This is a genomic window from Stutzerimonas azotifigens DSM 17556 (genome assembly GCF_000425625.1).
GTDB lineage: Bacteria > Pseudomonadota > Gammaproteobacteria > Pseudomonadales > Pseudomonadaceae > Stutzerimonas > Stutzerimonas azotifigens.
Genome location: NZ_KE384412.1, coordinates 108,781 through 164,900, shown reverse-complemented (window position 1 = coordinate 164,900; position 56,120 = coordinate 108,781). Strand labels below are relative to the sequence as shown.

Here is a 56,120-nt window from a genome sequence, read left to right as displayed (position 1 = left end):
TTCCAGCTTGATCATGTGCGCGCCGGCGCGCATGAGGGTGGCGCAGTTGTTCAGCGTCTGCTCGGGCGTGGCGTTGGCCATGAACGGCAGGTCGGCGAGGATCAGGGCGCCACGGTTGCCGCGCTTGACGCAGGCGGTGTGGTAGGCCATCTCGTCGACGGTGACCGGCAGGGTGCTGTCGTGGCCCTGCAGCACCATGCCCAGCGAATCGCCGATCAGCAGGATTTCCACGCCGGCTTCGGACGCGGTCTTGGCGAAGGTGGCGTCGTAGCAGGTGAGCATGGTGATCTTCTCACCCTTGCGCTTGAGCCCTTGCAGAGTGGTCAGGGTGACATCAGGCATGGTGCCGTCCTCTCGAAACCTTGGCAGGCCGGCACGAGGCACGGGCTGCAAATACGGGTCGGTTCTCGCACGTTCGCCGTTCGACAGTGCAGGGAAGCTCGCAATTGCCCCAAATCGATGCGTCACGGGGCGCCATATAGTCCCGATGGTGCGCGGGTTAGTCAATCGCCGCTGTTACCGCTCGGTTACAGACGTTACCGCTGGCGGTTACACCGCGCCGAGGCGTTCCAGCCCGGCGAGCGGGCAGGCGGCCAGCAGCTCGGCCAGGGCACGGCCGTCCGGCAGGGTCAGGTCGGCGGGGGCGATCTCGGCGAGGGGGTAGAGGACGAAGGCGCGGGCGTGCATGTGGTAGTGCGGCACCCGCAGGCGTGGATCGTCGATCAGGCGATCGCCGTAAAGCAGGATGTCCAGGTCCAGGGTGCGTGGGCCCCAGCGGCGTTCGCGCACGCGGCCCTGGTCGTTCTCGATCGTCTGCAGGGCATCGAGCAGGGCCAGCGGTGGCAGCTCGGTGTCCAGCGCCGCCACCGCGTTGACATAACGCGGCTGGTCCGGCGGGCCCAGCGGATCGCTGGCATAGAAGGAAGACACCGCGGCGAGCGTGGTGGCGGGCAGCGCGGCCAGGGCGGCCAGGGCCTCTTCGAGCTGTTGCACGGGCTCGGCGAGATTGCTGCCGAGCCCCAGGTAGACGCATGGCATCAGTCGGCAGCGGCGTCGCTATCGCCGCCGCTGCGGCGTCGGCGTCCGCCGCGCCGGCGCTTGCGGGCCGCGGGATCGTCCTTGCTGCTGCTGAGACCGCGGATCATCGCGCGGCGGCCGGCCTCGTCGGCTTCCTGATAATCGGTCCACCAGTCGCCCAGCCCGCCGGTCTGCTCGCCGGCGCTCTCGCGCAGCAGCAGGAAGTCGTAGCCGGCGCGGAAGCGCGGGCTCTCGATCAACTGGTCGGCGCGGCGCCCATGACGACGCGGCAGGCGCTCCTGCATGTCCCATATCTCGCGCATGGGGATGGAGAAGCGCTTGGGAATCGCGGTGCGCTGGCACTGTTGCCAGATGATGTCGTGCGCCGCTTCCTGCATGGCCGGGATCGGCGGCATGCCGCGGTCCTGCAGCTCCAGCACCCGGGCCGGCAGGGCGGGCCAGAGCAGGGCGGCGAAGAGGAACGCCGGGGTGACCGGCTTGCCGGCGTAGATCCGGTCGTCGGTGTTGGCCAGGGCCTGGCGGATCAGCTGGCCGGCGTACTCCGGGTTGCGTTCCAGCGCCAGCGCGCTGGCCGGGAACAGCGGGGCGAACAGGTCGTATTCGAGCAGCAGTTCGAAGGTGCGCTCGGCCTGCCCGCCGAGGAACAGCTTGATGACCTCGTCGAACAGCCGCGCGGAGGGGATTTCCTTGAGCAGCGGCGCCAGTCGACGAATGGGCTCGGCGCTGTGCTTCTCGATCTCGAAGTCGAGCTTGGCGGCGAAGCGTACCGCGCGCAGCATGCGCACCGGGTCTTCCTGGTAGCGCTGCTCGGGGTCGCCGATCAGGCGGATCAGCCGGTTGCGGATGTCGTGCACGCCGTGGGTGTGATCGAGGATGCGCTCGCTCGCCGGGTCGTAGTACAGCGCATTGATGGTGAAGTCGCGGCGCTGGGCGTCGTCCTCCAGGGTACCGTAGACGTTGTCGCGCAGGATTCGCCCGCTCTCGTTGCGCGAGGCCAGCGGGTTGGCATCTTCCTCGTCGTCGTCTTCGGGGTGATTGGCGCGGAAGGTGGCGACTTCGATGATCTCGCGACCGAAGTGCACGTGGACCAGCTTGAAGCGACGGCCGATGACGCGGGCGTTACGGAACTCGGCACGGACCTGCTCGGGGGTGGCGCTGGTCGCCACGTCGAAATCCTTCGGATCGAGGTCCAGCAGCAGGTCGCGCACGCAGCCGCCTACCACGTAGGCCTGGTAGCCGGCCTGCTGCAGACGCTGGACCACGTTCACCGCGTTGCGGCTGATGTCGTCTCGATGCAGCGAATGTTGCCGGCTGGTCAGTATTTCAGGTGCGCGACGTTGCAGCGGAAGACGGCGCAGAGGAGAGCGAAAGGACTGGAACAGCTTCTTCAGCATGAGGTGCACTTGTGGCCAATGGAGGACCGGGCGGACCAGACGCTCTCTGGTCGACGCGCGCAGGATGCGCGGAGTCTAGCACCGCGGAGCACCGGATGTTGAAGCAAGCGGGGGAGGCTGTCAAAGCGAGGGGCGGGAAGCACTGGGGGAGCCGAAGCTCCCCCGAATGATGTGCGTGCTTTGTTGTTATTGGTTGTCAGGCCTGTTGTTTTTGTTATCGCCTGTCCCGGGGCCGTAGCCCCTGGGAAGGTGCTCCTACGATGGGAGCCAGTAGCAAACGGATTGCTTTGGTCGCTGATGTTGCCAGTGATCGTCGATCCAACCAGTTCAGGCGCTGCTTGGAAGCAGTTTTTTGTTGTTCTCGGCCTGGTCGTGGGGCGAACCCCGATGGCAATTCCTCTCCAAAAGAATCAGTTAGCTGCGCCTCTGCCTTCTTGTTTTTGTTCTGCTAGAGCCGATACGTCTTGTTCTTGTTATGGGGTCTGCTTGTTATTGTTGTTGTGCCATAGATAAAGCAGGTGCCGTGCCAGTTTCTGGAATTCATTTAAAAACAATGAGTTATGGATTTTGTGGATTTTCGTGAGGCGAAAAAAACCGGGTTCCCGTTACCGATGAACCCGGTTACCTGTTACGCCTCGACATGAGCGGTAACAGGTTGGAGACGGTATCAGCCGGCGGCCGTGCTCTTGCGGCGCGGAATGCCCAGGCGCTGGCGGCGCTCCCACAGGCACTTGCGGCTGATGCCGAGCTTGCGCGCCAGCTCGGTCTCGGTCATGTGGTCCTGGTGCTCGAGCACGAAATGCTGGAAATAGTCCTCCAGCGACAGGTCCTCGGTCGGCTCGTGATTGCTCGAGGCGGATAGCGGGCTGCCGGCGTCGTCCTCGAAGGGCTCGTCGTCGAGGTCGTCGAGCTCGATGTCGATGCCGAGGAACTCGGCGCCGATTTCCGGCCCCTCGCAGAGGATGGCGGCGCGCTCGATGGCGTTCTCCAGCTCGCGCACGTTGCCCGGCCAGGTGTAGTGACGGATCGCCTGCTCGGCCTCGCGCGAGAAGCTCAGCGCCGGACCGCCCATGCGGTCGGCCTGGCGCTTGAGAAAGGCCTGGGCGATTTCCAGCACGTCGTTGCCCCGCTCGCGCAGCGGCGGCAGCCTGAGGGCGATCACGTTGAGGCGGTAGTAGAGGTCTTCGCGGAACTGCCCGGTCTTGGCCAGCGTCTTCAGGTCGCGGTGGGTCGCGGCGATCAGGCGCACGTCGACCTTCTGTGACTGCACCGAGCCGACGCGGCGGATCTCGCCTTCCTGCAGCACGCGCAGCAGGCGGGCCTGGGCCTCGAGCGGCAGTTCGCCGATCTCGTCGAGGAACAGGGTGCCGCCGTCGGCGGCCTCGACCAGGCCGGTGCGGCCGGCGGTGGCGCCGGTGAAGGCGCCTTTCTCGTGGCCGAACAGCTCCGATTCGATCAGCGTTTCCGGGATGGCCGCGCAGTTCACCGAGATCATCGGTGCCTTGGCTCGGCGCGAGAGATTGTGCAGGGCCCGCGCCACCAGTTCCTTGCCGGTGCCGGACTCGCCCTGGATGAGCACGTTGGAGTCGGTGGGGGCGACCTTGCGGATCTTGCCGAACAGGTCCTGCATCGGGCTACAGCGCCCGATGATGCCGATCTCGCCGCGCGCCTCGGCGCCGCCAGGCGCCGGCTCGGCGTTCGCCCGCGGGGCCGGCGCGCTGGCCGCGGCCTGGTGCTCGCGCAGGATGCGCGCGACGGTCTGCAGCATTTCGTCGTGATCGAACGGCTTGGCGATGTAGTCCACCGCGCCCATCTTCATCGAGTCGACGGCCGAGCGCAGGCTGGCGTAGCTGGTCATGATCAGCACCGGCGTGCCCTCGGCGTGCCGGATCAGCTCGGTGCCGGGCGCGCCGGGCAGGCGCAGGTCGCTGATGATCAGGTCGAAGCCCGGCACGCTGAAGCGCTCCTGTGCCTCCTGCACCGAACCCGCCTCGCTCACCTCGTACTGGTTGCGCTCGAGCAGCCGGCGCAATGCCGAGCGGATGATGGTTTCGTCTTCGACGATCAGAATATGTGACATCGGAACTCTCTCGACGGTCTGAGGCCCGCTGTGGCGGCCTCGTCAACTCACGGCGTTGGTCGCCTCGACATACCGCGGCAGGGTGATCCTGATTCGTGTGCCACGTTGCGTTCCTGGGTCGGCCGGGCTGTCGACGATGATCTGGCCATAATGCTCCTCAACGATGGAATAGACCAGCGACAGGCCCAGCCCGGTCCCTTCGCCCGGGTCCTTGGTGGTGAAGAAGGGCTCGAACAGGCGGTCCTGGATGGCCTTCGGAATGCCGCTGCCCTCGTCCTCGACGATCAGGTAGACGGTCTGCTCCGACACCTCGCTCCAGATGCGGATCAGCCCGCCCGGCGGGGAGGCGTCGCGGGCGTTGGAGAGCAGGTTGATCAGCACCTGCGCCAGGCGCTGCGGGTCGCCTTCGACCAGGTGCGCCGGATCGCACAGGTTCAGGTACTGCACCTCGGTGCCGCGCCGGTTCAGCGAGAGCAGGGCAACGGCGTCCTGGGTGACCTCGGCGAGGTTGACCGGGTAGAGCTTCTGCTGGCGGCCGCCGGCGTGGGCGAAGCTCATCAGCGACTGCACGATGCGCGAGACGCGCTTGGTCTGCTCGATGATCTGCGCGCTGATCTCGCCGATCTCGCCGTCGCCCTCGCGCTCCTCGCGCAGGTTCTGCGCCAGGCAGGCAATGCCGGTGATGGGGTTGCCGATCTCGTGGGCGACGCCGGCGGCCAGCCGGCCGATGCTGGCCAGACGTTCGGAGTGCACCAGGCGGTCTTCCAGCACCTGGGTTTCGGTGAGGTCCTCGACCAGCAGCACCAGCCCGCTGTTGCCCGGCGCCAGCGGCTCGTCGATCGCCGCCTTGTGCAGGTTCAGCCAGCGGGTGTCGCCGTCGAGCGGCAGCTGGCGCTTGTGCAGGTGCTCGGCGGGCTGGTCGATGAAGTCCTGCAGCAGCGTGCGCCAGGGCTCGGCGATGGTGACCAGGCGCGAGCCGACCACCTGGCTCGCGGCGATGCCGGTCAGTTCCTCCATGGCCTTGTTCCACATCAGGATCTCGCGGTCCTTGGCCAGCGAGCAGACGCCCATCGGCAGCTCCTGCAGCGTCTGCCGGTGATAGCGGCGCAGGGCGTCGAGTTCGGCTGCGAGGCCGGTCAGCCGCGAGTGGTATTCCTCGAGGCGGTTCTCGATGAAGTGGATGTCCTCGGTGACGTAGCCTTCGTTGCCGTGCTTGTACGGCAGGAAGTTCTCGACGATGTCCTGCGCCACGCTCGGGCCCATCAGGCCGGAGAGGTTCGCCTCGATGCGGTCGCGCAGCCGGCGCAGGGCGTAGGGGCGGTGCTCGTCGAACGGCAGGCCGAGGTCGCGCAGGGCCTGCTCGACCTCGCGCTGGGCGGTCTTGGCGCCAAGCGGTTTGGCCAGTTGGGTGGCGAACTCCTGCGGCGAGGCGGCCACCAGTTCGCGCCGTTGCGGGCGGCGCACGTTCTCCACGGCGCAGGCCTCGGCGGCGCCTTTCTCCTCGGCGCTGGCGTCGGTGAACAGCGACACCAGCGAGAACACCAGAACGTTGGTCGCCAGCGAGGCGATGGCCGCCAGGTGCCAGCTGGTGTCGTCGAGCACGTAGACCAGGTTGAACAGCGGGATGTAGAAGCCGTCCAGGTTGCCCATCAGCGGCAGCAGCATGGTGGTCACCCAGACCCCGATGCCGGCCAGCAGCCCGGCGATGAAGCCGCGCCGGTTGGCCGTCGGCCAGTACAGCACCGAGAGCACCCCGGGCAGGAACTGCAGGGTGGCGACAAAGGCGACGATGCCCAGGTTGGACAGGTCCTGCTCGGCGCCGAGCAGCAGGTAGAAGCCGTAGCCGGCCATGATGACGGTGAAGATCAGGCCGCGGCGGGTCCATTTCAGCCAGCGGTAGATGTTGCCCTCGGCCGGCGGCTGGTACAGCGGCAGCACCAGGTGGTTGAGGGCCATGCCGGAGAGCGCCAGGGTGCAGACGATGATCAGCCCGCTGGAGGCCGACAGGCCACCGATGAAGGCCAGCAGCGCGAGGGTCTCGTTGCCGAGGGCGATGCCGACGCCGAGGGTGAAGTACTCCGGATTGGTCGCCACCCCGAGCTTGAGGCCGGCCCAGAGGATCAGCGGCACCGCCAGGCTCATCAGCAGCAGGTACAGCGGCAGGCCCCAGCTGGCGCTGACCATCGCCCGCGGATTGAGGTTCTCGGTGAAGGTCATGTGGTACATGTGCGGCATCACGATCGCCGAGGCGAAGAACACCAGCAGCAGCGTGCGCCAGGGGCCCTCCTGCAGGGGCGTGTGCAGCGCGGTCAGGGCGTTCTGGTTCTGCAGCAGCCAGATCTCCAGCTGGCCGGGGCCGCCGAACACCCCGTAGAGCGCGTACAGGCCGATCGCCCCGAGCGTCACCAGCTTGACCACCGACTCGAAGGCGATGGCGAACACCAGCCCCTCGTGCTTCTCCCGCGCGGCGATGTGGCGCGAGCCGAACAGCACGGTGAAGAGGATGATCAGCGCGCAGTAGCCCAGGGCGACGCGGCCCTGCAGCGGCTCGTGGGTGAGGATGCCGATGGCGTCGGCCACCGCCTGGATCTGCAGCGCCAGCAGCGGCAGCACGCCGACCAGCATCACCACGGTGGTCAGCGCGCCGGCCCAGGTGCTGCGGAAGCGGAAGGCGAACAGGTCGGCGAGCGAGGACAGCTGGTAGGTGCGGGTGATGCGCAGGATCGGGTAGAGCAGCACCGGCGCCAGCAGGAAGGCCCCGCACACCCCGAGGTAGGTGGCGAGGAAGCCGTAGCCGTACTGGTAGGCCAGGCCGACCGCGCCGTAGAACGCCCAGGCGCTGGCGTAGACGCCCAGCGACAGGGTGTAGGTCAGCGGGTGGCGGGTGATCCAGCGCGGGATCAGGCCGCGCTCGCCGACCCAGGCGACGCCGAACAGCACCAGCAGGTAGAGTGCGCTGATGATGACCAGGTAGGACAGGTCAAAGCTCGTCGGCATCGCGCTGGCTCTGCAGGATGAAGGTCACCACGATGAGGATCAGCCACAGCAGGTAGGGCCGATACCAGGCGCCGTTGGGGTCGACCCACCAGTCCATGATCGCGGGCGAGAACAGGTAGATCCCGACCACCAGGAGCAGCACCAGTCGGTAGATGTACATGCCGGATCTCGTGTGGGAAGTGCAGGCGATGGTAATGGAAGCCGGCGCGCGTCAAAAGCCGCGGTGCGATTGGTGGCGGGAAAGCGGTCGGCGGTCGGCTGGCTCGGGATTTCGTGCACGGCCCTCACCCCAGCCCTCTCCCGTAGGGAGAGGGAGCTATCCGGCGGCAGCCTGGCGCTGTCTGCAGCCCACGTCGCAGGCGTTATCGGAGGCGCTTTTGTAGGAGCGAGCTCTGCTCGCGAATGCCACCGTGCCTGCCAGGCCCCGGCGGGGATGGGCCTGGCGCCAGGGTCGCAGGCGTTGTCGGAGGCGCTTTTCTGTAGGAGCGAGCTCTGCTCGCGAATGCCGCCCTGCCTGCCATGCCCCGACGGGGGATGGGTCTGGCCCCGGGGTCGCAGGCAGAGCCTGCTCCTACAACAGGCATGTCGGAGGCGCTTTTGTAGGAGCGAGCTCTGCTCGCGAATGCCACCGTACCTGCCAGGCCCCGGCGGGGGATGGGTCTGGCCCCGGGGTCGCAGGCAGAGCCTGCTCCTACAGCAGGCATGTCGGAGGCTCTTTTGTAGGAGCGAGCTCTGCTCGCGAATGCCACCGTACCTGCGAGGCCCCGGCGGGGGTGGGCCTGGCATCAGGGTCGCAGGCGTTGTCGGAGGCGCTTTTCTGTAGGAGCGAGCTTTGCTCGCGAATGCCACCGTACCTGCCAGGCCCGGCGGGAATGGGCCTGGCGCCAGGGTCGCAAGCAGAGCCTGCTCCTGCAGGTACGGCGTCGGTCGAATCAGCGCAACTGCGCCTCGGCCAGGGTGAGGGTGCACGGGATGCGCTCGGCATTCCAATGACGTCCCGCCCATTCCAGGATCGCCGGGGGCCGTTCGCCGGCCAGCGCCGGGTCCGGCCGCTGGCCGAGGGCACGCAGGGCGCGTAGTAGCAGCGGGCCGGCCTCCTGCGGCTGCAGCGGCGGCGAACGGTAACGCTTGCCGAGCTTGTGGCCGTCCGGCTGGATCAGCAGCGGCAGGTGCAGGTAGCGCGGCTGCGGCAGCCCGAGCAGTTCCTGCAGGTAGAGCTGGCGCGGGGTCGAGTCGAGCAGGTCGGCGCCGCGCACCACGTCGGTGATGCCCTGCCAGGCGTCGTCCAGCACCACCGCCAGCTGGTAGGCGAACAGGCCGTCGCGGCGGCGGATGACGAAGTCGCCGACATCCATTCCCAGGTGTTGGACATAACGGCCCTGCACGCGGTCGACGAAGCCGTATTCGCGATCCGGCACGCGCAGGCGGATGGCCGCATCCTGCAGCGGATGCCCGGCGTCGCGGCAGAAGCCGGGATAGGCGCCCGGGTAGGTGGCCAGGTCCTTGCGCGAACAGGTGCAGGGGTAGGCCAGGCGGTTGTCCAGCAGCCATTCGACGGCCTGCCGGTAGACCGCATGGCGCTCGCTCTGGCGCGCGACCTCGCCGTCCCAGGTCAGGCCGTAGGCCTCCAGCGTCTGCAGGATCGCCGCCTGCGCGCCGGGCATCTCGCGTGGCGGGTCGAGGTCTTCCATGCGCACCAGCCAGCGGCCGCCGACGGCGCGGGCATCGAGGTAGGAGGCGAGGGCGGCGACCAGCGAGCCGAAGTGCAGGTAGCCGCTGGGGGTGGGAGCGAAGCGGCCGACGTAGGCGCCTGCGGATGCACGGGCTTCGGTGGGGACGGCGAACGGGGAAGTCATCGGACGTCGGAAACGAAGCGGGGCGCCGAAGCGCCCCGTCAGGATCAGGAACCGAGCTGTTTTTCCTTGATCTCGGCCAGGGTCTTGCAGTCGATGCACAGGCTGGCGGTGGGGCGGGCCTCCAGGCGGCGAATGCCGATCTCGACGCCGCACGACTCGCACCAGCCGTACTCGTTGTCCTCGATCATCTGCAGGGTTTCGTCGATCTTCTTGATCAGCTTGCGCTCGCGGTCACGGGCCCGCAGTTCGAGGCTGAATTCTTCTTCCTGGCTGGCACGGTCGGCCGGATCCGGGAAGTTCGCCGCTTCGTCCTGCATGTGGTGGACGGTGCGGTCGACCTCTTCCATCAGCTCCTGCTTCCACTTGTTGAGGATGGCGGTGAAGTGAGCGCGCATCCGCTCGCTCATGTATTCCTCGCCCTTGGTTTCCTCGTAGGGCTGGAAGCCACGGACCAGTTGGTTGCTCGTTTGTGTCGTCTTGGTGATGGGCATGGATGTCCGCCTCTCGCTATGTCCATTGCGCAGGTTCAAGGTCCCTTGCCGGCCCGGGCCGGCCCTGCGGCTGCAAGCGGGCGAAATTACCAGAACCGTCCGGGGTGCGCTACTCCCGGCGGTCAAGCCCCGCAGCCTTGTTCGGAACCGCTACTTCAGGCTTTTCGTCAGCCGTGGCACTAGGACCCTGGCGCAGCGAAATCATTCTGTCGGTGGGTACGAACGGGCCTGCCTGATAGAATTCGCGCTTTTGCCGGAAGCGCCCCATGACCCCCACCTACAGCGCGCGCAGCGGTGCGATCGAACCCTTCCACGTCATGGCCCTGCTGGCCCGCGCCAACGAGCTGCAGGCGCAGGGGCACGACGTCATCCACCTGGAGATCGGCGAGCCGGATTTCACCACGGCCGCGCCCATCGTCGCCGCCGGGCAGGCCGCCCTGGCTGCCGGCCATACCCGCTACACCGCCGCGCGCGGTCTGCCGCAGCTGCGCGAGGCCATCGCCGGTTTTTATGCCAGTCGCTACGGGCTGAGCGTCGACCCCGAACGCATCCTCGTCACTCCCGGCGGCTCCGGCGCGCTGCTGCTGGCCAGCAGCCTGCTGGTCGATCCCGGCCGCCACTGGCTGCTGGCCGACCCGGGCTATCCGTGCAACCGCCATTTCCTGCGCCTGGTCGAGGGCGAGGCGCAGCTGGTGCCGGTGGGGCCGGCCGAGCGCTATCAGCTGACGCCGGCGCTGGTCGAGCGGCACTGGAATGCGCAGAGCGTCGGCGCGCTGGTCGCCTCGCCGGCCAACCCCACCGGCACGCTGCTCGATCGCGACGAGCTGGCCGCGCTGTCGCAGGCGCTCGAGACGCGCGGCGGCCACCTGGTGGTCGACGAGATCTACCATGGGCTGACCTACGGCGTGGATGCCGCCAGCGTGCTCGAGGTGGACGACGCCGCCTTCGTGCTCAATTCCTTTTCCAAGTATTTCGGCATGACCGGCTGGCGCCTGGGCTGGCTGGTGGCGCCGGCCGGAGCGGTCGCCGATCTGGAGAAGCTGGCGCAGAACCTCTACATCAGCGCTTCCTCGATGGCCCAGCACGCCGCGCTGGCTTGCTTCGAGCCCGCTACCCTGGAAATCCTCGAGGAGCGCCGGGCGGCCTTCGCGCGGCGCCGCGACTTCCTGCTGCCGGCCCTGCGCGAGCTCGGCTTCCGCATCGCCGTGGAGCCGCAGGGCGCCTTCTATCTATATGCGGACATCAGCGCCTTCGGTGGCGACGCCTTCGCCTTCTGCCGGCACTTCCTGGAAACCGAGCACGTGGCCTTCACCCCCGGCCTGGATTTCGGCCGGCACCTGGCCGGCCACCACGTGCGCTTCGCCTATACGCAGGACCTGCCGCGCCTGGAGCAGGCGGTCGAGCGCATCGCCCGCGGGCTGGCGAGCTGGCGGCCCTGATGCGCTATCCGCAGGCACTGGAGGAGGGGCGGCTGGTCAGGCGCTACAAGCGCTTCTTCGCCGACGTGCTGACCGCCGAGGGCGAGGCATTGTGCATTCACTGCCCGAACACAGGCTCGATGCTGCACTGCATGGGCGAGGGCGCGCGGGTGTGGTTCAGCCGTACGAACGACCCGAAGCGCAAGCTGGCCGGCACCTGGGAACTGGTGGAAACCCCGCACGGGCGCCTGGCGTGCGTCAACACCGCGCGCGCCAACCCGCTGGTCGAGGAGGCGCTGCGCGACGGGACGATCGTCGAGCTGGCCGGCTTCACCGGACTCCGGCGGGAGGTGGCCTACGGCGAGGAGAACAGCCGCGCCGACTTCCGCCTGGAGTATCCACACGGTGCGGCCTACGTCGAGGTGAAGAGCGTGACGCTGGGGTTCCCCGAAGGAGGCGTGGCGGCCTTTCCCGACGCCGTCACCGCCCGCGGTGCGCGGCACCTGCGCGAACTGGCGGCGCTGGCGCGCGCCGGGGTGCGGGCGGTGCAGCTGTATTGCGTGAACCTGACCGGCGTCGAGGCGGTGCGCCCGGCGGTGGAGATCGACCCGGCCTACGGTCGCGCGCTGGACGACGCGCTGGGCGCGGGGGTCGAGGTGCTCGCCTACGGGGCGGCCATCAGCCCGCAGGAGATCCGCCTGGAGAGGCGCCTGCCGGTGATCGTCTGAAGGTCATGCCGGCCTGGGCCGGTAGTCAGGCGAGGGGCGGAATGGTTGGCGCGGGCAACCGGGCCCCGGCCTGCGCCGGGTGGAGACAGGTGTGGGAGCGGTCTCGACCGCGAGCCTTTGGCTTGTATTGCGCTCAGCATCGGTCGCAGGCAGAGCCTGCTCCTACAGGTGTGCCTCGAAGTTGCAGGCAACGCCGCCATGCCTTTCCCTTCTCCCCCGGGAGAAGGTGGCCCGCCGGGCCGGATGAGGGACGCCTGCGCCCCGGCCCTTACCCCCGGCCCTCTCCAGGCGCGATCGGCGCACATCCCATCCCGCATCGCCCTGTCACTGCGCCGGCGTTACCCGCCAGATCACATTGCCCACGTCGTCGGCCACCAACAGCGCGCCGGTGCCGTCCACGGCGACGCCCACCGGGCGGCCCATGGCTTCGTCGTTCTCGTTGATGAAACCGGTCAGCACATCTTCGGCCGGCCCGCTCGGCTCGCCGTCCTCGAAGGGCACGAAGACCACCTTGTAGCCGCTGTGCGGCTTGCGATTCCACGAACCGTGCTGGCCGACGAAAGCCCCGTTGCGATAATGCTCCGGCAGCCGCCCGCCTTCGTAGAAGGCCAGGCCGAGCGAGGCGGTGTGCGGGCCCAGGGCATAGTCCGGGACGAGGGCCCTGGCCACCAGGTCGGGCCGCGGTGGCTGCACGCGCTCGTCGACGTGCTGGCCGAAGTAGCTGTAGGGCCAGCCGTAGAAGCCGCCGTCCTGTACCGAGGTCATGTAGTCGGGCACCAGGTCGCTGCCAATCCCGTCGCGTTCGTTGACCGCTGTCCAGAGTTCACCGCTGTCCGGCTGCCAGGCCATGCCGTTGGGGTTGCGCAGTCCGGAGGCGAACAGCCGCAGCGTCCCGGTCTCGAGGTCCACCTCGAGGATCGCGGCGCGGTTTTCCTCGGCCGGCATGCCGTTCTCGGCGACATTGCTGTTCGAGCCGCTGCTGACGTAGAGCCTGGTGCCGTCCGGGCTGGCGAGCAGGTTCTTGGTCCAGTGGCGATTGATCGGTCCGGCCGGCAGGTCGACGATCTTCTCGCCTTCGGCCTCGATCCGCGTGGCGCCTTCCCGGTAGGGAAAGCGCAGCAGGGCATCGGTATTGGCCACGTAGAAGTCGTCGCCGACCAGCGCCATGCCGAACGGCGAATTCAGCCCTTCGAGGAACACCGTGCGCCGGTCGACCCGGCCGTCGCCGTCAGCGTCGCGCAGCAGCGCGATGCGGTTGGCGCTGGGTACCCCGGCCCCGGCGCGGGCCATGACCTTCTTCGTGAACCAGCCCGTGAGCCCCTTCTGGTCTTCGGGCTTGGGCGGCGCGTTGGTTTCGGCGACCAGCACGTCGCCGTTGGGCAGGGTGTAGAGCCAGCGCGGGTGGTCCAGGTCGCGGGCGAAGGCCTCCACCCGCAGCCCGGGCGCGGCTTGCGGTTGGCGTCCGTCCGGCCAGCCCACCGCGGGGGCGATGTTGACCGTGGGGATCAGGCTCCTGTCCGGCTTCGGCAACGCCGGATCCGGGCCGTAGCCGGCCTGGACCGGCAGCTTGGCGATGTCGCCGCAGCCGGCGAGAAGGCTGGCGAGACTGCAGACCATCGGCAACGCCCAATAGCGCATCGTGAGTCGTCCCCTTCAATCTCGGTTCCTGGACGGACCGATCAGTCCGCGTCCGGTGGTGCCCGTCCTCGTTCACGCTCTTCGTCGCTACGCCGTGCATAGGTGCGCTCGGCGTTCCGCTCGAGCGCCGGCATCAGCATCAGGACCATGAGCGCCAGCACGGTGGCCAGTACCGCGGTGGCTTCACGGCCCAGGCCGCAGGCGATGCCGATCGCCGCGGTCAACCAGATGCCCGCGGCGGTGGTGAGCCCGTGGACATCCCTGACGCTGTTGCCCTTGAGAATGGTGCCGGCGCCGAGAAAGCCGATGCCGGTGACGATCCCCTGGATCACGCGCGCCAGCTGATCCAGATCCAGCCCGGCCTGCAGCGGCACGACGACGAACAGCGAGGCGCCGACGCAGACCAGCATGTGCGTGCGCAAGCCGGCCGACTTGCCCTTCGTCTCGCGCTCGTAGCCCAGCACGCCGCCGAGCAGGGCGGCCAGCAGCAGCCGGATGCTGACTCTGACGGTGTCTTCCAGATCATTCAGGTCGCTGAACTCCGAAGCCACCGTGCTCGTGAGGGTCTGCCACCAGTCCATGACGCCTCCTTCGGCTTCGGGGCATATCGGTTTCGAACGAGCCTGGCGCGTATGGTTCGCTCAGGGAGGCGATGGACGGTCCGGCGCAACCCTGAAACTCAGCTGGCCGATCATCTGGCCGGCCTCGGTGACCACCCGCACGCGCCAGCGGCCAGCCGCGTCGCGCGGGAAGTTGCGCTTGTGGCTCCAGGCGCGGTAGCCGGCTTCGCGGCCGCCGTTGATGTCCAGCGCGATGCGGTCCACCCGCCGGCCATCGTGGAGCCAGTCGTGGTAGATGCGCTCCTTCAGGCCCCGCGGGGCATTGATCGCGGTATAGGCGTAGAGCCCGTTGGCGTGCAGCTGCGCATTGGTCAACTGGTCCAGGCTGTCGCCGGGCTGGCGCGTGGCGCCGTCGAAATCCGTGGTCACCGCGACGTCGGTCAGCCACAGGGTGGCCGGCGGTACCCAGGTGCGGCCGAACCAGCCGGCGAGCCCGACCACCAGCGCCAGCCCCAGCACCGACAGCGCGCGGCGCCAGCCACCGCCGGGGAAGAGCGCGCCCAGGCTGGGCAGCGCCAGCAGCACGGCGATGCCGAGCGCCAGCTGGTAACTCTGCGGGGTGGACAGGTGGAGGATGATCGGCAGCGCGGTCAGCAGCACGGCGAACAGCGTCAGTACGTGGAAGCCGAGATAGAGCCAGCGCCGGCGGGCCAGCCAGCGGTAGTACAGCGGGTCGATCAGCGAGACCAGCGCCGCCGCGCCGAGCAGGCCGGTGAACAGCGCCTGTCCGCTGTTCCAGGCGGTGGTGACGAAGAAGAACGGGATGATGAAGAACAACGTCTCCTGGTGCACCAACTGGGTCGCGTAGTGCAGCAGCGGCGCCGGCACCTTCCAGCCGAACCAGCGCTCGATGGCGCGGCGCAGACTGCTTTCCAGGATCAGCCACAGCCAGCTGACCAGCATGATCAGCGACAGCACCTTGGCCAGCCCGGCCTGGCGGTCCACCAGCACGAAGCTGGCCACGCCGGAGGCGAAGCCGAACAGCGCGATCACCCCGGGATAGCGGGCGACCAGGCGGGCGACGAGGGCGTACAGGCGAGAAACGGCGGCTTTCAAATCCATGGCGGTCGGGTTGCCGGAGGCGCGGGAGTGTAACCCCGCGGCGCGCTCAGGTCAGTGCCCGTTCGATCGACTCGCGTACCACCGCATAGGCCTGCGCCTGCTGCGGGGTGAGGCTGACGTGCGGCAGGCCGATGCGCTGGCACAGTTCGGCGAGAAAGTCGTCGCGGGCATCGCTGCCGCGATCGAGGGTGACCGCGCAGGCCGGACGGAGCCGGCCGCGTTCGATCAGCAGGAAGTCGAAGCGCCGGCCGCTGACCTGGTTGTTGGCGTGGTACCAGGCCGAGCGTCGCGGCAGCGCGGTGATGTCCAGCACGTCGAGCACGCGGACCTTGGCCAGCACGAGGAAGCGTTCGCCCACGGTCTGCTGCAGCATGTCCAGCAGTTGCCGCTCGTGCTCGTCGAACGGCTCGTTCTTCAATGCGTAGGGAAACTGCACGGCGGGGTGGCTGAACTGCCGCTGCTTGATCAGAAACACCAGGACGAAGCAGGCGAACGCCGCCAGCATGACGGCCAGCCAGCTCATGGCGCATACCCCGCGAGGGGCTGCGCATCGGGACGATGGGCGCGACGGGACATGGCGTTCACTCGTTCGGATGACCTGTTGGACAGGCAAAAGGCGTGGTGATTCATGCGTGTTCCCCTTTCCGGTCCCTATGTTATTCGGCGCGGCCTGTTGTCGGGCGCTGGGCATGGTGGTTGGCGTTGGCAACTGAGCCCCGGCCTGCGCCGGGGCGACGGATTGGTGTAGGGCCTGGGCGCGGGTGTGGCTGCGGCTTGTCGCCGAAGACTCGTCCCAACTCCGTTGCTCGTACATCGTGGTACGGGCGCGGTTCACCTGAACCACTCCGGCAGCGCCTGGCCCAGCGTGGCGCGCATGCGTCGGGTATGGGAGCCGAGCCAGTAGACCCGGCCGCAGCCGGGGCAGCGGCGGATCGGGTCGGAGAAGGCGCGCGAGGAGGGCGGAGCGAGTTCCAGCGCTTCGGCTTCGGTGGCGTCGCGCAGGGGCGTGTTGCACACCAGGCAGCGCTGGAACAGCGCCGGCGGCGGCTGCAATGCACAGCCCGCGACCACCTCGCGCAGCTGGCTCAGCGGGCGATCGGAGGCGATGGCAAGGTAACGCGGCGGGCGCAGGAAGGTGATCAGGTGCCGGTCACGGGTCAGCAGGATGCGTTCTTCGCGTGCGGCCAGGGCGACCAGCGCGTGGTCGTCCAGCTCGGGGCGGTAGACGGTGTCGAGGTCGAGCACGCGCAGCCAGCGCACGAGCCCGCCCAGCATCGCGTCGGCAAGCAAGCGCGGGGTGGCCATAACGCTCTGACCGCGCACGCCCCCAGGGTTCCGCGTCAGTTCGGCGCCGGTTCGCTCCATTTCGGCACAACCGTCGGTTGCCAGTCATTGAGCAGCTGCAGCAGCGTTTCGGCCGAGTCCGCGCGCTGTAGCATCGCCCGATGGCGCTCGCGGACGAAGCCCTCGTCGACCAGGTGATCGAGGAAATGCGCCAGCTTGCCGTAGAAGTCGTTGACGTCGAGCAGGCCGAGCGGCTTGCCATGGTAGCCGAGCTGGCCCCAGGTCCAGACCTCGAACAGCTCCTCCAGCGTGCCGAGGCCGCCGGGTAGCGCGATGAAGGCCTCGGACAGCTCGGCCATACGGGCCTTGCGCGCGTGCATGCCGTCGACCACCTCCAGGCGGGTCAGCCCGGCGTGGCCGATCTCGGCATCCTTGAGGCTGCGCGGAATGATTCCGACGACTTCGCCGCCGGCCTCCAGCGCCGCGTCGGCGACGATGCCCATCAGACCCACGGCGCCGCCGCCGTAGACCAGGCGCACGCCCTGCCGGGCGAGGGTCTGGCCGAGGGCCACAGCCGCCTCGCGGTAGACCGGATTGACGCCGGTGCTGGCGCCGCAGAATACGCAGATCGATCGAAGGGACATCGCCGGGCTCCTCGGGAAATGAAGCCGGCAGGGTACCGATCGGCGGAGCGCCTGTCAGCGCTGGATCAAGTCAGCTGCCGCTGGCACCTTCGGCATAGGCGGCGAGCAGGTTGCGGATCAGTTCGTTGAGCGACATGGCCACGGTTCCCATTGCGGTTGGTTGAGCAGCAGCCTACGCCGGCACCTGTCCATGGTCCGCTTGATTGTCCCCATCGTCCTGATAGCGGTCGGTCTATCGCCAGCCAGCCAGGCGTCTGGCTGTTATCCCCAGCAGCTGTGAACCATCCTGTGGATAAGCTTGGGAACAACCCAGGCAGCCAGGGCCGCCCGGGGTCTGGCGAAAGGCGCTCAAATAATGAGCATCATGGCTGTCGGCATCACGGAACGAGCCTGGGGCGCGGCGTCAAGCGATACGGGGGAGTTTTTTGAGCGACCGGAGTGGGTCCCGGGCGGCGTTGCGTTATCCACGGTTACTGTGGAAAGCGCTGTGGATAAGTTGGGGCCAGTCGGCGCAGGCGCCCGTCGGCCGGGGCGCACGACCGGCTTGCGCAAAAAACGTTCAGTCGGGCGGCCCCGCCCGGGCGCTTGCTCAGGGCTGCTCGGTTTCCGCCGGCTCGCGTTCGGTCCGGGCGTACTGCTGCCTGCGTGCGTTGAGCAGTTGCAAGGCGCGGTCGGGGTAGTCGGTGATCAGCCCCTGGGCGCCCATGTCCATCAGTTGGCGCATCTGCGGCTGCTCGTTGATCGTCCACAGCTGGGTGTGCAGCCCGCGCTCGCGTGCGCTGGCCAGCAGCCCTGGCGTGGCGACCGGCTGGCCGTCGTGCTGGGGCGGAATCTGCAGCAGCTGGTAGTTCGGCGAAAGCAGCCCGGCCAGCCCGAGGTGCTCGAGCAGCACCAGCAGCCGCACGGCATTGGCACCGGCGGAAGTGGCGACTCCGGGGCAGAGGCCGCGGAAGCGCTCGAGGCTGCGGTCGTGGAAGCTGCCGACGACGATGCGGTCGCGCTGGCCGCTGTCCCTGATCAGTTCGCAGAGCCGATCCTCCAGGCCGACGTCCGGCACCTTGATCTCCACCACCTTGGGCATCTGCGGCACGGCCTGCAGCACCTCCTCGAAGGTCGGGATGCCGATGCTCTGGCCGCGGTAGGGGTAGCTCTGGCCGCCGTCGGCGCTCCAGGCGTAGCCGGCATCCAGGCGGCGCAGCGCGGCGAGGTCGTGCTCGGCGACCGGGCCCTGGCCGTCGGTGGTGCGCTCGAGCGTCTCGTCGTGGATCACCACCACCTGCCCGTCGCGCGACAGGCGCACGTCCATTTCCAGCATGTCGACGCCGATTTCGCTGGCGCGCTGGAAGGCGAACAGGCTGTTCTCCGGCCACAGGCCCATGCCGCCGCGATGGGCGATCACCAGCGGCCGGTCGCCGTCGAAGGGCGCCAGCACGGCCGGTTCGGCGACCGGGCGGCTGGTCAGCCCGAGCAGACCGAGGACGGCGGCGATCACCAGGACGGGGGCGAGCAGGAAACGGAGACTGCGCAGCATTCGGTTATCCGATCGTGAGTGACGGACGAGTATGCGCATGCGTGCGGGAGGGCAACAAGGCGGCGGCGCCTGCAGTTCCGGCAAAGGTGCGGGGGTTCTCACTGGCGCCATGCGGGGGCGTGATGATCGCCCATTCATTCGCGGGCGTATCGTTGTGGGCGGCCGAAGGCTCGCCGACACTCGGCGCCGACGCCTTTCACAGCCTGCCGACAGGAGCAGAACAATGACTGAAGCCATTCGCTTCGAAGACAAGGTCGTGATCGTGACCGGTGCCGGCGGCGGCCTGGGCCGTGCCCATGCGCTGCTGTTCGCCAGGCATGGCGCGCGGGTGGTGGTGAACGACCTGGGCGGCAGCAAGGCCGGCGAGGGCGCCAGCAGCGCCGCGGCGGAGCAGGTCGTAGAGGAGATCCGCCGGGCCGGCGGCACCGCGGTGGCCAACGCCGATTCGGTCACCGACGGCGACAAGATCGTGCAGCACGCCCTGGACGCCTTCGGGCGGGTCGACGTGGTGGTCAACAACGCCGGCATCCTGCGCGACAAGACCTTCCACAAGATGGACGACGCCGACTGGGACCTGGTCTACCGGGTGCACGTCGAGGGCGCCTACAAGGTCACCCGGGCGGCCTGGACGCACATGCGCGAGCAGGCCTACGGGCGGGTCATCTTCACCGCCTCGACCTCGGGCATCTACGGCAACTTCGGGCAGTCGAACTACGGCATGGCCAAGCTCGGGCTGTACGGCCTGACCCGCACCCTGGCGCTCGAGGGGCGCAAGCAGAACATCCTGGTCAACGCCATCGCGCCGACCGGGGGCACGCGCATGACCGAGGGGCTGATTCCGCCGCAGGTGTTCGAGCAGCTCAAGCCCGAGCTGGTCAGCCCGTTGGTGGTGTACCTCGGCAGCGAGCGTTGCCAGGACACCGGCGGCCTCTACGAGGTCGGCGGCGGCTGGATGGGCAAGGTGCGCTGGGAGCGCAGCCTCGGCGTCGGCTTCGACCCGAGGGCCGGATTCGATGCCGAGGACGTTGCCGCGCAGTGGACGCGGATCTGCGACTTCGAGAATGCCGCGCACCCGGCGGACAACATCGAGGCGCTGAGGGAAATGATGGCCAACCTGCAGAAGCACGCCGGCTGAGCACCGGCACGGCCGCCGGCGCTCAGCCGGCCGGCCGGCCGAGTCCGGCATCGGCCGTGGCCTCCTGGTCCGCGGCCTGCAGCTGCGCCAGGGCCTTGGCCCGTGCGCGCGTCAGGTCGGGGGCGTGGCGGATGTCGCGCAACCCGGCGCGGCGCAGCTTCAGGCGCAGGCGTGCATTGGCGCCGGCGACGATCAGGCCGACGCCCTGCTGGCGGTAGTCGCGCAGCAGGCGCTCGAGGGTACTGATCGCGGTCATGTCCAGCAGCGGCACCGCGCTGATGTCCAGCAGCACGATCCGCACCCGCGGGTTGAAGCGCCGCAGCACGCCCAGCGCCCGGTCGGCAGCGCCGAAGAACAGCGGGCCGCGAATGCTGAAGGCGGCCACTTCCGGCGGCAGCTCGGGCGTGTCCGCCTCGCGCGGGTGCTCGACCGGCACGGCGTCGGTCAGCGCGCTCATGCGGCCGATGAACAGGCCGGCGGCCAGCAGCAGGCCGACGCCCACCGCCAGCACCATATCGAACAGCACCGTCAGCAGCAGGCATACCAGCAGCACGGCGACGTCGCCGCGCGGCGCCACCTTCAGCGTGTGCAGCACGTGCGGGGCCTCGCTCATGTTCCAGGCCACGATCAGCAGCAGGGCCGCCAGCGCCGCCATCGGCAGGTAGCTGAACAGCGGCGCGAGCCAGAGGATCGCCAGCAGGATGACCCCGGCATGGATGATCGAGGCCAGCGGCGAGAAGGCGCCGGCGCGGACGTTGGTCGCGGTGCGGGCGATGGCGGCGGTTGCCGGGATGCCGCCGAAGAGCGGCGCGGCCAGGTTGCCGATGCCCTGGCCGATCAGTTCCCCATTGGCGTCGTGGCGGGTGCCGCCCATGCCGTCGGAGACCACCGCGCACAGCAGCGACTCGATGGCGCCGAGCAGGGCGATGGCGAAGGCCGAGGGCAGCAGCTGGTGGATCAGTTCGAAGCTCGGGACCAGCGGACGGCCGTCCGGCCCCGGCAGTTGCCAGGGCCAGGCGAAGGTTGGCAGCAGCGGCGGAATGCCCGGGAGGGACTGGCCATCGAGGCTGTAGCTGAAGCGTTCCCCCAGGGTCGCCACCGGCAGCCCGTTGCGCTCCAGCAGCAGGCCGAGCAGCGCACCCACCGTCAGCGCCACCAGGTGTCCGGGCACCCGCGGCACCAGGCGCGGCCAGACGATCAGCACGGCCAGGCAAACGGTCGCGATCAGCGCGTCGCCGGCCTGAAGCGTCGGCAACGCGGACGCCAGCGCCTGCACCTGTTCGACATAATGCTGCGGTGTCGAGGCCAGCGTCAGGCCCAGGGCATCCTTGAGCTGCAGGGTGGCGATGACCACGGCGATGCCGGCGGTGAAGCCGAGGGTGACCGGGTAGGGGATGAAGGCGATCAGCCGCCCGGCGCCGAGCAGCCCCAGGGCGATCAGGATCAGCCCGGCCATCACCGTGCACAGCAGCAGCCCGCCGAGGCCGAACTGCTGGGTGATCGGCAGCAGGATGACGACGAAGGCCGCGGTGGGGCCGGAGACGTTGAAGCGCGAGCCGCCGCTGAGGGCGATCAGCGGAGCGGCCACCAGCACGGTGTACAGCCCGTGCTGCGGCGGCACCCCGACGGCGATCGCCAGCGCCATCGCCAGGGGGATGGCGACCACGCCCACCGTCAGGCCGGCGATCAGATCGCGGCGCAGCTGCGCCGCACCATAGCCGGCGCGCCAGGATTCGCGGCAGGCGGAGAACAATGATGGAAGCCTCATGCCGACACTCCCTGAACGGCAGAACCGATGATGCGGCCGCCCCGGCGAGCATGCTGCCGGGCCTGGGCGATTGCCGCCCGCAAACCGCTGCCGGCACAGTAATACCTTGGTAGCAAGCGCGTCTATCGCGTTGAGCGCGCCGCCGCCCGGGGGTAAACTGCCGCCCCCGTAATACCCCGTTACCTCCGGAGAGCAGCATGCGCAAAGACAAGAAGCAGGTGATCGGCGAGGAAATCGCTGACGAGTCGATCAAGCTGTTTCTGCAACCCGAGCCGGCCGACGACACGCCGCCGTCCTTGCACAAGCTGGTCAAGGCCTACCGGGGCCTGCGCGTCGATGACTTCGAGCGCTTTCTGAAATTCTTCGTCGAGGCGGGATACGACCTGGACGCACGCGACGCCCAGGGGCGCAGCTTCATCGACCTGATCGCCGATCAGCGCCAGGCCGCGCCGTACATCGAGCTCGTGCAGTCGGCACGGCAGTGAGGTCCGATCCCGCCCGAACGCTCGACGCATGAAACGTAAGCAGGTGCCGCATCGATGATGTCCATGCGGTACGTGAAGGAATATCTCGCAGGTACACCCGACCGTAGAGCCATGAGGCCCTGCCTGCTCCGGGCAGGTGGTATGTGCGAGAGGAAGGCCAAAAGCCTTCCAGTGCAGCTGAGCGGGGCAAGCGCCCCGCGCCGTGCCGAAGGACCGTCCCTCCAGTCCCTCGGCGCGGCCATGACGGTTTCGCGCGTGCCGCGTACTGCGGCCGTGAAGTTTTTTGCTGCGATTTGGAGATGCGTGGATGACGCAACACGAAAGCGAGACGGTCGACATGGTGCTGGTCGGGGCCGGCATCATGAGCGCGACCCTGGCGGTCCTGATCAAGGAGCTGGATCCTTCCATCAACCTTGAGATCGTCGAGCTGCAGGAATCCGGAGCCATCGAAAGCTCCAATCCCTGGAACAACGCCGGCACCGGCCACGCCGGACTTTGCGAATTGAACTACACCCCGGAGAACGCGGACGGGTCGATCGACACCAAGAAGGCGATCACCATCAACACCCAGTTCGAGGTCTCCAAGCAGTTCTGGGCCTACATGATCGGGCGCGAGGGCTTCGGCAGCGCCAGCAGCTTCATCAGCCCGGTTCCCCATCTCAGCTTCGTCCGCGGCGACAAGGGCATCAGCTACCTGCGCCGCCGGCACGATGCGCTGAGTCGCCATCACGCCTTCGCCGACATGGCCTATTCCGAGGACCATGTGACCCTCGCCGACTGGATGCCGCTGATGATGGATGGCCGCCCGGCCGAGGAGCCGGTCGCCGCGACCCGTTCGCTGCACGGCACGGACGTCAACTTCGGCGCCCTCACCAACCAGCTGCTGCAGTACCTGGCCACCCGTCCCGGGGTGAAGGTGACCTACAACCAGAAGGTCACCGGCCTCGAGCGCACCGCCAAGGGCTGGCGCGTGGAAGTCAGGAACACCCGCAGCGGCGGCACCCGCCAGGTCGACGCGGGCTTCGTCTTCCTCGGCGCCGGCGGCGGCGCGCTGCCGCTGCTGCAGATGTCCGGCATTCCGGAAGGCAAGGGCTTCGGCGGCTTCCCGGTCAGTGGCCAGTGGCTGCGCTGCGACAACCCTTCGGTGGTCCAGCGGCACCAGGCCAAGGTCTACAGCCAGGCCGAGGTAGGGGCGCCGCCGATGTCGGTGCCGCACCTCGACACCCGCGTCGTCGACGGCCAGAAGTCGCTGCTGTTCGGGCCCTACGCCGGTTTCTCCACCAAGTTCCTGCGCCACGGCTCGCTGCTCGACCTGCCGATGTCGATCCGCCCCGGCAACCTCGGCCCGATGCTGGCGGTGGCGCGCGACAACATGGACCTGACCCGCTACCTCATCAAGGAGGTGATGCAGTCCATGGAGCAGCGCCTGGCCGCCCTGCGCAGGTTCTACCCCGAAGTGCGCGCCGAGGACTGGCGCCTGGAAGTGGCCGGCCAGCGCGTGCAGATCATCAAGAAGGATCCGAACAAGGGTGGCATCCTGCAGTTCGGCACCGAGCTGGTGGCCGCCAACGACGGCACCATCGCCGCCCTGCTGGGCGCCTCGCCGGGTGCCTCGGTCACCGTTTCGATCATGCTCAGCCTGATCGAGCGCTGCTTCCCCGAGCGCGCCGCCTCGGCGGAGTGGGCCGGCAAGCTGGCGGAGATCTTCCCGGCGAGGGAGAAACAGCTGGAACAGGACGCCGAGGCTTACCGGGAGATTCGCGCCAAGTCCGACGCGGCCCTGGACCTGGCGCACTAAGCCCCGCCGTTGCCCGAAGGTCGCCTGCACACCGTCGTGCAGGCGGCCTTTTGCGTTCTGCGGCCGGCACCGCGTGGCTGGAACGGGAGGGTCGGCGCGCCAGTCTCACTTGCATCGAGCGCCTGCACGCGCGCGTGATGGCAGTCTGTTGGCGACATCCGGCTGTGGCTATACTGCCGGCCGTTCATCGCCCTTTAACCTGGAGTAAAGCCGCATGCTGAAACGCCTGTCGTTCGGTCTCATCGCTCTGCTCGGGCTGGCTCTGGTCGGCTGTGCCCACAGCCCGCAGCAGCTCGACCCCAACCCCAAGCTCACCGGCACCATCAACGCCGTGGGGCAGGGCCAGCCCGTCGTCGTGCGCGTGGTCGATGGCCGGTCCTCGCCGGTGCTCGGCACCCGTGGCGGCCTGTACCCGGAGACCAGCGCGGTCTCGGTGCCCAGCGCCAACGTGATACCCAAGCTGCAGACCCAGGCCGAGGCCGCGGTGCGGCTGCTGGGCTTCACCCCCAGCCCGAACGCCTACAACGCGCCGCAACTGACCCTGACCCTGGCCGAACTGAAGTACCAGTCGCCGAAGGAAGGGCTGTACGTCACCGAGGCCACCATCGGCGCCACCTTCCGTGTCGAGGCGGTCAACGGCGGCCGCCGCTACAACGGGCGCTACGGCGCAACGCTGAACCAGCGGTTCGGCATGTCGCCCAACGAGCAGACCAATACCAAGCTGGTGAGCGACGTGCTCAGCGATGCGTTGTCGCGGGTGTTCCGCGACCAGAGCATTGGAGAATTGCTGGCGCAGTGATGTGCCGGCCACGGTGCAGGCGCACCCTGCGATGCCGATGGAGACGTAGGGTGGATGACGGCGCAGCCTCATCCACGCGCAGGGTTCGGCGGATGCCTGCATGTGCGAGAGCGGTCGTCACGCCGAAGACGGTGGAAAACACTGCGCGGTTCCACCCCACGGTTTGCTGACCGCGCAGCGGGTCAGCGCACGCCGGAATTACGCAGGGCCGCCGGTGTGTACTGGCCGGAACCGGCCGTGAAGTTGTAGGTGTAGGGGTTCTTCTCCTCGTTCTTCATCCCCATGACCACGTAGCGGCCCGAGATCAGGTCGTATAGCGTTTCCACGGCATACAGCGGCACCTGGACATCGTAGTACTGCTCGGCATGCGCCTCGCCGACGCGCCACAGGGTGCCGCGGCCATCGTAATGGTCGACGTGGGCGATCTGCCAGCTGTCCTCGTCGATGAAGAAGTGTCGCCTGGCGTAGATATGGCGCTCGCCTTCCTTCAGGGTCGCCACCACTTCCCAGACGCGGTGCAGCTCGTAGCGGGTCAGGTCCTGGTTGATGTGGCCCGGTCGGACGATGTCGCCGTACTTCAGCGTCGGCGAATCCAGGCGGTAGGCGTTGTAGGGGATGTACAGCTCCTTCTTGCCGATCAGCTCCCAGCCGTAGCGGTTCGGCGCACCGTTGAACAGGTCGAGGTTGTCGGAGGTGCGCAGGCCGTCGGCGGCGGCGATCGGGGCGTCGTAGGCGGCCTGCGGGGCGCGCCGGACGCGGCGCTGGCCGGCGCTGTAGAGCCAGGCCATGCGCGGCTGCTTCACCTGGTCGAGGGTCTCGTGCACCAGCAACACGTTGCCGGCCAGGCGCGAAGGCTCGGTCACCTGCTGCTTGAAGTAATAAAGGATGTTGCCGTGTTTCTCCGGGGCGTAGTCGGTCAGGTTGCTGGTGTAGACCACCTCGTCGACGAACTTCACCAGCTTGTAGGCGCCGTTGACCTGAGGCGTCGCCTGCGCCACGACGCGGCGCACCGAGCCGCCCCGGTAGCGGGTGATGTGATTCCAGATGGCTTCCAGGCCGTTTTTGGGGATGGGGAAGGCGATCGCCGTATCGAAGCCTTCCAGCCCGTTGCCGCCGCGCACCAGGCGGGCGGTGGTGGCGTTCCGGGCGGCGGCGGCGTAGATCGCCTGGGGCATCGCGGCGGTGCGCCGGGTTTCGTAGACGGGCAGGCGGTAGGTGTCGGGATAGCGCTTGAGCAGCGCGATCTGGCCGGGCGCCAAGTGGTCCTGGTACTGCCGGTAGTTCTGCGCGGTGATGACGAACCTGGGCGTGTCGTCCGGGAAGGGATCGTTGATGAAACCCTCGGCGGTGACGTTGCCGGTGTCGGTGGCCAGGCCGCCGGTCCAGGCCGGGATGCTGCCCGTGGCATTGCCGGCCTTCTCGGCACCGACCGGGGTCAGGGTGTCGCCCAGGGCCGCCGCCTCGGTAGCGGAGACCGCGGCCATGGCGCTGCTCGTCGTCAGCAGGGAGAGCGCCAGGGTCAACTTCAGTTTCATCTCGTGCCTGTGTCCTTCGGTGCTTGCGTGAACCCTCCGTCGCCGAGCCTGTCCAACGGCCCCGCCGGGCGGCGGCCCTACGGCCTTCAGATACGGAATGACCGCCTCGCCGCCTGCTCCGCCATGCCGCCGGGCGCTTCTCGGCTGGCTCGAGGGGCTCTGGAGCAGGGCCTCGGCTTCGGAAGAGGGCGCGACTATAGGGGAACCCTGCCACGAACGAAACGCTCGTGCGGCGGTTGACGTCGGCGCATACGCCCCTGCCGACGGGGTGCCACCCGTCGGAAAGACGCGGGGCGTAGCCAGGCGCGCGGATAGACTCGCTGCCGTGGCGCGCTTGCGGGTGGGCCTTTCTGCATTCCAGCCCAGGCGGAGGTCGAGATGTCGCTGCAGGCGCAATTCGGGTTGATGGACCCGTCCCAACTGCTCAATACCCTGGCCATGTTGCTGGCGATCGCCGGTAGCTGGCTGCTGCTCGCCACGCGCTGGCGCGAATGGCTGGCGGCCGCGCGGGTGCCGGCCGGGCAGCAGGCGCCGGGCGGTCCGGAAGCGGCGGCGACCGCACGGCTCAACCAGATGTTCTATTGCGTCGGATATGCCGGCCTGGCGCTGGCGCTGATGGTGTCCTGGGGCAGCCGGCTGATCTGAGCCGGCCGCCGCCGGGTCAGAGCGGGAGCCCGGCCTTCAGGCGGTACTGGTTGCGTACCGGCATGGCGTACTGCAGCACCAGATAGGGCTGCTGCACGCCGGGGCAGGCCGCCAGGCGGCGACTCCATTCGGCCTGCGCGCGGGCCACTTCCTCGGCGTCGAACAGCGCCTCGGCGGTCGGCACCTCGAGTTCGGTGTCGCGGCCTTCCCACATGGCGTAGGCCAGGTAGTGCACCGGGAACAGCCGGTAGTTGCCGATGATCTGCCGGTCCAGCTCCAGCGCCATCTGCTTGGCGTCCTCGGCCACCCGATCCATCGGCCGGCCGAAACTCAGGTGCACGCGGCCCTTGTAGCCGGTGATGCCGAGCGCGATGCTGGCGTCGTCCTCGCCCGGCGTCTTGCTGTAGCCACCGGTGGTGGCGCGGATGTACAGCTCGCGCGCCTTGGCCTGGTCGCAGGGGTCGTACTCGTAGCTGATCGACACCGGGATCGGGCGCAGCGCGGCCATGGCCTCGGCGAAGGGTTCGTCCTTGCGGCTCATGTGCAGCATCTTCAGGATCGCCGAATCGGTGCGGTCGTCGCCGTCCTTGGCGCGGCCCTCGGCCTGGGCGATCCAGACCGATTCACGGTCCTCGCGGATCGAGTGGTTGATGTAGGCCGACAGCAGCTGGTAGGCGGCCAGTTTCTCGCGGCGCCCGGTGATCGAGCGGTGCACGATGAAGCTCTTGTTCAGGCGCATCAGATCGCTGACGAAGGGGCGCTGCAGCAGGTTGTCGCCGATGGCGATGCGCGGCGTGCGGATGCCGGCCTGGTACACGGCGTAATTGACGAACGCCGGGTCCATCACGATGTCGCGGTGGTTGGCCAGGAACAGGTAGGCCTGTCCGTGCTGCAGGCCTTCCAGCCCGGAGTAGGTCACCCCGTCGGTGGCGCGCTCGATGGTGCGGTCGATGTACGGCTCGATCTTGTTCTGCAGGGCCTCCACGGTGTGGATGCCGGCGAATTCGCGGCGCAGGCGATGGGCGATCAGCGGCTTGAGCAGCCAGCCCATCGGCCCGGACAGGCGCGGGAAGCGGAACTGGGCAAGGATGGCCAGGAAGGTTTCGTCTGCGAACAGGCGCGCCATGACCGCCGGGACTTCGGCGTCGGCATAGGGTCGAATGGCTTCGAATGCGTCCATCATGCTCTCGGTAAGGGTTGAGGCGGCCGGCCTGACTGGCCGCCCGGAGTGAGACGGCGATTATAACGACAAGTCACAGAGGGACGGCCGATGCTCGAGACCCAGGAATACGACTGCCCCTACTGCGGCGAGCCGGCCGAGGCCGTACTCGACCTCAGCGGTGGTGATCAGCAGTACGTCGAAGATTGCCCGGTATGCTGCCGGCCGATCGTATTCGCGCTGTACACCGACGGTGTCGACTGGACCCTGGATGTTCATCGGGAGGACGACTGATGCGGCGTATCTACGAACCGAGGGACTTGCTGGAAGCGGAAATGCTGATCGGCATGCTGGCGGGCGAGGGCATCGACGCCTTCCTCACCGGCCGCCACCTGATCGGGGCGGTGGGTGAACTGCCGGTCAGCGGGCTGCTGGCGCTGATGGTCAGCGACGACCAGGCGGCGCGGGCGAGCGAGCTGATCGCCGGGTACAATGGCGCCCTGCCGCTGCCCGGCGACGAACCCGACAGCTATCCGGGCGAACTGCTCTGCTAGCGCGGGCCGCGCCGCGGCCCGTCGTCCCGCCCGAGAGTCCTCCTTATGAGTGGTCGCTACGCCCTGTTCCGCTGGAACGCCGACTTTGCCCGTCTGCCCGGCTTTCCCGCCGACCAGGAGCCGCACTGGAGCCTTGCGCCCGGCGCTCAGGTGCTGCTGCTGCGGCAAGGGGAAGAGGGCGTGCGCCTCGACCGGGTGCGCTGGGGCCTGACGCCGGCGTGGCTGACCGACCTGTCGAAGACCCCGGCGCATGCGCGCGCCGAGACGCTGGCCGACCAGCCGATGTTTCGCGAACCCTTCCTGCTGCGCCGTGGACTGCTGCCGGCAAACGGCTTCTACGAGTGGCGCGGCACTCAGCTCAAGCGCCCGTTCTGGATGACCGGCGAGGCCTCGCTGCTGCATTTCGCCGCGCTCTGGGAGGCCTACCCGGTGCAGGGCCACGTCTACCTGAGCGCCGCGCTGGTGACGGTGCCGGCGGCGGGGCTGCGCCGGCCGCTGATTCTCGACGAGGCCGCGCAGGCCGCCTGGCTGGCGGCCGACACGCCGCCTACGCAGCTGCGCGAACTGCTCGCCCGGCCGGCGCCGCCGCTGCGCGAGCGCCCGCTGGCGACCCTGGTGAACGACCCCCGGCTCGACGCGCCGGAGTGCCTGACGCCGGCCTGAGCCGGCGTCGGCTTCAGACCTTGAACTGGTTGATCAGCCGGCGCTGCTGTTCGGCCAGGCGAGTGAGCCCGGCGCTGGCCTGACTCGCCTCGTCCGCCCCGGCGGCGACCTCGTGCGCCACTTCGCCGATGCTCACCACGTTGCGGTTGATGTCCTCGGCGACCGCGCTCTGTTCCTCGGCGGCGCTGGCGATCTGGTTGTTCATGTCGTTGATCACCGACACCGCCTCGGTGATCGCCTGCAGGGCCTGGGCCGCCTGGTGCGCCTGCTCCACGCTCTGGTCGGTGCGCGCCTGGCTCTGCTCCATCACCTGCACCACGTCGCGGGTGCCGTCCTGCAATTGCTGGATCATGCTCTGGATCTCGCCGGTGGCCTGCTGGGTCTTCTGCGCCAGGTTGCGCACCTCGTCGGCCACCACCGCGAAGCCGCGGCCCTGCTCGCCGGCGCGCGCGGCCTCGATGGCGGCGTTGAGCGCCAGCAGGTTGGTTTGCTCGGCGATGCTGCGGATGGTCACCAGGATGGCGTCGATGTTCTCGCTGTTGCGCGCCAGGGTCTGCACCACGCCGACCGCGCGGCCGATCTCGCTGGCCAGGTTGACGATGGCGCCGGCGGTGCCCTCGACGATGTGCTTGCCGTCGTTCGCCGCCTGGTCGGCGTTCTGCGCCGCGGCGGCCGCCTGGGTGGCATTGCGCGCGACGTCCTGGGCGGTGGCGGTCATCTCCTGGATCGCGGTGGCGACCATGTCGATCTCGGCCAGCTGCTTCTGCACGCCCTTGTCGGTGCGGATGGCGATGTCGGCGGTGTTCTCCGAGGCGTCGCTGACCTGCTGCACCGAGCCGACCACCTCACCGATCATCTTCTGCAGCTTGGTCAGGAAGGCATTGAAGCCGGAGGCGATCTGCCCGAGTTCGTTGCGGCTGTCGACCTTCAGGCGCTGGGTCAGGTCGCCGTCGCCCTGGGCGATGTCGTCGAGCATCGTGACCATCTGGCGCAGCGGGCGGGTGATGCGGCTGCTGATGACCCAGAGCACGGCCAGGCCGACGGCGGCGAACAGCAGGCCGATGAGCAGCATGCCGGTCAGGCTGCCGGTCTGTTCCCGGTTGAGCTCGCCGACGAGCGCTTCCAGCTCGCCCATGACCACGTTCTGCGGCAGCTCCAGCCAGAGCGTCCAGCGCGCATCGGTGCCGGGGAAGGAGAACGGCATGAACAGCACGATGTTGCCTTTCTCGGCATCGATCCGGTAGTGCGGCTGGTCGATCGGCTGGGCGGCGAGGGCCTCGAGGTCCTTGGCGTCGAGGATCTCGCTGGCCGGCTTGCCGAGCAGCTTCGGATCGCGGCTGTAGGCGGCCAGGCGGCCGTTGGTGGAGATCAGCGAGATCTCTCCGGCGCCGTCGTAGAGCTGGCCGTTGACCTCCTCGAGCAGCTTCTGGATGAAGTCCACGCGCAGGTCCGTGCCGACCACGCCCTGGAACTTGCCGTCGAGGATGATCGGCGCGTTGAACGAGGAGAGCAGGGTCGACACGCCGGAGACGTCGTGGGCGGTCGGGTCCACCACGCACGGCTTGAGCGTTTCCTTCGGGCACAGGTAGTACTCGCCCGCGCGCACCCCGCTCGGCAGCACCTGGGTGTCCTCGGTATTCTCGAGGGTGTCGATCTGCAGCTTGCCCTGCTCGTCGCGGAACAGCCGACCGACGAAGCGGCCGTCGATCATCCCCGGCTCGCCGCGCTTGTACATGATGTCGTTGGCGTCGATAGCGTTCGGTTCCCAGGCGATGTACAGGCTGGAAAGGAACGGGTTGTCGTCCAGCGTCGCCCGCGCGAGGTTGATCAGCTCGCCGCGCGGCAGGTTGGCCATGGGCATGCCGTCGTCATCGGTCATGCCGGTGAGCTTGTTCACCCGGGCCAGTTCGGTGGCGATCACCAGGGGCGCCTGCAACTGGGACTGGATGCGGGTCACCTGGTAGCGGGCGAGGTTGGTCACCCGCTGCTCGACCATGTCGCCGATCAGCGCGCGGGTGCTCGACTCGACCAGCTCCTGGCTGCGGCTGCCGGCGATGTAGACGTACAGCAGGAGGGCGCCGATGACGGCAAGAATGCTCGCCCCGGCGAGCGCGGCGAAGGAGGTCTGGATGGACTTGAACATTATTGTTGGGCTCCAGTGGGTGACCGGTGTGTGTTGTTATCGGCCACATGCGTCGTAACTATAACGCCAAAGTTCCGCCGGTTGCTCCGCCAGGCACGCGGGCTCTAGCATAGGCGCCGATCGTTCCGGAGAGCCTCCATGTTCCAGTTCAAACCCTTGCCCATGCTGCTGGCGGCCGCGCTGCTGGCGGCCTGTCAGAGCGTGAACACCACCAGCGGCGGTGCCGTCGGGGTCGAGCGCAAGCAGTACATGTTCAGCGCCCTGTCCAGCGAGCAGGTCAACCAGATGTACGCCCAGTCCTACAGCGAGACGCTCGCCGAGGCTCAGAGCAAGGGCGTGCTGGAGAAGAACTCGCCGATCAGCCAGCGGGTCAATGCGATCGCCAACCGGCTGATCAAGCAGGTCGGGGTATTCCGGCCGGATGCGGCGCAGTGGAGCTGGGAAGTGAACGTGATCGACAGCCCGGAGCTGAACGCCAACTGCGGTCCCGGCGGCAAGATCATTTTCTACACCGGCCTGATCGAGAAGCTGGACCTCACCGACGACGAGATCGCCGCGGTAATGGGGCACGAGATCGCCCACGCCCTGCGCGAGCACGGCCGCGAGGCGATGTCCAAGGCCTACGGGGTGCAGATGGCCACCCAGGTGGGTTCGATCCTCGGGGTCGGCGACGGCAGCCTGCAGCTGGCCAACCTCGGCGTGCAGTACCTGATGACCCTGCCCAACAGCCGCAGCAACGAGAACGAGGCGGATCTGATCGGGCTGGAGCTCGCCGCGCGGGCCGGCTACAACCCCAACGCCGCGGTGAGTCTGTGGCAGAAGATGAACGCCGCGGGCGGCTCGGAGCAGCCGGAATTCCTCAGCACCCATCCCTCGTCCGGCTCGCGCATCGAGTCGCTCAAGGCGACCATTCCGAAGGTCACGCCGCTGTACGAGCAGGCCCTCTAGCGGTCAGTCCAGGACCACCGGCGCTCCCGGGGCGACCGTGAGCTGCCGGTGCACGCTGCCCAGGTCGAGCAGCGTGTTGAGTTCGAGAATGTCGCCGGTCGGCGTCAGGGTCCAGATCGACATGGCCGCCACGGCGAGCACGCGGTCGCTGGGCTGGAAGCCGAACAGCGGCTTTTCCAGCGTGCCGATCAGCGTGCTGGCGGTCACCACCTTGTCCCCTTCGCTCAGGCATTCGTCGATCAGCACTTCCAGCGTCGGCATGGCGTCGCGCACCTGGCGCACCACCCGGGCGAACCCGGCGCTGTCCATGGGCTGGCCGAAGAGCGAGCCCTTGTACGTGAAGTAGCGGCTCTGCAGGCGTTCGGCCAGTGCCAGGCGGCCCTTGTTCCAGCTCAGGTCCACGTGGTTCTGGACGCGGCGTTTTCGTTCTTCCGGTGACATGCGGCCCGTGTTCTCCCTGGCGCATTCGAATGGCGGATCGGGTGCGGCCGCGACGACGTCAGGCCAGCATCCCGCTGAGTTTCAGCGCTTGATAGATGGCATACAGGGCCAGCGCGGCGAAGGCCGCGGCCGCGATGCGGCGAATGAGCGCCAGTGGCAGGCGGTCGGCGGCGAAGTTGCCGGCGAGAACGACCGGCACGTTGGCCACCAGCATCCCCAACGTGGTACCCAGGATGACCATCAGGAAGTCAGGATACTGTGCCGCCAGCATCACGGTTGCGACCTGTGTCTTATCGCCCATTTCGGCCAGGAAAAAAGCCACCAGGGTAGCCATGAACGGGCCGAAGCGCCTGACGCGGCGGGTTTCGTCGTCTTCCAGTTTGTCCGGCACCAGCGTCCACAGCGCCATGGCACCGAACGCGGCGGCGAGAATCCAGCTCAGGGTTTCCTCCGACAGCTCGCGCGCGACCCAACTGCCCACCGCGCCGGCGGCCAGGTGGTTGGCGAGGGTGGCGACCACGATGCCCCAGATGATCGGCCAGGGGCGGCGATAGCGGGCGGCGAGCAGCAGGGCCAGCAGCTGGGTCTTGTCGCCGATTTCGGCAAGGGCAACCACCAGGGTCGGAATGAACAGCGATTCCAAACGGACATCCTTGAGGGGCGGGTTCGATCAATACCAATGACGAGCAGACCGTCCCGCCCCGGGCCGGCATGTTCGTCACAGGTCTTGTCAAACCGGCGCAGGCTGCTGGCAGCCTGAACGGGTCGCATGCGCCATGGTCTGCGGACCAAGTGTGTTGACGCATGCCGGGCGGGCAGGGTGCTCGCCGGAGACTACTCCCCCAGGACGGGCGCGAGTTTGCCCAAGCCGCCCGGGCAGCGCAAGTCGAAGTTCACCGGTCGTCCGGGGACACTCAGCGCCGGGCGGCGCGATAGACGCGGAAACCGGCGCCTTCTGCGAGCGTCTGGCAGGCGCCCAGGTGGGCCTCGATCAGCGGCGGATACCTGAGGAAGCTGTTGGCCACCAGGCGCAGCTCGCCGCCGGGCGCCAGGTGGCGGGCGGCCTGTTCGATGAGCCCCTCGCTGGCACGGTAGTCGGTGCGCACGCCCTGGTGGAACGGCGGGTTGCTGACGATCGCCGCCAGCCCGTCCGGGGCGTCCTCGATGCCGCTGCCGGCGATCAGCGTGCCCTGCAGTCCGTTGGCCTCGAAGGTCCGCCGGCTGCTTTCCAGGGCGAAGGCGTCGACATCGAGCAGCAGCACCTCGCTGTCCGGGTAGCGGCGCTTGAGTGTGGCGCCGAGCACGCCGGCGCCACAGCCGAAGTCCAGCAGCCGGCCGCCGCGCAGCCCGTCGAGTTGCTCGAGCAGCAGCGCGCTGCCGGCATCCAGCCGGCCGTGGCTGAACACCCCGGGCAGGCTGACGACCTCCAGGCGCTCGCCGGCGACTTCCAGCGCGAAGCGCCGCGCCTGGGCGTCCAGCGAGGGCGCCTCGGGGGCGCATTCGACCTGCACTTCCCACAGCTGGCAGTGGCGCGCGCTGTCCAGCTTGCGCGGCTGGCCCAGCGTCGCCAGCCTGCGCGCGGCGCCCTCGATGCCGCCGCGCTTCTCGCCGACCAGGTACAGCATGCGCCCGGCCAGGCGCGCGGCCAGCGTCTGCAGCAGGTGCTCGGCCAGTTCGCGCGCCTTCGGCAGGAACAGCACCGCGGCGTCGAATTCACCGTCGGGCATGTTCACGTCGAACGCGGCGCGCCCGGGAAAGCGTGCCTCCAGCGCCGCCCGCTCGCCGGCGTGCCAGCTCCAGCCACGGGCGCGCGGCAGGCGGCCGAGCAGGTCGTCGGCCGGCAGCCCGGCCAGCAGCAGCGCGCCGCCGAACCGCTCGGCCTGGCGCAACAGTACTTCGCTACGTGGGTCCACGATGCCTCCGGGCAAAAGCCGCGGAGCATACCAGCCCCGCGGCGGCCGCTGTACCGGTCGCTCAGCCGACCTGGCGCACGGGCTTGCCGGCGAAGTAGGCCTGGGCGTTCTCGGCCAGCTGGCCGACGATGCGCTGGCGCGCCTCGCGGCTGCCCCAGGCGCTGTGCGGGGTCACGATCAGCCGCGGGATGTCGGTCGCCAGCAGCGGGTTGCCGTCCACCGGCGGTTCCTGGGTGAGGACGTCGGTGGCTGCGCCGCCGAGATGCCCACGGCGCAGCGCATCGGCCAGCGCCTGTTCGTCGACCAGGCCGCCGCGCGCGCTGTTGAGCAGGAAGGCGGTGGGCTTCATCAGCTGCAGCTCGCGCGCGCCGATGAGGTTGCGGGTCTGTTCGGTCAGCGGGCAGTGCAGGGTCAGCGCATCGACCTGCGGCAGCAGATCGTCCAGCGCCAGCCGGTCGGGACGCGCCGGGCGCCCCGGCAGGTTGCCGACCAGCACGCGCATGCCCAGCGCTTCGGCCAGCCTGGCCACCGCGCCGCCGAGTTCGCCATGGCCGAGCAGGCCAAGGGTCTTGCCTGCCAGTTCGACGATGGGGAAGTCGAGGAAGCAGAAGTTCGGCGCCTCCTGCCAGCGCCCTGCGCGCACCGCGGCCTGGTAGTCCGGCAGCCGCGTGGCCAGCGCCAGCAGCAACGCCAGGGTGTGCTGGGCGACCGTGGCGGTGCCGTAGCCCTGGCAGTTGCAGACGGTGATGCCATGCTGGCGGGCAGCGGCCAGGTCGACGTTGTTGACGCCCGTGGCGGAGACCAGGACCAGCTTCAGCTCAGGGCAGGCGGCCAGCGTCCGGGCGTCGAGCACCACCTTGTTGACGATGGCGACCTGGGCGCCGCGCAGGCGCTCGACGAGCTGCTCCGGGCTGGAGGCCGGGTAGTGGTCCAGGCGGTCGAAGGCGCCTTCGAGCAGGGCCAGGTCGAGGTCGCCCTGATCGAGCGGCTGCAGGTCGAGGAAGACGGCGTTGCGATTGGGCATCAACTGTACCTTTCAAGGGGGTGCGAAGCGGGTTAGCGTAAGGCTTCGGAACGATTGGAGAGAAGACGTGTACTGGAGCGAATTCCTGACCGTGGCGCTGGTTCACCTGCTGGCCGTGGCCAGCCCGGGGCCCGATTTCGCCGTGGTGGTGCGCCAGAGCGTCAGCCGCGGGCGGGTGGCGGGCAGCTGGACGGCCTTCGGCGTGGGTACGGCGATCCTGCTGCACGTGGCCTATTCGCTGCTCGGGATCGGCCTGATCGTCTCGCAGTCCATCGTGCTGTTCAACCTGTTCAAGTGGCTGGCGGCCGGCTACCTCATCTACATCGGGCTCAAGGCCCTGCGCGCCGGGCCGGTGACGCTGCAGGCCGGCGAGCCCGACGCGCCGGCGGCCCGCTCGGCCTGGCGCGCGTTCGGCCAGGGCTTCGTCACCAACGGGCTGAACCCCAAGGCCACGCTGTTCTTCCTGTCGCTGTTCACCGTGGTCATCGACCCGCACACGCCGCTGTCGGTGCAGGCCGGCTACGGCCTCTATCTGGCGGCGGCGACCGGTCTCTGGTTCTGCCTGGTGGCCTGGCTGTTCAGCCGGCAGCGGGTCAGGGCCGGCTTCTCCCGCATGGGCCATTGGTTCGACCGCCTGATGGGTGCGGTGCTGATCGGGCTCGGCGTGCGCCTGGCCCTGAGCCGGATGGGCTGAGCCGGCCGCGTGCCAGAGAGCGACAGCCTGTTGCCGACGGCGAATGCACGCGCCGGGGCATGGTCGAAACGGGCTGAAAGGAAAATCGCACTTTGGGCTGATTAAGCGAGCCGGGTCGGCCCTCTAGAGTGCTGGCGTAAACTCCAACAAAAAGGACGCCTACGATGCTGCAGACCCGCATCATCCCGCCCGCCGAGAATGCCTACCGCTATCCGCTGCTGATCAAGCGCCTGCTGCTGTCCGGCCAGCGCTGGGAGCGCACGCGGGAAATCGTCTACCGCGACCTCAGGCGCTTCGACTACGCCACCCTCAACGAGCGCATCGCGCGGCTGGCCAACGTGCTGACCGCAACCGGGGTGAAGGCCGGCGACACGGTGGCGGTGATGGACTGGGACAGCCATCGCTATCTCGAATGCATGTTCGCCATCCCGATGATCGGGGCGGTGGTGCACACCATCAACGTGCGGCTGTCGCCCGAGCAGGTCCTCTACACCATGAACCACGCCGAAGACCGCCTGGTCCTGGTCAACAGCGATTTCGTGCCGCTCTACCAGGCCATCGCCGGGCAGCTCAGCACGGTCGACAAGACCCTGCTGATCAGCGACGACGGCGAGCGCGAGTGCGCCCTGCCGGACTGCGTCGGCGAGTACGAGCAGCTGCTGGCCGAGGCCGAACCCCACTACGACTTCCCCGATTTCGACGAGAACTCGGTGGCCACCACCTTCTATACCACCGGCACCACCGGCAACCCCAAGGGCGTCTACTTCACCCACCGGCAACTGGTGCTGCACACCCTGACCACCGCGGTCACCGTCGGCAATCGCGACAACCCGCGCCTGCTCGGCAGCGACGACGTGTACATGCCGATCACGCCGATGTTCCACGTGCACGCCTGGGGCCTGCCCTACGTGGCCACCATGCTCGGCCTCAAGCAGGTGTATCCCGGCCGCTACGACCCGGACCTGCTGGTCGGGCTGTGGCGCCAGGAGGCGGTGACCTTCTCGCACTGCGTGCCGACCATCGTGCAGATGCTGCTCAACTGCCAGGCTGCGCGTGGCACCGATTTCGGCGGCTGGAAGGTGATCATCGGCGGCAGCGCGCTGAACCGTGGCCTGTACGAGGCGGCCAAGGCCAGCGGCATGCAGCTGTACGCCGCCTACGGCATGTCCGAGACCTGCCCGCTGATCTCCAGCGCGCACCTCAACGCCGAATTGCTCGCCGCCGACGAGGAGACGCGCACCGACTTCAGGCTCAAGGCCGGCGTGCCGGTGCCGCTGGTCGAGGCGGCCATCCAGACCCCTGACGGCCGCTTCCTGCCGGCCGACGGCAGCAGCCAGGGCGAGCTGGTGCTGCGCGCCCCCTGGCTGACGCAGGGCTACTTCCGCGAGCCGGAGAAGAGCGAGGAGCTCTGGCAGGGTGGCTGGCTGCACACCGGCGACGTCGCCACGCTCGATGCCATGGGCAACATCGATATCCGCGACCGCATCAAGGATGTGATCAAGACTGGCGGCGAATGGCTGTCCTCGCTCGCCCTCGAAGACCTGATCAGCCGTCATCCGGCGGTGCGCGAGGTGGCGGTGGTCGGCGTGCCGGACGAGCGCTGGGGCGAGCGGCCGTTCGCGCTGATCGTGCCGCGTGAGGGGCAGCGGCTCGACGCCCGCACCCTGGCCGCGCACCTGGAACCGCAGGTGGCCGACGGCAGCATCAACAAGTGGGCGATCCCCAGCCAGATCGCCATTGTCGGCGAGATACCCAAGACCAGCGTCGGCAAGCTCGACAAGAAGGTCATCCGGCAGGACATCGCCCGCTGGCTGGAGGAGGGCAATCCGGCGATCTCGGCGCTCTGAGCGTCCTGCCTGAGCCAATGGCGGCGCGAAGGAATCGGTGGACCGCTACAATACCGACTCCTTTCCGCCGGCCCGGCCCATGGACATAGAACTCGCCCGCACTTTTCTCGAGATCGTCCGCAGCGGCAGCTTCGTCGCCGCGTCCGAGCGCCTGCACGTCACCCAGACGGCCATCACTGCGCGCATTCAGAGTCTCGAAAGCCAGCTCAACTGCAGGCTGTTCGTGCGCAACCGGGCCGGGGCCAGGTTGACCGCCGACGGCGAGGCGTTCGTCGTCTACGCCACCCAGATGACGCAGACCTGGGACGCCGCCCAGCGCGATCTGCCGTTGCCGGACGGCTACAGCAACGTGCTGCGCGTAGGGGGTGAGATCAGCCTGTGCAATCCACTGATGCTCAAGTGGGTGCGCTGCCTGCGCGAAGCCATTCCTACGCACGCCATTCGTGGCGAAGTCGGGGACGGTCAGGCATTGCTGCGACAGCTCGAGCTCGGTGTGCTCGACGCCGCACTGGTGTTCCAGCCGGCCTACTGGCCCGGCCTGCAGGTGGAGCAACTGCTCGAAGAGAAGCTGGTCATGGTGCGCTCGGTCGCCCGGCCGGACCCCTATGTGTATGTCGACTGGGGCGACGAGTTCCGCCGCCAGCACGACTCCGCCTTGCCGGACAAGGCCCGGGCAGCGCTCAGTTTCAACCTCGGGCCGATGGCCTTGCAGTACATCCTGGAAACCGGCGGCTCCGGCTATTTCCGTACCCGGGTCGTCCAGGCCTACCTGGATGGCGGCCTGCTCGAGGCCGTTGCGCGGGCGCCGGAGTTCACCTATCCGACCTACCTGGTGTACTCCCGCGATCGTTATTCGCCGGTTCTGCAGCGGGCCTTCGGGCTGCTGCGCGACTTGGTGAAGTCGGACAACGACTGGTCCCAGCGCTGGGCACTGCCCATTTAGGCATGCGTTTGCGGCGGTCTCGGGCAGGCGCCCGATGCGGCGCGCGGATGCGTTCGAGGCTCAGGCTTCGAATGCCCAGGTCTCGGCGCGGGGTATCGGTTCGACGGCTGGCGAGACGACCTCTTGGCATACCCGTCCGGTGGCCCGGCTCATGCTGCGGGCGGCTTGCGGATCATCGGCGAAGGGCAGCAGTGCGGCCTGCTCGAGCGCCTCGGCGTCGGGCAGGTGGATGCAGCAGTAGCTGCCGGCCAGGAGAACGGCGAGGCCGCAGACGAACATCAGCATGTGCACGCCCTCCTCAAGCCAGTGCGGGCGTTGAGACGGCCTGGCGGTCGCGCGCATCGGCACGCACCGTCCTCCAGGTGTTGTAGACCATCAGCAGCATCCCACTGGCGAAGGTCGAGCCGCCGATCAGGCGCACGATATAGCCCGGATGGCTGGCTTCCAGTGCCTCGACGAAGGAATAGGTGAGGGTGCCGTCGTCATTTATCGCACGCCACATCAGGCCCTGGGTGATGCCGTTGACCCACATCGAAGCGATGTAGAGCACGGTGCCGATGGTGGCCAGCCAGAAATGCGCGTTGATCAGGCCGACGCTGTGCATCTGCTCGCGACCGTAGAGCTTGGGGATCATGTGGTAGAGCGTGCCGATGGAAATCATCGCCACCCAGCCGAGGGCGCCGGCGTGCACGTGGCCGATGGTCCAGTCGGTGTAGTGCGAGAGCGCGTTGACGGTCTTGATGGCCATCATCGGGCCTTCGAAGGTAGACATGCCGTAGAACGCCAGCGACACCACCAGGAAGCGCAGGATCGGGTCGGTGCGCAGTTTGTGCCAGGCACCGGAGAGGGTCATCATGCCGTTGATCATGCCGCCCCAGCTCGGCGCCAACAGGATGATCGACATCGCCATGCCGAGGCTCTGCGCCCAGTCGGGCAGGGCAGTGTAGTGCAGGTGGTGCGGGCCGGCCCAGATGTAGATGGAAATGATCGCCCAGAAGTGCACGATGGACAGGCGGTAGGAATAGATCGGCCGATCGGCCTGCTTCGGTACGAAGTAGTACATCATGCCGAGAAAGCCCACCGAGAGAATGAAACCCACCACGCTGTGGCCATACCACCACTGGATCATGGCGTCGGTCGCACCGGAATATGCCGAGTAGGATTTCAGCAGACTGACCGGCACGGCGGCGTGGTTGATCACGTGCACCATCCCCGTGACCACGATGAAGGCCCCGTAGAACCAGTTGCCGACGTAGATGTGCTTGATCTTGCGCCTGGCGATGGTGCCGAAGAACAGATACGCATAGACGGTCCAGACCAGCGTCACCCAGATCGCGATCGGCCATTCCATCTCCGCGTATTCCTTGGACGTCGTATAGCCGAGCGGATAGCTCACCAGCATGGCGACTATGGCGGCCTGCCAGCCCCAGAACACGAAGTTAGCCAGCGCGTCCGAGATCAGCCGCGCTTGGCAGGTGCGCTGCACTACGTAGAACGAGGTGGCGAACAGTGCTCCGCCGCCGAAGGCGAAGATCACCAGGTTGGTGTGAATCGGACGGATCCGCCCGAAGCTGATCCACGGCAGGTCGAAATTGAGCGCCGGCCAGACCAGCTGGGCAGCGATGAAAACCCCCATGCCCATGCCGAGGACGCCCCAGAACAGTGTCATCAGGGTGAAGCGGCGGACGACCTGGTAATTGTATGCGCAGGCCGCGTCATCAAGGATCGCATCGGTCATGGGTACTTCCATCAAACGAGAGGTGAGTGGCTGGGCGTCCGCCGGGAGGCGGCGCGATTGCTCGACAGGCAGGCGCCAGGTTGCTGTGAGCGCGAGGCTGTCCAGGCGGGGTAGCAAAAGTGTGCGACCGTAGAGCACTTAGCTCAAACGAATAAAAATGCGCTTTTTGATCAAAATAATTGCATTCAATACATTTCTTCTCCCCGCTAGCTGATGAGGGCAATACGGCCTTCCCGGCGCGAGGATGCCCATAGACTGTAGGGATGGAAGTGCTCCACCGAGCCGTGATCACGCTGGTGCGGCGAGGTTGGGTGCCGGCCCTGGTCCACGCGCGGATGAGGCTTGCGCCGGCATCAACCCCACGCCTTGCATTGATGCTCGAAGCGGCATGGGGCGCGGGCCCGGTGGCCGGCCGTAGGGTGAAAAACCGCGAAGCGTTTTCCACCTCGCCATGGCGTCACGCGGTGCGGAGAGGTCGGTACCGGCCCTGGTCCACGCGTAGATGAGGCTGCCATTAGCCACCCCGAAATTCGCGCCCTCCTTCGCCTGGGCCTGGGCGGACGCGCGAACTGTCGGCCAGCGCTCACCCTGGCAGCCTGCCGCTTGCTACCCTGTCGCGCGTCATGGGATGCGGCACTGGGCGGCATCCGCACTCCAACCCGAGCAACAAGGTAATCCTCTATGAAGAAGTACGGTCGCGTGACCGCGTTCGCGGCCAGCCTGGCCATCCTCGCCGGCTGCACCACCAACCCCTACACCGGCGAGCGCGAAGCCGGCAAGGCCGGCGTTTACGGCGGTCTCGGCGCACTTGGCGGCGCCGTGGTCGGCGCCGCCACCTCGAGCAAAAAGGATCGCACCAAGGGCGCGCTGATCGGCGCGGCCGTCGGCGGCGCCGCGGCCGGCGGCTACGGCTACTACGTCGACACCCAGGAAGCCAAGCTGCGCCAGACCCTGCAGGGCACCGGCGTGCAGGTGCAGCGCAACGGCGACCAGCTGACCCTGATCATGCCCGGCAACATCACCTTCGGCAGCAGCTCCGCCGACATCTCCAGCAGCTTCTACCCGACGCTCAATTCGCTGGTCACGGTGTTCCGCGAGTTCGACAAGAACGGCATCGACATCACCGGCCACACCGACAGCACCGGCTCGGCGCAGCTGAACCAGGACCTGTCCAACCGCCGCGCGCAGAGCGTCGCCTCCTACCTCACCGCCAACGGCGTCGCGGCTTCACGCATCTCCGCCTACGGCGCCGGCCCAAACCAGCCGATCGCCAGCAACGCGACCACGGAAGGCCGTGCCCAGAACCGCCGCGTGGAAATCAACCTGCGCCCGCTGTGAACCATGATCGAGAGCGAAGTCGCAATGGCTTCGCTCTCGCCATTTTAACGACGTCAACTTTTTCTCTTTTTCTGCTCCCGTCGCCTGATTCTCCGGAACCTCTACAAGCCCTTGCCACTCTGAAACACGTGATAGCGCGCCAGTAGTGGCACAGGAGGTCGAATGGAAGATCGTCCCGCTCTCCATTCCCGCAAGCCCTGGCTGCCACTGCTCGTGACGTTGGCACTGCTGGCAGGGCTGGGAGGATGGGTCGGTTGGCAATGGCAGGCCCTCGAGACGCGTAGCCGTATCGATCGGGAACAGCGTTTCACCTATGTCGTCAACGATGTCGAGCGCGCTCTGCGCGAGCGTATGCACGCCTACGAGATGGTGCTGCGCGGGCTCGCGGGGCTGATCGTCGGCAGCGAGGGCGTTACCTCCGACGACTGGATGCGCGCCGTCGACCAGCTGCGGCTGCAGGACACCTATCCCGGCGTGCAGGCGCTGAGCCTTGCGCGCTATGCCCGGCAGGGCACGCTGCCCGGGCTGCTCGACATCATTCGCGAGACCGGCAGGCCGCACTTCCGGGTGTTCCCCGAAGGCGAGCGCGACGAGTACGTGGTGGTCGACTACATCCACCCGCTCGACTGGCGCAACCGTCGCGTACTCGGCTACGACATGTTCAGCGAACCGACCCGCCGCGAGGCGATCGTCACCGCGCGCGTCACCGGCGAGCCGGTGCTGACCGCGCCGGTGCGGCTCAAGCAGGAAACCGACCAGAACACCCAGGTCGGCGTGCTGCTGTATCTGCCGATCTACGACATCGACGCACCGGTCACCACCCAGGCCGAACGCGAGGCGGCCTTCGTCGGCACCCTGCATGCGGCCTTTCGCCTGTCCGACCTGATGGACGGGGTGCTCGGCGCGCGCGGCAAGCAGTTCCAGATCCAGCTGTACGATTCGGCAGCGCCGGAACTGCCGTTGCTGGCCGATCGCGGCGAGGTCGCCGCCGACGCTGCCTACAAGCGCGTGCGCAACATCTATCTATACGGCCGCAGCTGGCAACTGGTGGTCGGCAGCACGCCCGACTACAGCTCGCTGCTGCGCGACGAGCGGATGGCCTTCAGTCTGCTCTCGGCCATGGCGGCGGTGCTGCTGTTCTCGCTGCTGGTCGGCGGCTACCTCTACCTGCGCGAACGCCAGCTGGCCAGCAGCGAGGCGCTGAGCCTGAAGCTGCACGAGCGCGAGGCGCTGTTTCGCCAGCTGATCGAGCAATTGCCGATCGCCACCCTGCTGAGCAACTCGGACGGGCGCATCGAACTGGTCAACAAGAGCGCAGCGGCGCTGCTCGGGGCGGACGTCGCCGACCTGGTGGGCGAACGGGTCAGCCGCTACGTGCCCGGCGTGCTCAGCGAGACCGACCTGCACGGCCCGCGTCGCACCGACCAGGAAGAGCTGCTGGCGCAGCGGGAGGACGGCGAGCTGGTGCCGGTGGCGGTGAGCCTCACCAGTTTCCGCCGCGACGACGGCATGCACCACCTGCTCAACCTGGTCGACATGCAGGCGCGCAAGCGTGCCGAAGAACGCTTTCGCAACGTGGTCGAGGCCTCGCCGAACGCCTTCGTGCTGATCGACTCCGACGGCACCATCGTGATGGTCAACCGGCAGACCGAGCTGCTGTTCGGCTACGGGCGCCAGGAGCTGGTGGGCAAGCCGGTGGAGATCCTCATCCCCGAATCCCTGCGCGAGATGCACAAGCGCATGGTCGCCGACTACATGCGCAACCCCGAGCCGAGGCGTTTCGGCAGCAGCCGCGAGCTGTTCGGCCGGCACAAGGACGGCTCGCAGATCCCGCTGGAGATCGGCCTGTCGCCGCTGCGCAGCGGCAGCGAGCTGCTGGTGCAGGCAGTGATCATGGACATCAGCCACAGGCGCGCCGCCGAGCTGCGTCTGCGCGACCAGGCCGACCAGCTGGCGCTGGCCAACCGCTACAAGTCCGAGTTCCTCGCCAACATGTCGCACGAGCTGCGCACGCCGCTCAACAGCATCCTCATCCTCAGCGACCAGATGCGCCAGAACGCCAACGGCAACCTCAGCGAAAAGCAGGTGCGTCATGCCGACATCATGTACCGGGCCGGCAACGACCTGCTGCAGCTCATCAACGACGTGCTCGACCTCGCACGCATCGAGGCCGGCGCCATGCAGTTGAAGAAGGAAGCGGTGAACCTGCAGGAACTGCTCGCCGAGGCCGAAGGCAGCCTGCGGCCGATGGCCGAGGAGAAGGGCCTGCAGCTGACCACGGGGGTGGATCCGAACCTGCCGGCGGTGGTCTACAGCGACCGGGCGCGCCTGCAGCAGATCCTGCGCAACCTGCTCAGCAACGCGCTGAAGTTCACCGAGAAGGGTGAGGTGGAGGTGCGCCTCCGCTGCGCCCGTTCCGAGCAGGAGACGCGCGAAGGAGAAGAATGCGACACCCTGCAGATCGTCGTGCGCGACACCGGCATCGGGATTCCGGCCGACCAGCACGAACGGATCTTCCAGGCCTTCCAGCAGATCGACGGTTCCATCAGCCGCCGCTACGGGGGCACCGGCCTGGGCCTGGCGATCACCCGCCAGCTGGTCGAGGTGCTCGACGGCCGGATCAGCCTGCAGAGCGCACCGGGCGAGGGCTCGGTGTTCACCGTCGAGCTGCCGGTGCGGGCGGCGCGGCGTTCCCCGCCGGCCATCCCGGTTCCGGCGCCGGCACTGCCGGCCCGCGGCGCCGGCGCGCCGCTGCTGATCGTCGAGGACGACCCGGCCTTCGCCACCATGGTCGCCGAGGTCGCCGAGACCCACGGCTTCTCCCCGCGCGTCTGCCGCGAGGGGCAACAGGCGCTGCAACTGCTCAAGGAGGAGCGCCAGGCCGGGGTGATCCTCGACATCCTCCTGCCTGACATCAGCGGCTGGCAGGTCTACCGTGAAGTGAAGGACGACGTCCGCCATCGCGGCGTGCCGGTGATCATCGCCTCCTCGGTGCCGCAGCCGCAGGACTGGACCGACAACGGCTCGCGCTACCGGGTCAAGCCGATCAACCGGAGCGAGATCGAGCGGCTGCTGGTGGAACTGGTGCGGCGCAAGGACAACCCGCTGCGCCTGCTGCTGGTCGAACGCGAGCAGGCCCGGCGCCAGCGCCTGCGCGACTATTTCGAGCAGCAGGGCTACAGCGTCACCGTCGCGCTGGGCGCGCAGGATGCCCGGCTGGCGTTCGCCGAGCAGCCGTTCAGCGCGCTGGTGATCGACTTCGATCTGCCCGACGAGAACGGCCTTGACCTGCTGGATTCGCTGGATCGGTTGCGGCCGGTGGCCGGCATGACGGTGCTGCTCTACAGCAGCCAGCCATGGAGCGAGGCGGATCAGCAACGGGCGCGGCGCTATTCGGCGAACACGTTGTCCAAGGATGACGGTCTCGAGCGGGTCGGCCAGGCGCTCAGGGGGTCGGCCAGCGACACGGCGATCGGCGAGGGAGCGCTGGACTACCCGCTGCTCGGGCAGCGGGTGCTGCTGGTCGACGACGACGTGCGCGAGATCTACGCGCTGGCGGCGATGCTCGACGAGCTCGGCCTGCAGGTCACCACGGTGACCCAGGGCGCGGAGGCGCTGGCGGAGTTCGACGAGGGCGTGTTCGACCTGGTGCTGTGCAACGTGGACAGCCCGCGGCTGGACGGCCTGGCGCTGATCCACCGGCTGCGCGACGAGCACGGCTGCCAGGTGCCGATCATCGCCCTGGTCGGCACCGAGGAACCGGTACGGCGCGACAGTCTGCTCGAGGCGGGCGCCGACGACTGCCTGGCCAGGCCGGTCGGACGGGAGGCGCTCGCCGGACGCATCCGGCAGTGGTTGGACGGTGCGCTGGACCTGCACCAGAACCGATAGGAACAGGAGAAGCTTGTTGTGTTGCACCCTCTAACCAGGCCGCTCGCGGGGGCGACCGGCCACAGGCATTGCCCGTCGAGGCGCTATCGGTTGGAACGGCACGCGCGCCGGCTCCTTCCTCGCAGACGGAACGTCCCACGATGAGCCGCACGCAGCTTCAACCCCAGCCGCGCGGCCGCACCCTGCTGGTGGTCGACGATCGCGAGGCCAACCTGGTCGCGATGGAGGCCCTGCTCGGTGACGGCGACTGGCAGGTCCATACGGTCAACTCCGGCGAGGCGGCGCTGCAGGCGCTGCTGGAGCTGGACGTCGAGCTGGTCCTGCTGGACGTGCAGATGCCCGGCATGGACGGCTTCGAGGTCGCCCGGCTGATGCGCGGCAACCCGCAGACCCGCTACACGCCGATCATCTTCGTCTCGGCCATCGCGCATACCCGCGACTCGGTGCTCGAGGGCTACGCCACCGGGGCGGTGGACTTCATCCTCAAGCCGTTCGACCCGCAGGTGCTCAAGCACAAGATCAACACCCTGCTGGCGCACGAGCACAATCGCCGCGACCTGCAGCTGCTCACCCAGCAGCTCGACAGCGCCCGCGCGTTCAACGCCTCGGTGCTGAACAACGCCGCCGAGGGCATTCTGGTGGTCGGCGAGGACGGCTACATCAATTTCGCCAACCCAGCCATCGCGCAGATGCTCGGCGGCACGGTGGACGGGCTGAAGGGCACGCCGCTGCTGGCGCACATCGCCGAGCCGGTGTTCGAACAGCCCTGGCGCGAGAGCGACTTCTACCTGCACTGGCGCAGCGGCGCGACCTACCGCCTGCACGAGGCGCAGTTGAAGAAGGAGGGCGGCGGCACCCTGCCAGTGGCGATTTCCTGCTCGCCGCTGCCGCGCCAGCAGCGCTCGATGGTGGTGATCGCGCTGGACATGTCGGTGGTGCGCAACCTGCATGCGCAGCTGGAGACCCAGGCCGTCACCGATTCGCTCACCGGGCTGCTCAACCGGCGCGGTTTCAACCAGGCGCTGGAATCGGCGGTGGCGCGGGCCGATCGCAACGGCAAGAGCATGGCGGTGCTGTACATCGACCTCGACGGCTTCAAGCGCATCAACGATTCGCTCGGCCACGAGGCCGGCGACGCCATCCTCTGCAAGGTGGCGCGGCTGCTGGAAACCTGCATGCGCCCCTACGACATCCTCGCGCGCATGGGCGGCGACGAGTTCACCGCCCTGCTCGACTCGCTCGACCACACCGAGGACGCCGCCAAGGTCGCCGAGAAACTGATCGAACTGATCTCGGTGCGCCATCGCATCGAGGACACCGAGGTGACGCTCGGCGCCAGCATCGGCATCGCCACCTTCCCGGAATGCGGCGACAACGTCGAGGAGCTGCTGCGCGCCGCGGACATGGCCATGTACGAGGCCAAGCGGGCCGGCCGCCAGCAGTTCCGCTTCTTCTCCCAGGAGATGAACGGCCGCGCGCATGCCCGGCTGATGATGGAGGAGAACCTGCGCAGCGCCATCGAGCACAACGACTTCGATCTGGTCTACCAGCCGCAGGTGTGGCTCGACAGCGGCCGCCTGCGCGGCTTCGAGGCGCTGCTGCGCTGGGGCCAGAACGAGAACGACCGGGTGCTGCCCGGCGTGTTCGTGCCGCTGCTGGAGGAAACCCGGCTGATCGAGCGGGTCGGGCAGTGGGTGCTGCGCGAAGGCATCGCGCAGTGCCGCGAGTGGCTGGCGCAGTTCGGCGATGGGCTGGTGCTCAGCCTCAACGTCAGCCCGGTGCAGTTCGCCCGCCCGGGGCTGGTCGACATGCTCGGCCGGTTGATCGACGAATACCGGCTGTTGCCGTCGCAGCTGGAGCTGGAACTCACCGAAAGCGCGCTGATGATGGACCTCGACCAGAGCTGCGCCAAGCTGCGCAGCCTGCGCGACCTGGGCGTGCGGGTGGCGATCGACGACTTCGGCACCGGCTACTCGTCACTGGCCTACCTGCGCAACTTCGACCTCGACACCCTGAAGATCGACCGGCTGTTCATCGCCAACATGCTCGACTCGCCGCGCGATGCCGCGGTGGTCAGCACCATCATCGACCTGGGACGCAATCTCGGCCTGGAGGTGATCGCCGAGGGCGTGGAGACCATGGCCCAGCGCGACTGGCTGATCGAGCACGGCTGCGACGTGATGCAGGGCTTCCTGGTGGCGCCGGGGCTGCAGGCCGAGCAGGCCAGCCGCTTTCCCTCGCAGCTGGACTGGCAGACCTTCGACCGCCGCTCCTGAGGCGCGGCGGTCAGTCGCGCCTGAGCGCCTCCAGGGTCTCGTCCTTCTGCGCCCAGAGTGCGTTCACCCATTGCTGGAAGGCCAGCCGGTAGGCGTCGTCCTGGTCGTAGTTGCGGCCGAGGAACTCGCTCGGGATCGACCGCGGCTCGAGGCGCATCACCACCCGGCGGACGTTGCCGGCGAGCAGGTCCCAGAAGCTCGGCTGGACGTCGGGGTAGTGCAGGGTCACGTCGATCAGCGCGTCGAGCTGCTCGCCCATGGCGTCGACGACGAAGGCGATGCCGCCGGCGCGCGGCTTGAGCAGGTGCCGGTAGGGCGAGCCCTGCTGGTCGTGCTTGGCCGGGGTGAAGCGGGTGCCCTCGAGGAAGTTGAACACCGACACCGGGTTGCTCCGGTAGCGCTCGCAGGCGCGACGGGTTGTGGCCAGGTCCTGGCCGCGCTTCTCCGGGTGCTTTGCCAGGTATTCCTTGCTGAAGCGCTTCATGAAGGGGAACTCCAGCGCCCACCAGCACAGGCCGATGACCGGCACCCAGATCAGCTCCTGCTTGAGGAAGAACTTGAGGATCGGCATGCGCCGGTTCAGATGGTACTGCAGCACCAGGATGTCGGCCCAGCTCTGGTGGTTGCTGGTCACCAGGTAGGAGTGGCGCATGTCGACCCGGTCGATGCCCTGTACATCCCACTCGATGCGGCGCATCAGGTCCATCCAGAAACTGTTGAAGGCCATCCAGGATTCGGCGATCCAGTGCATGCCGGAACGCAGCGAGCGCTGTACCGGCGCGAACGGCAGCATCAGCTTGAGCAGCGACAGGGCGAACAGCGGCCAGCACCAGAACAGGGTATTGAGCGCCAGCAGCAGGCCGGCGAGCACGCCGCGCAGCGGGGCGGGAAGAAAGCTCAGCATGAATCTCGATTTCTCGGACAACGGGGTGGCAAGCGTACCGATTGCGCGTCCGCGCGCAAGTGCCGGACGTTCTTCCTCGGGGAGAGGGCGCCGTGTTCGGGCCTTCCCTTATCCGGCCTGCCGGCCACCTTCTCCCGGGGGGGAGAAGGGAAGGGCGCGGCGCGGCCTGAAGGCTGGGCACAAACCTGTAGGCGCGAGGTGAACGCCGCCGGAGCCCAAGCAATCACGGTCAAGACCGCTCCCACGGAAACACCGCCGGTTTGGTGGGAGCAGCTGTCCTTGACCGCATAACGAGCCCCGATCGCCGGTCACTCGGCGCGCAGTCGCCGCGAGGGCGCGCCTCCCACAAAGATCGGTGGGGCCCCGCTTGCTTTTGTGGGAGGCCCGACCTCGGGGCGATGCTCTTGTGTGCGGTCTCGACCGCGAACGGGCCTGCACCATAGATGCGGGCCGATCGGCAACGGGAGGCATGACCTCGGGCCACGCCTCGAACCTCGATGGCCTCAGCGCGGCTGGCTGGCCGACTGGATCGCGGTGAGGGCGATGGTGAACACGATGTCGTCGACCAGCGCCCCGCGCGAGAGGTCGTTCACCGGCTTGCGCAGGCCCTGTAGCATGGGCCCGACGCTGATCACGTTGGCGCTGCGCTGGACGGCCTTGTAGGTGGTGTTGCCGGTATTCAGGTCGGGGAACACGAACACCGTGGCGTGGCCGGCCACCGGGCTGTCCGGCGCCTTCTGCCGGCCGACGCTCTCGATCGCCGCGGCGTCGTACTGCAGCGGGCCGTCGAGCGGCAGGTCCGGGCGCCGCTCGCGGGCCAGGCGGGTGGCCTCGCGGACCTTCTCGACTTCCTCGCCGCTGCCGGAGCTGCCGGTGGAATAGCTGATCATCGCCACCCGCGGGGTGATGCCGAAGGCGGCGGCCGAGTCGGCGCTCTGGATGGCGATCTCGGCCAGCTCGGTGGCGCTCGGATCGGGGTTCACCGCGCAGTCGCCGTAGACCAGCACCTGGTCGGGCAGCAGCATGAAGAACACCGAGGAGACCAGGTTGTAGCCCGGCGCGGTCTTGATCAGCTGCAGGGCCGGGCGGATGGTGTTGGCGGTGGTGTGGATGGCGCCGGAGACCAGCCCGTCGACCTCGTCGAGCGCCAGCATCATGGTGCCCAGCACCACCGAGTCCTCCAGCTGCGCCTGGGCCATCGGGGCGTTGAGGCCCTTGCCCCTGCGCAGTTCCACCATCGGCTCGACGTAGCGCTCGCGGATCAGGTCCGGATCGAGGATTTCCAGGCCCGGCGGCAGGGCGATGCCCTGGGCCTCGGCCACCTGGCGCACCTCGTCGGGCTTGGCCAGCAGCACGCAGCGGGCGATGCCGCGCGCCTGGCAGATCGCCGCGGCCTGGATGGTGCGCGGCTCGCTGCCTTCCGGCAGAACGATGCGCTTGTTCGCCGCCTGGGCGCGCTTGACCAGTTGGTAGCGGAACGCCGCCGGCGACAGCCGCAGCTCGCGCGGGTTGCCGCAGCGCTGCTTGAGCCAGCCGTGTTCGATATGCCCGGCGACGAACTCGGTGACCTTCTCCGCCCGCTCGCGGTCGTCGATCGGGATTTCCTTGTTCATGCGGTTGAGGTTGGTGGCGGTGTCGTAGGAACCGGTGGCCACCGTCAGCACCGGCAGGCCGCTCTGCAGCGCACCCCGGCACAGTTCCATGATCCGCGGGTCGGGGGCGAAGTCGCTGCACAGCAGCAACCCGGCGAGGGGCACGCCGTTCATGCTCGCCAGGCTGGCGGCGAGGATGATGTCGTCGCGGTCGCCCGGAGTGACTACCAGCACCTCCGGCTTGAGCAGCGGCACGGTGCTGGCCACCGCGCGGGCGCAGAGCACGATCTTGCCGACCCGGCGCTGCTCGTAGTCGCCGGCGTTGAGCACCCGCGCGCCGAGCTGTTCGGCGATGTCGCGGGTGCGCGGCGCGTTGAGCTCGTCGCGCCACGGGATGCAGCCGAGCAGGCGGAACTGGCCGCTCTTGATCAGCGGCGCATGGGCTTTCAGGCGCTCGACGAACTCCTCGACACGGCCCTCGTGGCGCACCTTGTTGAGGATCACCCCGAGCACCTTGGGGTCGCGCGGGCCGCCGAAGCCCTGCGCCTGGATCTCGATGCGGTCGTAGAGCTCGGTCAGGCTCTCGTCCTCCGGCGCGCTGACCACGATCACGTCGGCATCCAGGCTGCGCGCCACCAGCGCGTTGACCCGCACCGCGTAGCTGGCGTGGCGCGTCGGCACCATGCCTTCGACGATCACCACGTCGGCGCCCTGGGCCGCCTGCTGGTAGAGGCTGACGATCTCCTCGAGCAACTCGTCGACCTGGCCGTCGCCGAGCATGCGCTCGATGTGGCCGAGCGCCAGCGGCTTCGGCGGCGTCAGCCCGTGGGTGCGGGCGATCAGTTCGCTGGAACGCTCGGGCCCTTCGTCGCCGGGGTGCGGCTGGGCGATGGGCTTGAAGAAACCGACCTTCAGGCCGTCGCGCTCCAGCGCCCGGACCAGGCCGAGGCTGATGGAAGTAAGGCCTACGCCGAAACCGGTCGGGGCGATGAAAAAGGTGTGCATCGGAAATCCTCGGAAAGCGGGGCGCGGATTCAGGCCGGCAGCAGCGCCAGGGTGTCGAGCGCGATCTGGCGCTCCTCGTTGGTCGGTACCACCAGCACCCGCGGATGGCCGTAGGCCTGGATCGGGCCGCCGACGCCGCGCACGCAGCGGGCGTTGGCCTCGCAGTCCAGCGCCAGGCCGAACAGGCGCAGGTGGGTGACCGTCTTGTGGCGGACCAGCGGCGAGTTCTCGCCGATGCCGCCGGTGAAGATCAGCCCGTCGAGGCGCTGCAGCGCGCAGCCCATGGCCGCCAGCGACTTGGCCACGCGGTAGCAGAACACCTCGATCGCCAGGGTCGCGCCGGCATGGCCCTTCTCGCGGGCCTGTTCGAGGGTGCGCATGTCGTTGGACAGGCCGGACAGCCCGAGCAAGCCGCTGTCGTTGTTCAGCATGCGGTCGATCCGCTCCAGGCTCCAGCCGAGCGTGCGCGCCAGGTGGCCGTGCAGGTTGGGGTCGATATCGCCGCTACGGGTGCCCATCACCAGGCCCTCGAGCGGGGTCAGGCCCATGCTGGTGTCGCGGCTGTGGCCGTCGACGATGGCGCAGGTCGAGCAGCCGTTGCCCAGGTGTGCGCAGAGCCAGCTGCTGTCGCCCACCGACAGGCCGGCCATTTCCGCGGCGCGGCGGCTGACGTAGCGGTGGCTGGTGCCGTGGAAGCCATAGCGGCGCACGCCGTGCTGGTGGTAGAGCGTTTCCGGCACCGCGTAGCGATAGGCGTGCTCGGGCAGCGTCTGGTGGAAGGCGGTGTCGAACACGGCCACGTGCGGCAGGTTGGGGAACAGCTTCATCGCCGCTTCGATGCCCTGCAGGTTGGCCGGGTTGTGCAGGGGCGCCAGCGGCGCGGTGGCCTGGATCGCCTGCACCACCCTGGCATCGATCAGGGTGGCGGTGGTGAACAGCTCGCCGCCGTGCACCACGCGGTGGCCGATACCGTGCAGCTCGCCGCCGGCCGCGCCGTTGACGATCGGCAGCAGCTGCGACAGCGCCGCCCGGTGGTCGGCGCCGGAGACCAGCATGCTGTCCTGCCGCTGGTCGCTGCACTGCCAGTGGATCACTGCGTCCTGCGTGCTCAGGCGTTCGGCCAGGCCGCTCAGGGGGAACTGCGAGTGGGCCTCGCTGACCAGCGCGAACTTGATCGACGAGCTGCCACAGTTGACGACGAGGATGTTACGCGCGGGCATCGAGCCTCCTAGGATTCGGGTCGCGCCCTGGCGCACCAGCCGCAAGGGAAGGGCTGGCCGAGCCGGGCGCGGCGGGCGGCCGGGTCGAGCACCCAGGGGCGCGATTGCCAGGGCGGATCGTGGCGCAGGTGCTGGGTATGGCCGCAGGACAAGACTGCCACCCAGTGGCCATCGTCATCCTGACGGAAATCAATCGCATGCGGCGCGGCGCCGGTGCTGCTGTCGACCGCGCAGCGCCGCTCCGGTTCGCATTCGCGGCAAGCCACGGTTACACTCATTCGTTCATCATCGTTAGTCAGAAAGGTTTTGCCCCATGCTGATCGCCGCCAACAAGGCTGTCTCCATCGACTATACCCTCACCAACGACGCCGGTGAGGTGATCGACAGCTCCGCCGGCGGCGCGCCGCTGGTCTACCTGCACGGTTCCGGAAACATCATCGCCGGGCTCGAGAAGGCCCTGGAAGGCAAGCAGCCGGGGGACCAGCTGCAGGTCGCCATCGAGCCGGAGGATGCCTACGGCGAATACAGCCCCGAGCTGGTCGCGACCCTCAACCGCGCCATGTTCGAAGGCGTCGACGAGCTGGAAGTGGGCATGCAGTTCCACGCCTCCGGCCCGGACGGCAGCATGCAGATCGTCACTATCCGCGACGTCGAGGGTGACGACGTGGTGGTCGATGGCAACCATCCGCTGGCCGGCCAGCGCCTGAACTTCGACGTCAAGGTGGTCGACGTGCGCGAGGCCAGCGCCGAGGAAGTGGCCCATGGTCACATCCACGGCGAAGGCGGCCACCACCACTGATCGACGCGGCGGGCGGGCGATTCCTCCCGGGACGCCCGCCCGTGCGTTCGCCCGCCAAGGGAGCAACGAGCCATGCACACGTTCCACGACCTGACGCTGACCGGCCTGGACGGCCAGCCGCTGCCGCTCGCGGAGTTCGCCGGCCAGGTGGTGCTGGTGGTGAACGTGGCCTCCCAGTGCGGCCTGACACCGCAGTACGCGGGGCTGGAAACGCTCCACCAGCAGTACCGCGAGCAGGGCTTCCAGGTGCTCGGCGTGCCCTGCAACCAGTTCGCCGGGCAGGAGCCGGGCGACGAGGCGGAAATCGCCCGGTTCTGTAGCCTGAACTACAACCTGAGTTTCCCGATGACCGCCAAGGTCGAGGTCAACGGCCCCGGCCGGCATCCGCTGTACCAGTTGCTGGCCGGCGAGGGCGCGGCCCATCCCGGCGACATCTCCTGGAACTTCGAGAAATTCCTCGTCGGCCGCGACGGTCAGATCGTCGCCCGTTTCTCCCCGCGTACTGCGCCGGACGACCCCCAGCTGGTGCAGGCCATCGAGCGCGCCCTGCTGCAGCGCTGATCCCCGGAAGGATGCCCACCGTGGTTAAGGCTCGATAAACCACGTCTATATTGCTGTGCCTGCCCGACGGGCGGGTCCTATCCTTGCCGCGATCCGAATGTTGCCCTGGCCGCCGCCGATGCCGCGCGCCGGGTGGGCCCTCTTCTCATGGAGTTTCGTCGATGACCGCCGCTCAGGCTCTGTTCCAGCCTTTCGAACTGGGTGCATTGCACCTGCCGACCCGTATCGTCATGGCGCCGATGACGCGTTCCTTCTCGCCCGGCGGCGCGCCGAACGCGGCAGTGGTGGAGTACTACCGGCGCCGCGCGGCCGCGGGCGTCGGGCTGATCATCACCGAGGGCACCACGGTTGGGCATCCGGCGGCCAACGGTTATCCGAACGTGCCGCACTTCTACGGCGAAGATGCGCTGGCTGGCTGGAAGCAGGTGGTCGAGGCGGTGCATGCGGCCGGCGGCAAGATCGTGCCGCAGCTCTGGCACGTGGGCAGCGTGCGTCGGCTGGGCACCGAACCGGACCCGAGCGTGCCCGGCTTCGGGCCTATGGAGAAGGTCAAGGACGGCCAGGTGATCGTCCACGGCATGACCCGGCAGGACATCCAGGACGTGATCGGCGCCTTCGCCCAGGCCGCCCGCGACGCCCAGGCGATCGGCATGGACGGGGTGGAGATCCACGGCGCCCACGGCTACCTGATCGACCAGTTCTTCTGGGAAGGCAGCAACCAGCGCAGCGACGAATACGGTGGCAGCCTGGCCGCGCGTTCGCGCTTCGCCATCGAACTGGTCGAGGCGGTGCGCGCCGCGGTCGGTCCCGATTTCCCGATCATCTTCCGATTCTCGCAGTGGAAGCAGCAGGACTACAGCGCCCGCCTGGTGCAGACCCCCGAAGAACTGCAGGCCTTCCTCGAACCGCTGTCGGCGGCCGGCGTGGACATCTTCCACTGCTCGACCCGGCGCTTCTGGATTCCCGAGTTCGAAGGCTCCGAGCTGAATCTGGCCGGCTGGACGCGCAAGCTCAGCGGCAAGCCGACCATCACCGTGGGCAGCGTCGGGCTCGATGGCAGCGAGTTCACCCAGTTCTTCGGCAAGACCGACGAGATCGCCCAGCCGTCGAGCCTGGAAGGCCTGCTCGAGCGCCTGGATCAGCAGGAGTTCGACCTGGTGGCGGTCGGCCGCGCACTGCTGGTGGACCCGGACTGGGCCGCCAAGGTCCGCGAAGGGCGCGAGCGGGACATCCTGCCGTTCAGCCGCGAGGCGTTGAAGACGCTGGTGTGATGCGGGAGCGGGTGGACTCCGCCTTTGCAACGAGCCTCTTCTCCCCCCGGGAGAAGTCCGCCCGCAGGGCCGGATGAGGGTGTGGGCAACGTGCCCTGCCAGCCCTCACCCCGGCCATCTCCCGGAGGGAGAGGGGGATGTCTGGCATCGGACGCGGCGCCGTGTGGGGCCCGTTCGCAGGCAGAGCCTGCTCCTACAAGGGATGCCGTGGCCGCAGGCTGCTTTGTCCTTCTCCCCTCGGGAGAAGGTG

The 56,120-nt window shown here is 68.2% G+C and carries 49 protein-coding genes and 1 riboswitch (1 of these 50 running past the window's edge); of the genes, 20 read left to right on the top strand and 29 right to left on the bottom strand.

Annotation, left to right across the window (positions count from 1 at the left end):
• The 8 genes from panB to dksA all read right to left on the bottom strand — a co-directional run.
• Window positions 1–342 carry the 5' portion of a 3-methyl-2-oxobutanoate hydroxymethyltransferase gene (gene panB / locus H610_RS0116365; RefSeq protein ID WP_028240685.1) on the bottom strand. 459 nt of this gene lie to the left of the window's left edge, so the window shows 342 of its 801 coding nt (coding positions 1–342); the start codon lies at window positions 340–342; the stop codon falls past the left edge of the window.
• Between the two features lie 207 nt (window positions 343–549).
• A complete protein-coding gene (folK, locus tag H610_RS0116360; protein ID WP_084166474.1) occupies window positions 550–1,038 on the bottom strand; it encodes a 2-amino-4-hydroxy-6-hydroxymethyldihydropteridine diphosphokinase in 489 nt (162 codons plus the stop codon).
• A complete protein-coding gene (locus H610_RS0116355; RefSeq protein ID WP_028240683.1) occupies window positions 1,038–2,432 on the bottom strand; it encodes a polynucleotide adenylyltransferase PcnB in 1,395 nt (464 codons plus the stop codon). The genes folK and H610_RS0116355 overlap by 1 nt, the downstream gene beginning before the upstream one ends.
• A gap of 667 nt (window positions 2,433–3,099) precedes the next feature.
• Complete coding sequence (locus H610_RS0116350) at window positions 3,100–4,512, bottom strand: sigma-54-dependent transcriptional regulator (RefSeq protein ID WP_028240682.1); 1,413 nt, start codon at window positions 4,510–4,512, stop codon at window positions 3,100–3,102.
• A 42-nt stretch (window positions 4,513–4,554) separates the two neighbouring features.
• Entirely contained in the window at window positions 4,555–7,509 is a 2,955-nt protein-coding gene (locus tag H610_RS0116345; protein WP_028240681.1) for a sensor histidine kinase, read from the bottom strand.
• Window positions 7,493–7,669: a hypothetical protein gene (locus H610_RS25540; protein WP_028240680.1), complete on the bottom strand. Its 177-nt coding sequence runs from the start codon at window positions 7,667–7,669 to the stop codon at window positions 7,493–7,495. The genes H610_RS0116345 and H610_RS25540 overlap by 17 nt, the downstream gene beginning before the upstream one ends.
• 772 nt (window positions 7,670–8,441) lie before the next feature.
• Window positions 8,442–9,365: a tRNA glutamyl-Q(34) synthetase GluQRS gene (gluQRS, locus tag H610_RS0116335; protein WP_028240679.1), complete on the bottom strand. Its 924-nt coding sequence runs from the start codon at window positions 9,363–9,365 to the stop codon at window positions 8,442–8,444.
• A gap of 44 nt (window positions 9,366–9,409) precedes the next feature.
• Complete coding sequence (dksA, locus tag H610_RS0116330; RefSeq protein ID WP_028240678.1) at window positions 9,410–9,856, bottom strand: RNA polymerase-binding protein DksA; 447 nt, start codon at window positions 9,854–9,856, stop codon at window positions 9,410–9,412.
• A 266-nt stretch (window positions 9,857–10,122) separates the two neighbouring features.
• Between dksA and H610_RS0116325 the strand changes: the two genes are divergently transcribed.
• Together H610_RS0116325 and sfsA are read left to right on the top strand one after the other, a co-directional pair.
• Entirely contained in the window at window positions 10,123–11,295 is a 1,173-nt protein-coding gene (locus tag H610_RS0116325) for a pyridoxal phosphate-dependent aminotransferase (RefSeq protein ID WP_028240677.1), read from the top strand.
• Window positions 11,295–12,002, top strand: coding sequence for a DNA/RNA nuclease SfsA (gene sfsA / locus H610_RS0116320; RefSeq protein ID WP_028240676.1), 708 nt, complete (start codon window positions 11,295–11,297; stop codon window positions 12,000–12,002). Before H610_RS0116325 ends, sfsA begins: the two co-directional genes overlap by 1 nt.
• A gap of 324 nt (window positions 12,003–12,326) precedes the next feature.
• On the opposite strand, the gene H610_RS0116315 is transcribed toward sfsA, so the two are convergent.
• From H610_RS0116315 to H610_RS0116280, 7 genes are all read right to left on the bottom strand, one after another.
• Window positions 12,327–13,640 carry a PQQ-dependent sugar dehydrogenase gene (locus H610_RS0116315; RefSeq protein ID WP_152529113.1) on the bottom strand — a complete coding sequence of 438 codons (1,314 nt, stop codon included), beginning with the start codon at window positions 13,638–13,640 and terminating at the stop codon, window positions 12,327–12,329.
• 41 nt (window positions 13,641–13,681) lie between these two features.
• The gene (locus H610_RS0116310) at window positions 13,682–14,221 is read right to left on the bottom strand and encodes an MgtC/SapB family protein (RefSeq protein WP_028240674.1); all 540 of its coding nucleotides are present in this window, start codon (window positions 14,219–14,221) and stop codon (window positions 13,682–13,684) included.
• Between the two features lie 60 nt (window positions 14,222–14,281).
• The gene (locus H610_RS0116305) at window positions 14,282–15,322 is read right to left on the bottom strand and encodes a DUF5924 family protein (protein ID WP_028240673.1); all 1,041 of its coding nucleotides are present in this window, start codon (window positions 15,320–15,322) and stop codon (window positions 14,282–14,284) included.
• 46 nt (window positions 15,323–15,368) lie between these two features.
• Window positions 15,369–15,845: a DUF2726 domain-containing protein gene (locus H610_RS0116300; RefSeq protein WP_028240672.1), complete on the bottom strand. Its 477-nt coding sequence runs from the start codon at window positions 15,843–15,845 to the stop codon at window positions 15,369–15,371.
• 308 nt (window positions 15,846–16,153) lie between these two features.
• Window positions 16,154–16,627 carry a Mut7-C RNAse domain-containing protein gene (locus H610_RS24060; RefSeq protein ID WP_051231809.1) on the bottom strand — a complete coding sequence of 158 codons (474 nt, stop codon included), beginning with the start codon at window positions 16,625–16,627 and terminating at the stop codon, window positions 16,154–16,156.
• Between the two features lie 35 nt (window positions 16,628–16,662).
• Window positions 16,663–17,250 (bottom strand): LOG family protein, encoded by a 588-nt coding sequence (locus H610_RS0116290; RefSeq protein ID WP_028240671.1) that lies wholly within the window; start codon window positions 17,248–17,250, stop codon window positions 16,663–16,665.
• Between the two features lie 589 nt (window positions 17,251–17,839).
• A complete protein-coding gene (locus H610_RS0116280; protein WP_028240670.1) occupies window positions 17,840–18,781 on the bottom strand; it encodes a glycerophosphodiester phosphodiesterase in 942 nt (313 codons plus the stop codon).
• Between the two features lie 223 nt (window positions 18,782–19,004).
• Here H610_RS0116280 and H610_RS0116275 point away from each other — a divergent pair, with 223 nt between their 5' ends.
• Window positions 19,005–19,916, top strand: a complete 912-nt coding sequence (locus H610_RS0116275) for an SDR family oxidoreductase (protein ID WP_028240669.1) — start codon at window positions 19,005–19,007, stop codon at window positions 19,914–19,916.
• A gap of 22 nt (window positions 19,917–19,938) precedes the next feature.
• Here the strand turns inward: H610_RS0116275 and dauA are convergent, their stop codons facing one another.
• Window positions 19,939–21,684, bottom strand: a complete 1,746-nt coding sequence (gene dauA, locus H610_RS0116270) for a C4-dicarboxylic acid transporter DauA (RefSeq protein WP_028240668.1) — start codon at window positions 21,682–21,684, stop codon at window positions 19,939–19,941.
• 197 nt (window positions 21,685–21,881) lie between these two features.
• On the opposite strand from dauA, the gene H610_RS0116265 reads away from it, so the two are divergent.
• The 3 genes from H610_RS0116265 (at window position 21,882) to H610_RS0116255 (ending at window position 24,766) form a co-directional block, all read left to right on the top strand.
• Window positions 21,882–22,169, top strand: coding sequence for a PA4642 family protein (locus H610_RS0116265; protein ID WP_028240667.1), 288 nt, complete (start codon window positions 21,882–21,884; stop codon window positions 22,167–22,169).
• 307 nt (window positions 22,170–22,476) lie between these two features.
• On the top strand, window positions 22,477–23,967 hold the full coding sequence (gene mqo / locus H610_RS0116260) for a malate dehydrogenase (quinone) (protein ID WP_028240666.1): 1,491 nt from the start codon (window positions 22,477–22,479) through the stop codon (window positions 23,965–23,967).
• Window positions 23,968–24,181: 214 nt separating this feature from the next.
• Window positions 24,182–24,766 carry a YajG family lipoprotein gene (locus tag H610_RS0116255; RefSeq protein WP_028240665.1) on the top strand — a complete coding sequence of 195 codons (585 nt, stop codon included), beginning with the start codon at window positions 24,182–24,184 and terminating at the stop codon, window positions 24,764–24,766.
• A gap of 182 nt (window positions 24,767–24,948) precedes the next feature.
• Here H610_RS0116255 and H610_RS0116250 read toward each other — a convergent pair whose 3' ends face one another.
• A complete protein-coding gene (locus tag H610_RS0116250; protein ID WP_028240664.1) occupies window positions 24,949–26,301 on the bottom strand; it encodes a DUF1329 domain-containing protein in 1,353 nt (450 codons plus the stop codon).
• Between the two features lie 378 nt (window positions 26,302–26,679).
• On the opposite strand from H610_RS0116250, the gene H610_RS0116245 reads away from it, so the two are divergent.
• Window positions 26,680–26,946: a hypothetical protein gene (locus H610_RS0116245; protein ID WP_028240663.1), complete on the top strand. Its 267-nt coding sequence runs from the start codon at window positions 26,680–26,682 to the stop codon at window positions 26,944–26,946.
• 16 nt (window positions 26,947–26,962) lie between these two features.
• Here H610_RS0116245 and H610_RS0116240 read toward each other — a convergent pair whose 3' ends face one another.
• Window positions 26,963–28,129 (bottom strand): 1-acyl-sn-glycerol-3-phosphate acyltransferase, encoded by a 1,167-nt coding sequence (locus tag H610_RS0116240; protein ID WP_028240662.1) that lies wholly within the window; start codon window positions 28,127–28,129, stop codon window positions 26,963–26,965.
• Window positions 28,130–28,216: 87 nt separating this feature from the next.
• Between H610_RS0116240 and H610_RS0116235 the strand changes: the two genes are divergently transcribed.
• From H610_RS0116235 to H610_RS0116225, 3 genes are read left to right on the top strand one after another with little or no spacing between them, the layout of a single operon-like run.
• Window positions 28,217–28,399: a CPXCG motif-containing cysteine-rich protein gene (locus tag H610_RS0116235; RefSeq protein ID WP_028240661.1), complete on the top strand. Its 183-nt coding sequence runs from the start codon at window positions 28,217–28,219 to the stop codon at window positions 28,397–28,399.
• Window positions 28,399–28,659 (top strand): putative signal transducing protein, encoded by a 261-nt coding sequence (locus H610_RS0116230; protein WP_028240660.1) that lies wholly within the window; start codon window positions 28,399–28,401, stop codon window positions 28,657–28,659. Before H610_RS0116235 ends, H610_RS0116230 begins: the two co-directional genes overlap by 1 nt.
• Before the next feature lie 45 nt (window positions 28,660–28,704).
• Window positions 28,705–29,322: an SOS response-associated peptidase gene (locus H610_RS0116225; RefSeq protein WP_028240659.1), complete on the top strand. Its 618-nt coding sequence runs from the start codon at window positions 28,705–28,707 to the stop codon at window positions 29,320–29,322.
• Window positions 29,323–29,335: 13 nt separating this feature from the next.
• Here the strand turns inward: H610_RS0116225 and H610_RS0116220 are convergent, their stop codons facing one another.
• Entirely contained in the window at window positions 29,336–31,465 is a 2,130-nt protein-coding gene (locus H610_RS0116220) for a methyl-accepting chemotaxis protein (protein WP_043238792.1), read from the bottom strand.
• Window positions 31,466–31,603: 138 nt separating this feature from the next.
• Between H610_RS0116220 and H610_RS0116215 the strand changes: the two genes are divergently transcribed.
• Entirely contained in the window at window positions 31,604–32,413 is an 810-nt protein-coding gene (locus H610_RS0116215; RefSeq protein ID WP_028240657.1) for a M48 family metallopeptidase, read from the top strand.
• A 3-nt stretch (window positions 32,414–32,416) separates the two neighbouring features.
• Here H610_RS0116215 and H610_RS0116210 read toward each other — a convergent pair whose 3' ends face one another.
• The 4 genes from H610_RS0116210 to H610_RS0116195 all read right to left on the bottom strand — a co-directional run bounded on the left by H610_RS0116210 (window position 32,417) and on the right by H610_RS0116195 (window position 35,791).
• Complete coding sequence (locus tag H610_RS0116210) at window positions 32,417–32,854, bottom strand: ester cyclase (protein ID WP_028240656.1); 438 nt, start codon at window positions 32,852–32,854, stop codon at window positions 32,417–32,419.
• 58 nt (window positions 32,855–32,912) lie between these two features.
• Window positions 32,913–33,497, bottom strand: coding sequence for a TMEM165/GDT1 family protein (locus H610_RS0116205; protein WP_028240655.1), 585 nt, complete (start codon window positions 33,495–33,497; stop codon window positions 32,913–32,915).
• A gap of 89 nt (window positions 33,498–33,586) precedes the next feature.
• A riboswitch (yybP-ykoY riboswitch) is annotated at window positions 33,587–33,709 on the bottom strand.
• Between the two features lie 59 nt (window positions 33,710–33,768).
• Window positions 33,769–34,767, bottom strand: a complete 999-nt coding sequence (locus H610_RS0116200) for a class I SAM-dependent methyltransferase (protein WP_028240654.1) — start codon at window positions 34,765–34,767, stop codon at window positions 33,769–33,771.
• 61 nt (window positions 34,768–34,828) lie between these two features.
• Window positions 34,829–35,791, bottom strand: coding sequence for a 2-hydroxyacid dehydrogenase (locus H610_RS0116195; protein ID WP_028240653.1), 963 nt, complete (start codon window positions 35,789–35,791; stop codon window positions 34,829–34,831).
• Window positions 35,792–35,858: 67 nt separating this feature from the next.
• On the opposite strand from H610_RS0116195, the gene H610_RS0116190 reads away from it, so the two are divergent.
• From H610_RS0116190 to H610_RS0116180, 3 genes are all read left to right on the top strand, one after another.
• Window positions 35,859–36,485 carry a LysE family translocator gene (locus H610_RS0116190; protein WP_028240652.1) on the top strand — a complete coding sequence of 209 codons (627 nt, stop codon included), beginning with the start codon at window positions 35,859–35,861 and terminating at the stop codon, window positions 36,483–36,485.
• Window positions 36,486–36,649: 164 nt separating this feature from the next.
• A complete protein-coding gene (locus H610_RS0116185; protein WP_028240651.1) occupies window positions 36,650–38,332 on the top strand; it encodes a fatty acid--CoA ligase in 1,683 nt (560 codons plus the stop codon).
• Between the two features lie 79 nt (window positions 38,333–38,411).
• On the top strand, window positions 38,412–39,275 hold the full coding sequence (locus H610_RS0116180; protein WP_028240650.1) for a LysR family transcriptional regulator: 864 nt from the start codon (window positions 38,412–38,414) through the stop codon (window positions 39,273–39,275).
• A gap of 60 nt (window positions 39,276–39,335) precedes the next feature.
• On the opposite strand, the gene H610_RS0116175 is transcribed toward H610_RS0116180, so the two are convergent.
• Together H610_RS0116175 and ccoN are read right to left on the bottom strand one after the other, a co-directional pair.
• Complete coding sequence (locus tag H610_RS0116175; protein ID WP_028240649.1) at window positions 39,336–39,560, bottom strand: hypothetical protein; 225 nt, start codon at window positions 39,558–39,560, stop codon at window positions 39,336–39,338.
• Between the two features lie 13 nt (window positions 39,561–39,573).
• Window positions 39,574–41,013, bottom strand: a complete 1,440-nt coding sequence (gene ccoN, locus H610_RS24055) for a cytochrome-c oxidase, cbb3-type subunit I (RefSeq protein WP_051231807.1) — start codon at window positions 41,011–41,013, stop codon at window positions 39,574–39,576.
• Between the two features lie 681 nt (window positions 41,014–41,694).
• Between ccoN and H610_RS0116165 the strand changes: the two genes are divergently transcribed.
• The 3 genes from H610_RS0116165 (at window position 41,695) to H610_RS0116155 (ending at window position 48,518) form a co-directional block, all read left to right on the top strand.
• Window positions 41,695–42,351: an OmpA family protein gene (locus H610_RS0116165; protein ID WP_028240648.1), complete on the top strand. Its 657-nt coding sequence runs from the start codon at window positions 41,695–41,697 to the stop codon at window positions 42,349–42,351.
• A 162-nt stretch (window positions 42,352–42,513) separates the two neighbouring features.
• A complete protein-coding gene (locus H610_RS0116160; protein ID WP_028240647.1) occupies window positions 42,514–46,242 on the top strand; it encodes a CHASE domain-containing protein in 3,729 nt (1,242 codons plus the stop codon).
• A 140-nt stretch (window positions 46,243–46,382) separates the two neighbouring features.
• Window positions 46,383–48,518, top strand: a complete 2,136-nt coding sequence (locus tag H610_RS0116155) for a two-component system response regulator (protein WP_028240646.1) — start codon at window positions 46,383–46,385, stop codon at window positions 48,516–48,518.
• Between the two features lie 10 nt (window positions 48,519–48,528).
• Here the strand turns inward: H610_RS0116155 and H610_RS0116150 are convergent, their stop codons facing one another.
• The 4 genes from H610_RS0116150 to H610_RS25060 form a co-directional block, all read right to left on the bottom strand.
• Window positions 48,529–49,422: an acyltransferase gene (locus tag H610_RS0116150; protein WP_028240645.1), complete on the bottom strand. Its 894-nt coding sequence runs from the start codon at window positions 49,420–49,422 to the stop codon at window positions 48,529–48,531.
• A 503-nt stretch (window positions 49,423–49,925) separates the two neighbouring features.
• Window positions 49,926–52,019: a phosphate acetyltransferase gene (pta, locus tag H610_RS0116145; protein ID WP_028240644.1), complete on the bottom strand. Its 2,094-nt coding sequence runs from the start codon at window positions 52,017–52,019 to the stop codon at window positions 49,926–49,928.
• Between the two features lie 29 nt (window positions 52,020–52,048).
• Window positions 52,049–53,239 carry an acetate kinase gene (locus tag H610_RS0116140; protein WP_028240643.1) on the bottom strand — a complete coding sequence of 397 codons (1,191 nt, stop codon included), beginning with the start codon at window positions 53,237–53,239 and terminating at the stop codon, window positions 52,049–52,051.
• An 8-nt stretch (window positions 53,240–53,247) separates the two neighbouring features.
• Window positions 53,248–53,517 (bottom strand): DUF3565 domain-containing protein, encoded by a 270-nt coding sequence (locus H610_RS25060; protein ID WP_084166472.1) that lies wholly within the window; start codon window positions 53,515–53,517, stop codon window positions 53,248–53,250.
• 35 nt (window positions 53,518–53,552) lie between these two features.
• On the opposite strand from H610_RS25060, the gene H610_RS0116135 reads away from it, so the two are divergent.
• From H610_RS0116135 to H610_RS0116125, 3 genes are all read left to right on the top strand, one after another.
• A complete protein-coding gene (locus H610_RS0116135; RefSeq protein ID WP_028240642.1) occupies window positions 53,553–54,038 on the top strand; it encodes an FKBP-type peptidyl-prolyl cis-trans isomerase in 486 nt (161 codons plus the stop codon).
• 72 nt (window positions 54,039–54,110) lie between these two features.
• Window positions 54,111–54,599, top strand: coding sequence for a glutathione peroxidase (locus H610_RS0116130; protein ID WP_028240641.1), 489 nt, complete (start codon window positions 54,111–54,113; stop codon window positions 54,597–54,599).
• Window positions 54,600–54,760: 161 nt separating this feature from the next.
• Window positions 54,761–55,870 carry an NADH:flavin oxidoreductase gene (locus tag H610_RS0116125; RefSeq protein WP_028240640.1) on the top strand — a complete coding sequence of 370 codons (1,110 nt, stop codon included), beginning with the start codon at window positions 54,761–54,763 and terminating at the stop codon, window positions 55,868–55,870.
• Window positions 55,871–56,120 lie beyond the last annotated feature (250 nt).

Bases quoted from the DNA above. Each gene is read 5' to 3' on its own strand.
- H610_RS0116250 (WP_028240664.1), bottom strand. From the start codon at position 26,301: ATGAAACTGAAGTTGACCCTGGCGCTCTCCCTGCTGACGACGAGCAGC.
- H610_RS0116275 (WP_028240669.1), top strand. From the start codon at position 19,005: ATGACTGAAGCCATTCGCTTCGAAGACAAGGTCGTGATCGTGACCGGT.
- mqo (WP_028240666.1), top strand. From the start codon at position 22,477: ATGACGCAACACGAAAGCGAGACGGTCGACATGGTGCTGGTCGGGGCC.
- H610_RS0116240 (WP_028240662.1), bottom strand. From the start codon at position 28,129: ATGATGGACGCATTCGAAGCCATTCGACCCTATGCCGACGCCGAAGTC.
- ccoN (WP_051231807.1), bottom strand. From the start codon at position 41,013: ATGACCGATGCGATCCTTGATGACGCGGCCTGCGCATACAATTACCAG.
- H610_RS0116355 (WP_028240683.1), bottom strand. From the start codon at position 2,432: ATGCTGAAGAAGCTGTTCCAGTCCTTTCGCTCTCCTCTGCGCCGTCTT.
- dksA (WP_028240678.1), bottom strand. From the start codon at position 9,856: ATGCCCATCACCAAGACGACACAAACGAGCAACCAACTGGTCCGTGGC.
- H610_RS0116235 (WP_028240661.1), top strand. From the start codon at position 28,217: ATGCTCGAGACCCAGGAATACGACTGCCCCTACTGCGGCGAGCCGGCC.
- H610_RS0116305 (WP_028240673.1), bottom strand. From the start codon at position 15,322: ATGGATTTGAAAGCCGCCGTTTCTCGCCTGTACGCCCTCGTCGCCCGC.
- H610_RS0116210 (WP_028240656.1), bottom strand. From the start codon at position 32,854: ATGTCACCGGAAGAACGAAAACGCCGCGTCCAGAACCACGTGGACCTG.
- folK (WP_084166474.1), bottom strand. From the start codon at position 1,038: ATGCCATGCGTCTACCTGGGGCTCGGCAGCAATCTCGCCGAGCCCGTG.
- H610_RS0116150 (WP_028240645.1), bottom strand. From the start codon at position 49,422: ATGCTGAGCTTTCTTCCCGCCCCGCTGCGCGGCGTGCTCGCCGGCCTG.
- H610_RS0116315 (WP_152529113.1), bottom strand. From the start codon at position 13,640: ATGCGCTATTGGGCGTTGCCGATGGTCTGCAGTCTCGCCAGCCTTCTC.
- gluQRS (WP_028240679.1), bottom strand. From the start codon at position 9,365: ATGACTTCCCCGTTCGCCGTCCCCACCGAAGCCCGTGCATCCGCAGGC.
- H610_RS0116290 (WP_028240671.1), bottom strand. From the start codon at position 17,250: ATGTCCCTTCGATCGATCTGCGTATTCTGCGGCGCCAGCACCGGCGTC.
- H610_RS0116225 (WP_028240659.1), top strand. From the start codon at position 28,705: ATGAGTGGTCGCTACGCCCTGTTCCGCTGGAACGCCGACTTTGCCCGT.
- H610_RS0116215 (WP_028240657.1), top strand. From the start codon at position 31,604: ATGTTCCAGTTCAAACCCTTGCCCATGCTGCTGGCGGCCGCGCTGCTG.
- H610_RS0116185 (WP_028240651.1), top strand. From the start codon at position 36,650: ATGCTGCAGACCCGCATCATCCCGCCCGCCGAGAATGCCTACCGCTAT.
- H610_RS25060 (WP_084166472.1), bottom strand. From the start codon at position 53,517: ATGAGTGTAACCGTGGCTTGCCGCGAATGCGAACCGGAGCGGCGCTGC.
- H610_RS0116165 (WP_028240648.1), top strand. From the start codon at position 41,695: ATGAAGAAGTACGGTCGCGTGACCGCGTTCGCGGCCAGCCTGGCCATC.
- pta (WP_028240644.1), bottom strand. From the start codon at position 52,019: ATGCACACCTTTTTCATCGCCCCGACCGGTTTCGGCGTAGGCCTTACT.
- H610_RS0116160 (WP_028240647.1), top strand. From the start codon at position 42,514: ATGGAAGATCGTCCCGCTCTCCATTCCCGCAAGCCCTGGCTGCCACTG.
- H610_RS0116230 (WP_028240660.1), top strand. From the start codon at position 28,399: ATGCGGCGTATCTACGAACCGAGGGACTTGCTGGAAGCGGAAATGCTG.
- H610_RS0116265 (WP_028240667.1), top strand. From the start codon at position 21,882: ATGCGCAAAGACAAGAAGCAGGTGATCGGCGAGGAAATCGCTGACGAG.
- H610_RS0116310 (WP_028240674.1), bottom strand. From the start codon at position 14,221: ATGGACTGGTGGCAGACCCTCACGAGCACGGTGGCTTCGGAGTTCAGC.
- H610_RS0116180 (WP_028240650.1), top strand. From the start codon at position 38,412: ATGGACATAGAACTCGCCCGCACTTTTCTCGAGATCGTCCGCAGCGGC.
- H610_RS0116325 (WP_028240677.1), top strand. From the start codon at position 10,123: ATGACCCCCACCTACAGCGCGCGCAGCGGTGCGATCGAACCCTTCCAC.
- H610_RS0116220 (WP_043238792.1), bottom strand. From the start codon at position 31,465: ATGTTCAAGTCCATCCAGACCTCCTTCGCCGCGCTCGCCGGGGCGAGC.
- H610_RS0116175 (WP_028240649.1), bottom strand. From the start codon at position 39,560: ATGCTGATGTTCGTCTGCGGCCTCGCCGTTCTCCTGGCCGGCAGCTAC.
- H610_RS25540 (WP_028240680.1), bottom strand. From the start codon at position 7,669: ATGTACATCTACCGACTGGTGCTGCTCCTGGTGGTCGGGATCTACCTG.
- dauA (WP_028240668.1), bottom strand. From the start codon at position 21,684: ATGAGGCTTCCATCATTGTTCTCCGCCTGCCGCGAATCCTGGCGCGCC.
- H610_RS0116135 (WP_028240642.1), top strand. From the start codon at position 53,553: ATGCTGATCGCCGCCAACAAGGCTGTCTCCATCGACTATACCCTCACC.
- H610_RS0116245 (WP_028240663.1), top strand. From the start codon at position 26,680: ATGTCGCTGCAGGCGCAATTCGGGTTGATGGACCCGTCCCAACTGCTC.
- H610_RS0116350 (WP_028240682.1), bottom strand. From the start codon at position 4,512: ATGTCACATATTCTGATCGTCGAAGACGAAACCATCATCCGCTCGGCA.
- H610_RS0116255 (WP_028240665.1), top strand. From the start codon at position 24,182: ATGCTGAAACGCCTGTCGTTCGGTCTCATCGCTCTGCTCGGGCTGGCT.
- H610_RS0116280 (WP_028240670.1), bottom strand. From the start codon at position 18,781: ATGCTGCGCAGTCTCCGTTTCCTGCTCGCCCCCGTCCTGGTGATCGCC.
- H610_RS0116345 (WP_028240681.1), bottom strand. From the start codon at position 7,509: ATGCCGACGAGCTTTGACCTGTCCTACCTGGTCATCATCAGCGCACTC.
- H610_RS0116125 (WP_028240640.1), top strand. From the start codon at position 54,761: ATGACCGCCGCTCAGGCTCTGTTCCAGCCTTTCGAACTGGGTGCATTG.
- H610_RS0116130 (WP_028240641.1), top strand. From the start codon at position 54,111: ATGCACACGTTCCACGACCTGACGCTGACCGGCCTGGACGGCCAGCCG.
- H610_RS24060 (WP_051231809.1), bottom strand. From the start codon at position 16,627: ATGGCCACCCCGCGCTTGCTTGCCGACGCGATGCTGGGCGGGCTCGTG.
- H610_RS0116140 (WP_028240643.1), bottom strand. From the start codon at position 53,239: ATGCCCGCGCGTAACATCCTCGTCGTCAACTGTGGCAGCTCGTCGATC.
- H610_RS0116300 (WP_028240672.1), bottom strand. From the start codon at position 15,845: ATGAGCTGGCTGGCCGTCATGCTGGCGGCGTTCGCCTGCTTCGTCCTG.
- H610_RS0116155 (WP_028240646.1), top strand. From the start codon at position 46,383: ATGAGCCGCACGCAGCTTCAACCCCAGCCGCGCGGCCGCACCCTGCTG.
- sfsA (WP_028240676.1), top strand. From the start codon at position 11,295: ATGCGCTATCCGCAGGCACTGGAGGAGGGGCGGCTGGTCAGGCGCTAC.
- H610_RS0116195 (WP_028240653.1), bottom strand. From the start codon at position 35,791: ATGCCCAATCGCAACGCCGTCTTCCTCGACCTGCAGCCGCTCGATCAG.